Source organism: Acinetobacter sp. AOR34_HL (assembly GCF_027854795.1).
In the GTDB taxonomy this organism is placed as follows: Bacteria; Pseudomonadota; Gammaproteobacteria; order Pseudomonadales; family Moraxellaceae; genus Acinetobacter; species Acinetobacter junii.
In genome coordinates this window covers 1-57,671 of the sequence record NZ_JAKTID010000009.1, presented here as the reverse complement: position 1 = coordinate 57,671, position 57,671 = coordinate 1, and the positions used below count along the sequence as shown (strand labels likewise).

The following is a 57,671-nucleotide window of genomic DNA, read 5'->3' as shown; positions in this document are numbered from 1 at the left end:
ACTTGGAGTAGCTTCAGGAAGTTTACTGGCAGGGCATTATTGGCAACAATTAACTGGCGCAACAATTTTTTTATATGCAAGTGTAGTGGTGTTATTCGGATTATTGCTGATCTATTGGCTGCCGAATCGGGTGGAAGCAGCAGCCAAAAGTTAATTTAAATTTTAATATTTTGATACTGAGGCATCCAAGGTTGTGCTTGTTCTAATTGTGCTGCAAGTTGCAGTAATTGATCTTCACGTCCGAAAGGCGCAATAAATTGACTCCCTAAAGGCAAACCATTTTTATTCCAATATAGCGGTACGGACATAGCAGGTAAGCCCGTGACATTTGCTAATTGAGTAAATGGGACCCAGCTCAAATTATCCTGAACCATTTTATCGACGAGTTTTCCTTGAGCTAAGTAATGTGCTTTCCCGACTTTGAGCAAAGCTTTTAAAATCGGCTTCTGCCAAGCAGGAGTAACAATTTCACCATTTTTAGGAGCAACAGATGCTGTTGAGGGGGTTAGATACAGATCATATTGCTCAAAGAACAAGTTCATCTGTGTACTGTAGCTTCCCCAATTATTTAAAGTATGAATATATTCGGTTGCACTCGTTTTTGCTCCAAACGCTGCTAAAGCCACCGAATCAAGTTCGAAATCATCATCGGTCGTGTCTGACATTAATTTGATCTGTGCTTGCATGTATGAGAATTGACTGAACCATGTAGTAATAAAATCTTTTGCGAGTTCAAGTCCATTAATTTGTGGTTGATCTTCAACAACAATATGCCCAAGTGATTCTAATAGTTTTGCTGTATGTTCGACGGCTTGAATCGCATCTTTCGATACCTTGGTTCCGATTGGGGATTGGGTATTAAAAGCAATTCTTAATTTCTTAGGAGCTTGTTGAATAATATCTATATATTTTTGTTCAGGTGATTGAATCCTAAACAGAGAGCTTTGTTCTGGCCCATGTACAGCATCAAGCATTGCTGCGCTATCTCGGACTGATTTAGACAAAACATGCTGCATTGCAGCACCATGCATCGCTTCACTGTATTGAGGTCCCCAAGGAGTTCGTCCTCGGCTCGGTTTTAATCCAAATAGTCCACAATAGGATGCAGGAATGCGAATAGATCCACCACCATCACCAGCACCAGCAATAGGAACGATTCCAGCTGCTACAGCAGAAGCAGACCCTCCCGATGAGCCGCCGCTATTATGTTTTAAGTTCCATGGATTTCGGCATGCACCCCAAGCTTCAGGTTCAGTAATTCCTTTGATTCCGAACTCTGGGGTATTCGTGCGACCAAAAGTGATAATCCCCGCATTTTCCCAACGATTGACAATTTCTGCATTAAAGTCAGGCGTATAGTTGAACTTCTTTAGTGAATTGCTTCCATATGACGTTGGAACACCTTGGTATTCTTGAAATAGGTCTTTAACTAAAAAGGGAACACCAGCAAACGCCCCATGACGCTCTTGCTGAGCGCGTTGTTTGGCTTGTTCATACATTGGAATGATAATGGCATTAAGTTTAGGATTTACCTTTTCATTACGCTCTAATGCAATCTTCAAAAGTTCAGAAGCATGGATCTCTTTATTTTTGACTAATGCGGCTAGTCCGAGACCATCATATTGTACATATTCAGAAAAATTCATGGCTTTTATCCCTAAAGCTAACTCTTTATAAAGTAAACAATATCTATTTTTTAAATATCTAGAATACCCGAAATAAATCGGATAACAATCAAATAAAATCCATATAAAAAATATTGTGTTTATATGGTTATGATTGGGTGATTTTAAATAAAAATATGCTAAGTTAAGCCTATGCGACGTTAAGATGACGACTTTATTAAATCTATGAAAAATATTTATATTATTGGATTATTATGGGCTTGCTCGACATGGACTATGGCGGATACAGTCGTAACTGATAAAGCAACAACGGTACAACAAGCAGCGAAGGCAAATGCGATCCGTGTAACTTCACGCCCTGAAATTATGGGGTTGTGGGGAATGGAAATTCCAAATAATAAGAAGTGTACCGAATACTACAATTTTCGAGGAATGAGCGATGTTGTGATTAAAAGCGGTAATGAGTGGTCATATGGCATATATGATTATCAACCTTCAGAAGATCACAAAGAACGATTACCTGCTTTAATTTTGCAAATTAAATATGACAATAACGAAACTGATTGCTCAGGACAAAAACAGGATCAGACAGGTGAGGTTTCTCAATACTTCGTGAAATGGTCAAACGAACATACGATTGATTTCTGTGCTAATGAGAAAGGTGAGAAGTGTTTTGCGACCTTGCGTCGTGTGTTGCCATAATTTGTAGTTGATATAAAAAAGCCTCTTAATTTCTTAAGAGGCTTTTTTATTATGCTTTCTCAGCTTGCGGTTCAAGCTGCTTTAACAAATGTTTTTCTAAATAGTGAATATCCATTGCTTGTTCACAAAAGTTTTTATCTTTTAAGATTAAATCTTTGTGTAATGGAATATTGGTTTTGATGCCTGTCAAAATCATTTCATCAAGTGCTTGACGCATACGAGCTAAAGATGTTTCACGGTCTTTGCCATATGAAATTAGTTTTGCAATCATCGAGTCATAGTATGGTGGAATGCTATAACCCTGATAAATATGAGAGTCTAAGCGAATTCCTGCGCCGCCTGGTGCATAAAAACTTTCAATTTTACCAGGTGATGGTAGGAATGTAGTTGGATCCTCTGCATTGATACGGCATTCGATCGCATGACCTTTCACTTCAACTTCATGCTGTTCAATATCTAGGCCAAGCCCTGCAGCAATTCGAAGTTGTTGTTCAATGATATCAATTCCAGTCACCATTTCAGTAACAGGATGTTCCACTTGAACGCGTGTATTCATCTCGATAAAGAAGAACTCACCATCTTCAAACAAGAACTCAAATGTCCCAGCACCACGATATTGCATTAACTTACAAGCATTTACACAAGCTTCAAGAATATCTGCACGCGCTTGTTCAGGTAAGTTTGGAGCAGGTGCTTCTTCTAGAACCTTCTGATGGCGACGTTGCAATGAACAGTCACGATCATATAGATGAATCGCATGACCATTACCATCACCTAGTACTTGTACTTCAACATGACGAGGCTTTTGCAGGAAACGTTCCATATAAACTGTATCGTCGCCAAACCACATCTCAGCATCACGTTGAGCGGCTTGAACAGACTCAAGTAATGTGTCGACACGTTCAACAATACGCATACCACGACCACCACCGCCAGCTGCCGCTTTCACGATCAATGGGAAACCGATCTCGCGTGCTTCAGCCAATGCATTGTGAATGGTAACAGCGTGATCACAGCCAGGAACAGTAGGTACGCCAGCTTTTTTCATTGCAATAATCGCGGAGACTTTATTCCCCATCAAACGAATATGCTCAGGTCGAGGACCAATGAAAATGAAGCCTGAGTTTTCAACAATTTCTGCGAATTCAGCATTTTCTGACAAGAAGCCATAACCAGGGTGAATCGCATCAGCACCTGTAATTTCTGCGGCAGTAATAATTGCAGGAATATTCAGATAGCTTTCGCTACTTGTACCTGGTCCAATACATACCGCTTCATCGACAAAGCGTAAATGCATTAAATCTTTATCTGCGTCTGAATAGATACCGACAGTTTTAATACCAAGTGTTTTACAAGCCCGAGTTATTCGTAAGGCGATTTCACCACGGTTTGCAATTAATACTTTCTGCAACATAGAAATCCCCAACTTATTAAGCGCGGTAGCGGAAAAGCGGTTGGCCGAATTGGATGACTTCACCATTTTTTACAAGAATTTCTTCAATCACACCGCTTTTGGTTGCTTCGATCGGGTTCATGATTTTCATTGCTTCTATGATTCCGAGTGTTTCACCAGCAGAAACGGTTTGACCGACATTAACAAATGGTGCTTCACCAGGGCTTGCAGCGGCATAGAACACACCAACCATTGGTGATGTTTCAACAGCACCACGAGGAGTTTTTGCTGCTGGAGCCGCTGGAGCTGCCGTTGTAGGCGCAGCCGCCACAGGTGCAGCAGCATACACTGGAGTAGGGCGAGTCAATGAAATAGATTGATCTCCTTCCTTAACTTCAATGGCTTGTAAGTCAGATTCAATCATCAAATCGATGAGTTTCTTGATTTTACGGATATCCATGAGTGCATGTTCCTACAATGTCTAAATTAGTTAGAAGATTGAATTTTTTCAATAGCGTAATCGAGTGCGAAGGAATAACCCTTAGCACCTAGGCCACAAATTACGCCAATGGCTTTATCGGATAGAAAAGAGTGATGTCTGAATGCTTCACGAGCGTGAACATTGGACAAATGAACTTCAACAAAAGGGATTGCAACACCCAGTAACGCATCTCGCAAAGCGACAGAAGTGTGGGTGAGTGCAGCTGGGTTAATGATGATAAACTTTACACCTTCAGTTTGTGCTTGATGAATACGATCAACAATTGCACCTTCCCAGTTGCTTTGGAATGTTTCTAATGTAAGAGATGAATCTTTGGCTTGAGCAATTAATTGTTGGTTAATATCGTCTAGCGTGAGATAACCATATACTTCTGGTTCTCGCTTACCTAGCAAGTTCAAATTCGGTCCGTGAATCACCAAAATGGTTGAGCTCATTTAGCCTGCTCCAATTTTAAAATTGCAAATTTAATTTGCAAGATGTCTGCAAAGTTTGCTTATTATGGCACAAAATTCTGCAATTTTTTTATAATTTCTTTTACTGAGTGAAGAAAGTTGCATGCCAAGCATGGTGCATATAATGAAAACTTTGCAAGGAAATCGCAATGTTAAAATATGACAAAAAATAGGTTTATTTATTTTTAAAACATTTTAAACCGAACTCACCCGAATCGTTCATGAGATTTGTGTAACTGATGAGTCAATCACTTAAAAGTCTTATTTTGATCATAACTTAAGTGAGTGAAAGTGTTGGTTTTTTAAACATGATTGAGGCGAGAGTTAAACATGTCTTAAGATTAAAGCATTGTTTTAAAGGGAGTTGTATTGTGCTTTTGTCTACTGCAATCGAGTATGAGAAAAATGCTTTTTGATATTAGAAAATTATGAAAGCTTATAAAATGTTCACTTTGAAAATAGTATTTCTCTTAAACAATTATGCAGATTCGTATAAATTGTAAGTTGGCAAAAATGATGAATTTTCACATTTGTTATGGCAGTTAATGACATGAAAATGTCCGAAAAAGATATCTATTGCTTCGATAATATACTTCGTACTTAAGAGACAACTTTCGATTGGCGTAGTATCTCTTATGGGTCTTTCAAAGCTGTCTTTCGATTGAAGACAGCTTTTTTTTGTCCTTAATTTACTGATGCTGTTTTATAAATCTGAGGCAGTAGACAATTTTGAGCGAGCTCAGTAGATATTTCGGATGATGATTCTAAGGCATTCCATTGCTGCATTTGCTCAAACAACCATTCAAAGTCAGTCACTTTGGGTTGTGCATCATTTTCAATCAGATGGCGAACTATATTTTGTATAGCATGGTATTTTTCTACATGCACTTCTTCAGAACATTCAAACTGAATAATATCGAATTCGACTAAAAGGTCCCAAATTGGCGCAAAGTCTTTAATCGATTTAAGCTCTTGCTGTGCTTTGATTAAAGCTCGAGTGAGTGAGATTAATGTATATGGATGCTGTTCTGCCCAATCATGTGTCACAGCAAGCACTTTATCTGCGACATTTGGGATAATTTGCTGACTTGAACATACAATTTGTCCTAATCCTGCTAGTTCAGCTTGAGTATTCCAAGGCTCACCCACACAGAAACCATCGACTAAATGAGTGCTTAGTGCTTCTACCATATACGATGGTGGTAAGGTTTTTACTTGAATGTTTTTTGCAAGTTCCCTATCTGCCAAAGCAAGCCATTCTTTTAAACAATAATGATGGATAGAATGTTGAAACACATGCGCGAGTGAAACAGGATGATTTTGTTTAAGATAATCTACTAACTTTTGAGCAGATTGTTCCGCAGTATCGTCTTTTTGAATCTGTAATTGATAACACAGTTTCTGACTCAGGCTAATAAAAGCACGACTCTCGCTTAAGACCAATGGTGTTTGTAAGGGAATACCAATCTGATCATTGCCAATTGCAGCAGCAGGTAACATAGCAGATAAGCAATGTGCAGCATCGAGTAAACCAAATGCCAGTCGATCGCGTAAACTTGCCCAAGAAGCCTCTTTGATCAGGCGAACATTTAATCCTTCTTCATCAAAAAAACCGCGTTGTTTAGCCCAAAGTAGTGCTACGCAATCAAGTAAAGGAATATAACCAAGTTGCAATTCTGTTTTTTCTAAACTGCTCATTTATTCATCCTTTAGTTGATTATTTAAAAGCTCTTGTGCATCGAGTAGACGACGTGCCATTTCACCGATGGTCATACGATGACTCATCGCATTTTTTCTTAATAATTGGAATGCTGTATCTTCAGTGAGACCGTGAAGTTGCATCAGTAAAACTTTCGCTTTTTCAATATCTTTTCGATCTGCGAGTTTTGTTTTTGCATCTTTTAGATCACATTCAAGTTTTTTATGCTTTTTATATTGCTCAATCGAAATATCCAGAATGGTATGTAAACGACTTGGATCGATACCATCAACAATATAGGCAGTGATGCCTGCATCAATTGCTTGTTTGATGGTGTCTTTGTCAGTGTTTTTAGTAAAGAGTACGGTGGGTAGGTCAAAGTTACTTACACAGCTTTCAATAACGTCACGATGTGGATGATCCATATCGAGCAAAATGACATCTGCTTGAAGATGTTCCAATTTGAAAATATTCAGGTGATCAAGAGTAAAGCAAGCAACAACATCAAAATCATGTTCAATTAAACAAGTTTTGATGTATTCAGCTCGGGCTTGATCATCATCAATAAGTGCGATTCTGAGTTTCGGCATAAGTATAAAGATCAAACGATAAGTGTGTGTGCATTTAAGACGATGCACGATGAATGTTGTTTTAAAAGCAAAATTGGTGCCATTGGAGTTATTTTTATTCGGTGCAATCGCTCCTTTAGCATCTACATTATGCGCTTTATTGTATCGTTCATTGATTTCAGAACCAAAGAAAATTTAGAACTATGTTTTAAAACCATAAAATGTATTGTTTTGGTGCGTAAAAAGAGTTCTTTTGAAGCAGAAAGAATTGTGCTTTAAAACAGGTCATTCTCATAAAGCCCTATTTTGTATAGGGGTAAAATGTAGTGCTTAAGCTATTTTTATTCATAAAAATCATTAAAAAACAATTATTAATATAATATTTTGCTTTGATTTATTAAAGTTGGCATAGCATTTGCTAAATATTTATTGAGTCAAAGACGACTTTCCAAAAAATTGTAAGACGGCCAACGATGTCCGATCTGATCTGTTTGTTCACACAGAGTGCTGTGTCAACAAAGCAATATACGTTCAGTATGGGAGATGGCAATGTCTTTAGATTTATCGGCAAAAAAAGCCACATCAATAAAGTTATTTAACTTTTCTGCACCAGCGATGCGGGCATTCCACATGAGTTGGCTTGCTTTCTTCGTTTGTTTCTTTGCTTGGTTTGCATGTGCACCTTTAATGCCAGTCATTGCAGGTGAATTTCATCTGACTAAAGATCAAATCGCAAATATCAATATCGCAGCAGTCGCAATAACCATCTTAGTCCGTTTGATCGTTGGTCCTTTATGTGACAAGTACGGACCACGTAAAACATATACCGCTTTGTTGATTATCGGCAGTATCCCCGTTTTTGGTGTCGCTTCTGCAAATAGTTATGAATCATTTCTGTTCTTTCGCTTATTAATTGGTGCAATTGGTGCGAGTTTTGTGATTACGCAATACCACACTAGCATCATGTTTGCTCCAAATGTCGTGGGAACTGCAAACGCAGCCTCAGCTGGTTGGGGTAATGCTGGTGGTGGGGCAACACAAGCACTCATGCCGTTATTACTATCTGCATTGGTGATGTTTGGTGTTGAGCAAGCATTTGGTTGGAGACTCGCACTAATCGTTCCAGGTGTCATGATGGTGATCGTAGGTTTCCTTTACTGGAAGTTTACTCAAGATTGTCCTCAAGGTGATTTCAAAGAGTTACGTGCTCAAGGTGTGGTTGTTGGTAGCGATAAAAAAGGTGGTCTAGCAATCTTAATGCATGCTGCTCGTAACTATCGCGTATGGATTCTCTTCTTCTCATATGCAGCTTGTTTCGGTATCGAAATCTTTATCCATAACATCATTGCGATGTACTACGTCGAACACTTTAGTTTCGGATTAAAAGAGGCTGGTTTAGCAGCAGGTATCTTTGGTTTGCTCGCATTATTTGCCCGTGCATTGGGTGGGATTCTTTCAGACAAAGTTGCACTCAAAAAAGGCTTGGATGGTCGTACTAAAGTACTGTTTGGATTGATTCTTGGCGAAGGGCTTTTCTTAATGTTGTTCTCGCAAATGAATGGACCTGTACTCGCTATTCTCGTAATGACGGTATTTGCATTATTCACACACATGGCATGTGGTGCGACTTATGCGCTTGTTCCATTTATTGATCGTGAAGCGCTAGGTGGTGTTGCAGGCATCATCGGTGCAGGTGGAAACGTTGGTGCAGTGGCGGCAGGTTTCTTACTGAAAGGTATGTTGGATATTCAAACTTGTTTAATGGTTCTAGGTGGCTTAGTGGTCATTGCTGCGAGTTCGGTCATGCTTATCCGATTTTCGGTAGAGCATAAAGAAAAAGAACAACGTTTATTTGAACAAGCAATTTTAGAACGTGGCTCAGAACAAAACAGCGCAGCTTAATCTCAGATTAGATTTTAGGAGAAACACAATGAAATTAGTGATGATTGGTCACGGTATGGTGGGTCATAAATTCATCGAAGCCATCTTAGAGAAAGCTGATGATGAATTAGAGATAACAATTCTTGCTGAAGAACCACGTATTGCATATGACCGCGTACATTTGACTGAATATTTTTCAGGTAAAACAGCGAAAGATTTATCACTTGCTCGTTTCGATTTTGCCGATGCTCATGGTATCGATTTAAGACTAAATACCAAAGCCATTGCAATTGATACAAAAGAACAAACTGTGACTACTAGTATGGGTGATGTCATCAGTTACGACAAACTTGTACTGGCAACTGGTTCATATGCTTTCGTTCCGCCAATTGCAGGTAATGATCGTGAAAATTGCTTTGTATATCGTACCATTGAAGATTTAGATGCGATCCGTGCTGCAAGCCTAAATGCGACATCAGGTGTGGTGATCGGTGGTGGTCTACTCGGTTTGGAAGCGGCTAAAGCTTTACGTGATTTAAATCTTGAAACACATGTAGTTGAGTTTGCACCACGTTTGATGGCGGTTCAAATTGATGATTTAGGCGGTAAAGTATTACGCCGTAAAATCGAAAACTTAGGTGTAAAAGTTCACACGCAAAAAGCGACACAATGTATCGAAGCTGGCAATAATGCTAAGCATGTAATGAAATTTGCTGATGGTAGTGAGCTTGAAACGGATGTAATTTTGTTCTCTGCGGGGATTCGTCCACGTGATGAGTTAGCACGTTCAAGTGGTTTAGCGCTTGGTGAGCGTGGTGGTATCAAGATCAATGATTACTGCCAAACCTCTGATGAAAATATTTACGCAATTGGTGAATGTGCGCTTTGGGACAATAAAATCTATGGTCTCGTTGCGCCGGGCTATGACATGGCGCGTATTGCAGCCAAGCATATCTTAGCTGAAGAAACACATTGTTTCGCTGGTGCTGATATGAGCACTAAGTTGAAATTGATGGGTGTAGATGTGGCATCGGTTGGTGATGCTCATGGCATGACACCGAATTCGCTTAGCTATTTCTATGCTGATGAAGATGCTTTGGTTTATAAGAAAATCGTCGTAGATGCAGATAAAACCAAATTACTGGGCGCAGTATTGGTTGGTGATGCTAAAGAATATAACGATCTTTTACAAATGATGTTGAATGGTATCGCATTGCCAGAAACACCTGAAAGCTTAATCATGCCAGGATTTGCTGATTCTGGTGCGAAAGCGGGTGGTAGTGGTGTTGATTTACTTCCAGACAGCGCAACGATTTGTTCATGTAACAACGTATCGAAAGCAGATATCTGCCAAGCCATTTGCGATGGTTCCACCTCTTTAGGTGCTTTAAAGAAATGTACTAAAGCAGCAACAGCATGTGGTGGTTGTGCGCCATTAGTTACTCAAGTTTTAAAATCTGAGTTACAACGTCAAGGTGTAACGGTTAATAACCATGTATGCGAACACTTCCCATACTCACGTCAAGAGATCTATCACTTGGTGCGTGTCAATGAAATCAAAACATTTGATGATTTGATTCAACAACATGGTCATGGTTTAGGTTGTGATATCTGTAAACCAATGACAGCAAACATTTTGGCATCGTGCTGGAATGACTTTGTATTGGAGCCAACGCACGCAGGTCTACAAGACAGTAATGACTACTACTTAGGAAATATCCAAAAGGATGGTTCATACTCAGTTGTACCGCGTATGGCAGGTGGTGAAGTTACTCCAGATGGTTTGATTGCTGTAGGTCAAATTGCTAAAAAATATAACCTGTATACCAAAATTACAGGTGGTCAGCGTGTTGACTTATTTGGTGCTCAACTGCACGAGCTACCATTTATTTGGGAAGAGTTGAATGCAGCAGGCTTCGAGTCAGGTCATGCTTACGGTAAATCATTACGTACAGTGAAATCATGCGTAGGTAGCACGTGGTGCCGTTATGGCGTAGATGATTCTGTTGGTTTAGCGATTGAATTAGAAAACCGCTACAAAGGCTTACGCTCACCGCACAAACTAAAAATGGCTGTGTCGGGTTGTACGCGTGAGTGTGCTGAAGCACAAGGTAAAGATGTTGGTGTAATTGCGACAGAAAAAGGTTGGAACCTATATGTGTGTGGTAATGGTGGAATGAAACCACGCCATGCAGAGCTTTTAGCTTCTGATCTAGATACTGAAACTTTGATTCGCTATATCGATCGCTTCTTTATGTTCTATATCCAAACAGCTGATCGTTTACAACGTACGAGTGTATGGCGTGACAACATGGAAGGTGGTTTAGATTATCTCAAAGCTGTGATAGTCGATGATTCGCTTGGTCTTGCAGAAGAACTTGAAAATCGCATGGCACATGTAATTGGAACTTATCAAGACGAATGGCGTACTGCGGTAGAGAATCCTGAGATTCGTAAACGCTTCCAAACTTACATTAATGCAAGCGCTGAAGAGCAAGCTGATCCATATATTCAATTTACTGAAGTGCGTGATCAGATCCGTCCATTAAATGAAGCTGAACGTTCAGTTGATCGTATCCCGATGGTAGAAGCATAAGGAGAATCAAAATGACAAATCTAAAAGACATGAATATGCTTCCAGAAAATCAATGGATTGATGTGTGTCATCTTGATGACATCACGCCAAATACAGGTGTAGGTGCACTTATTGCGGGTCAATCCGTTGCTTTATTCCGCGTAGGGAACGAAAAACGTATTTACGCATTAAGTAATAAAGATCCGTTTAGCCAAGCAAATGTAATGGCGCGCGGTATTATTGGTGATTTGCAAGGTGAGCGTGTTATTGCATCACCGATTTACAAACAACACTTCAGTTTAGCAACAGGTCGATGCCTAGAAGATAAAGATCAAAAGCTTTCTGTTTTTCCAACCAAAATCGAAAATGGTCGAGTTTGGGTAGGTACTGTTCCGCAAAAAACTTATATTACCAATAATGGTGTTTCTCAAGAAAAACTGAAGCTCGTTTTGATCGGTAATGGTTTGGCTGGAATGCGCTGTCTAGAGGATTTACTCGACATGGCACCTGATCGTTATGATGTGACGGTGATTGGTGAAGAGCCTTGGGGGAACTATAACCGTATCATGCTTTCACCAGTGCTTTCTGGTGAGAAAACTATTGATGACATTATGTTGCATCCACATGCATGGTACAGCGATAAGGGCATCAAATTTATTGCTGACGATCCTGCTATAAAAATCGATCGTACTCGTAAAGTAGTGCATACACAAAAAGGCGAAAGTGTCGATTACGATCGTTTGATTATTGCAACAGGTTCATCTCCATTTATCCCACCTGTACAAGGCGTAGATCTGAAAGGTGTGATCAGCTTCCGTGATATTTATGATGTCAATACCATGATTAAATATTGCGAAACGAAGAAAAATGCTGTGGTGATTGGTGGTGGTTTGCTTGGCTTAGAAGCAGCTTACGGTCTCAAGCAACGTGGCATGAATGTCACTGTTCTTCATTTGATGGATCGCATTATGGAGCGTCAGCTGGATGGTCGTGCGAGTCGTATGTTGCGTCAAAGTATTGAAGAAAAAGGGATTAATATTATCACTGAGGCAAATACTGAAGCATTGATTGGTAAAGATGGTCATGTTAACCAAGTACGTCTGAAAGATGGCACAGTGTTGGATGCCGACCTTGTCGTATTTGCTGTAGGTATTCGTCCGAATATTGCTTTGGCTCAAAGTGCTGGTTTACGTTGCAATCGTGGTATTTTGGTTAATGATACGATGCAAACATTTGACCCAAGTATTTATGCAGTGGGTGAATGTATTGAGCATCGTAATCAGACCTTTGGTCTCGTCGAACCATTGTGGGGACAAGCATTTATCTGTGCAACACACTTGGCAGAACACGGTAGTTTAACTTTCAAATCACCAACCGTTCCGACTCAGCTTAAAGTTAGTGGTGTTGATGTATTCTCGGCTGGAAATTTTGAACCGAAAGAAGATTACGAAGACATTATCCTGAATGATGAAAAACGACAAATTTACAAGCGTATCATTATTCAGAAAGATAAAGTCATCGGTGCGGTACTGTTCGGTGATACTGAAGATGGCATGTGGTATGCGGAATTGATTGCAGATCAAACACCAATTTCAACATTTAGAAATAAATTGTTATTTGGTAAGGATTTTGCAATGAAGAAAGCAGGTTAATCATCTTTGGGGTTTAGGTTCCTCGGTGCCTAAACCCAAACAGAACGTGAAATTCAGGCATAGATGAAAAAGGTGAAGGGGCAGTCATGAACAGTATTCAAAATTTAGAACACAGTCGCTCCGATCAAGCAGAAACAATCATTACAAAAACAACGTGTCCCTATTGTGGGGTTGGATGTGGTGTTGATGTAACGGTAAATCATAAAGCACAAGGAACAACGGTTCAGGTTGCTGGTGATTTTGAACATCCATCTAATTTTGGACGCCTTTGTATTAAAGGCAGTAATTTGGCGGATACTCTAGGATTAGAGACTCGCGTTTTGCATCCGATGTTTGGTCGTAAGAACCATCGTAAGGTAACGACATGGGATGCAGCCATAGAAAAAATCGCAGATCAATTCCAAACTTGTATCGATCAACACGGTCGTGACAGTGTGGCATTTTATGTATCAGGGCAGCTATTGACTGAGGATTATTACGTCGTCAATAAGTTTGTGAAAGGCTATCTAGGTACAGCCAATATCGACACAAATTCACGTCTGTGCATGTCTTCAGCAGTTGCAGCGCATAAGCGTGCTTTTGGTGAGGATATCGTGCCAGCAAGTTACGAAGACTTTGAATTTACCGATATGGTGGTGTTGGTGGGTTCAAATACTGCATGGTGTCATCCTGTACTTTACCAACGCATCATGCAGGCTAAAAATAAAAATCCAGATTTATTCGTTGTTGTGGTTGATCCCCGTTTTACCAGTACATGTGAACAAGCAGATTTGCACCTTCCAATTTTACCTGGACAAGATGTCGCTTTGTTCAATGGTTTATTACAGTATTTATATAAGAATAACTTTATTGATCAACATTTTGTCGATACACATACAGAAGGTTTAGACACTTTACTAGAATCTAGTCAGACTGAAGCTGATTTTGACTCAGTCGTGAAACGTACGGGAATTTCAGCAGAAAAGCTAAAATTCTTCTTCGAAAAATTTGCAACAACTGAAAAAGTTGTGAGCTTATTTTCAATGGGTGTGAATCAATCTTCTCAAGGGGTGAATAAAGCCAACAGCATTATCAATTGCCATCTTTTGACAGGGAAAATTGGTAAGTTAGGTGCTGCACCATTCTCAATGACAGGTCAACCGAATGCCATGGGTGGCCGTGAGGTGGGTGGTTTAGCCAATATGTTGGCAGCACATATGGACATCGATAATCCATCACACCAAACACTTGTACAAAACTTTTGGAACAGTCCTGTGATTGCCAATCAAGCGGGACTGAAAGCAGTTGACTTATTCCAAGCTGTAGAGTCTGGGAAAATTAAAGCCATATGGATTATGGCAACCAATCCTGTGGTGAGTTTACCTGATGCGGATCAAGTAAAACGCGCATTGAACAAATGTGAGTTTGTCGTGGTTTCAGATATTTGTGCTGATACAGATACCACAGCTTATGCGGATGTGTTGCTTCCTGCGTTAGGTTGGGGTGAAAAAGATGGAACGGTGACCAACTCAGAGCGCCGTATTTCACGTCAAAGAGCTTTTTTACCTGCTCCAAAGCAAGCAAAAGCAGACTGGTGGGCCGTTGCTGAAGTTGCGAAAAAATTAGGTTTTTCTGGTTTTGATTTTAACAATGCATGTGACATCTTTAATGAGCACGCAGCCTTATCTGCGTATCACAATGCAAGTTTGGATCAACGTGATCAAGTTGAAAACTTTCGTTATTTCAACCTAAAAGGACTAATGAATTTGTCTTTGGATGAATATGATCATTTACGTCCGATCCAATGGCCCGTTTGGGAAAAAGGTCAAAGTACTGCGGTTGAGCATTTATTTGATCAAGGCTTGTTTAGCCATAAAAGCAAAAAAGCAAAACTGATCCCGACAGTGGCAATTGATCCTGTGCATGCAATTTCTGAAGATTATCCATTGGTGTTGAATACAGGACGTATTCGTGATCAATGGCACACTATGACGCGAACAGGTTTATCAGCAAATCTGACCACTCACCGAGCTGAACCTTTCTGTGAAATTCACCCGAATGATGCTTTAAAATTTGGTATTCGTGATAAAGCATTGGTTGAAGTGAAGTCGCAATGGGGCAGTTGTGTTCTGCGTGTCACTTTGGCTCAAGGTGTTCGCCGTGGTCAAATTTTTGCACCGATTCATTGGACTGAGCAAGTTGCCTCTGATGCTCGTGTCGGAAAAGTAGTTAATCCAGTTGTAGATGCAATATCAGGCGAACCTGAGTTTAAACATACACCTGTTGCAATTCAGCCATTCCATACGACATGGCAAGGTGTTTTGTATGTCCGAGATGGGTTTGAACAACAAATCAAAACCTCATTACAAACATGTGCATGGTGGGCAAAAGTTAAAATAGCCAAAGCAGTTCGTTTTGAAATTGCAGATCGTCATAATTTTGATCAAACGCAGAAGAATTTAAAAAGTTTCTTGCCTTTTGTAGATGAAACTTATGAATGGTTGAGTATTGAAGATGTTTCAGCGCAAATGAGTCATAGCATCATTCTGAAAGATGGGATTTTGATTGCCAGTCTTTATATTGCACCATCGGATATGTTGCCTGACCGTGATTGGGTTGCGAGTTTATTCAAACGTGAGCGTTTAAGTGCATTACATCGTAAAGCACTGCTTGCTGGTATGCCGATGTCAGCCGCAAATAATGATGGACCATTGGTTTGTAGCTGCTTTAAAGTAGGTAAAAATAAGATCATTGAAGCAATTAAAACGCAGAATATTACTCATGAAAAACAAGTGACAGCTTGTCTAAAAGCGGGTGGTAATTGTGGTTCTTGTTTACCTGAGATCAGAGGTTTGATTAAAACCTGCCAGTTGGAGGCGGAAGCATGAATACAGATTTTCCCGCTACAGATCTCGTGATCTTGGCGGGAGGACAGGCAAGACGAATGAATGGGATGAACAAACTATTGCAACAGTTTGATGATCAGATTCAATTGTCAAAAATTTGTCAACGCTTTAAATCGGAAGTTCAGCAGATATGGGTCAATAGTCATCGTGATAGCTCGATCTATAAAAGTATAGAGCCGACTGTTGAATGTTTTTCTGATGATCAAAACGGCTTTTTAGGGCCGTTGATGGGAATGAAAAGTGCATGGTCGCGTGTACAAGCAGAATATGCGTTATTTATTCCTTGTGATGTGACTTATATCCCAAATCAAGTGCTTGCAAAGCTGCATAGAGCTTTAGAGAAAAATCCGCAAGCATCCGTGGCGTATGTAAATATCAATGGCGATGCCTTGTATCCATTTTGCTTGTTAAAAAGAGCGAGTTTATCGATATTAGAACACCAGCTCGCTGCAAATAAATTAAGTTTAAGAGAAACTTTTAGGCAACTACACGCTCAACACGTTGTCTTTCAAAAGCAAAGCCTGTTTTGTCATAGCATCAATTCATTGGATGAGCTTCAACAATACAAGCAGATGAAAGCTTTTAAACAGATGTTTGTTTCAAACTGATCGGTTAAAAAAGCTTTCTTATTTAGATGTTGATATGGATGTTTAGATTTTGGATTTTTGCAAATAAATTTCCATTTCTTCGGTGGGAACCATACCACCACCAGTTGCCCAAACAATGTGATTAGCATTATTCATTTGTTGTGCAGTCAGTTGATGCATAGCAGCATATTCTTGGTGCTGACTGATTAAGATTGGACCTAACATTCCAGCTAAGGCAGATGGTTCCAGTTTTAAATCCTCTGATTGATTGAGTAGCCCCAATAATTTATACATGCTTTGATCATCCAGTGTGTAGAAAGCATCGAGTAGTCTCTGCATCGCTCGACCCACAAATCCTGATGCACGTCCTACAGCTAAACCATCTGCTGCGGTAAAGTTATCAATGCCTAGGTCTTGTACTGAGATTTGATCATGTAAGCCTGTTGCTACACCTAGCAACATGCATGGTGAATGAGTTGGCTCTGCAAAAATGCAATGTACGTGATCACCCAAAGCCATTTTTAGTCCAAATGCAACGCCACCAGGGCCACCACCAACCCCACAAGGTAAATAAACAAATAAAGGATGGTCTTGACCAACCGTAATATTTTGAGATTCTAATTGTGCTTTTAAGCGTTCACCTGCAACGGCATATCCTAAAAATAAAGTTTTTGAATTTTCGTCATCAATAAAAAAGCAATTTGGATTTTTTAATGCTGCTTTACGACCTTCTTCAACTGCAACACCATAATCCTGTGCGTATTCAATAACGGTAACACCATGTGATCTTAATTTATCTTTTTTCCATTGGCGTGCATCTGCCGACATATGCACAGTGACATCAAAGCCAAGTTTTGCACTCATGATACCAATCGAAAGTCCTAAATTTCCTGTAGAGCCAACGGAAATACTGTATTGACTAAAAAAATCTCTAAATTCTGCACTATCTAATTTTGAATAATCATCTTCAACTGTTAATAAGCCTGCTTGAATGGCAAGTTTTTCAGCCTGATAGAGCACCTCGTAAATACCGCCACGTGCTTTGATCGATCCTGAGATTGGCAAATGACTGTCCTTTTTTAGCCATAATTTTCCAGTGATATCTTGTTTGAAATGAGCTTCAAGTGTTTGCTGCATCTTTGGAATAGAAACCAGTTCAGACTCAATAATTCCTTTGCTTATCTTAGTCTCAGGAAATATGGACATCAGATAAGGAGCGAAGCGAGCTAAACGATCACGGGCATCATCAATATCATTTTGATAAAGACCAACAAAAGGTAGCCCCATTTCAAGGGTCGTAAAATTTGGATTCAACCAAATGGTTTCTTTAAGCTGAATGAGATCATCAACAACAGGGTGTTGTGCAACAAGGGCTTCAATTTGTTTCGAGTTCATTGGATTATTCATAAGATCTTTCTATTATGGTGAGGAATCGTTAAAGAAATTCCATTCTTTTTAGATATTCATGTATTAAAGGGATTGGATCAATAAAAATTATATTTTATGACAATAATCTTATTCATTTATCAGAACTCTGCTAAGTCAAGTCTTAGCTTTATTTCGATTGATTGTACTTGATCTTTTATTAAATAAGTTCTATTTTAGAACTTATAAGATTTTAAGTGATTGTCCAAAAATTTATTAGGATTTAAGATTATGTTTGGGCAATTAAAATTCATAAAAATAATCGAGATAACTGCTTGTCTTGCTTATTTCATCATTTGTAATTTGAGCCTTATTCGCTTTTAAAAATCAAAAGACCTTTAGTGAATGAGACTGCAAATCATAGGGAGAATAAAATGCCAATGTCGACTAGCGCTGCAAGACACGATGTGACTGCTTGTATTTTATGTTCGAGAAACTGTGGTTTAAGTGTTGAAGTTGAAAACAACCAATTTAAGAAAATTAAAGGTGATGATCAGCATCCGTTTTCACAAGGTTACATTTGTCAAAAAGCAGCGCGTTTACAGCATTATCAACAACATGCAGACCGTTTAACACATCCTTTGAAACGACAAGCTGATGGTTCATTTCAAGAAATTTCTTGGGATCAAGCGATCCAAGAAATCGCAGATCAATTGGTTGAAATTCGTGATGCACATGGCGGAACAGCATTTGCATCGGTTGGTGGTGGTGGACAAGGCAATCATCTAGGAGCGGCTTATGGTCGCCAACTATTGTATGCAATGAAAAGCTTTTATGCCTATAACTCACTTGCTCAAGAGAAAACTGGTGATTTCTGGGTAAATGGACGTTTGTTTGGCAGTCAAGCATGTCATACCACTGAAGATGTGGAACATGCGGATTATGTTTTATTTATTGGAACCAATCCGTTTCAAGCACATGGTATTCCAAATGCTCGTGATACTTTAAAACATATCAAGAAAGATCCAAACCGAACAATGGTGGTATTTGATCCGCGTGTTACTGAAACGGCTAAGCAAGCTGATATCCATGTGCAATTAAAACCTGGTACAGATTCCTATTTGATGTCTGCAATGATTGCGATCATGTTGCGCGAAGATTTGTATGATCAAGCATTTATTCAAAAGCATACGCATGGGTTTGAGCAAGTTAAACAAGCATTTTCAGCCATCCCAATTGAGAAACATATTGAGAAGGCAGATGTTTCAGTAGAATTGATCTATCAAATTGTCCGTGATTTTGCCAAAGCTAAGCGTGGTTGTGTTCGTATTGATTTAGGGATTCAGCATACTTTAAACACAACATTAAACGGATATTTGGAAAAACTACTTTATTTACTCGTAGGGCATTTTGGTAAACAGGGAACGAATAACTTACATACTATGTTTATTCCGATCTTGAGCAATACTCATGAGCGTAATCCTAAATATCGTCGCACGGTTCATCATAAGATGTTTCCAATATCAGGTTTTTTCCCACCAAATATTTTACCCGACGAAATTTTAAAAGCAGGTGATAAGCGAGTACGTGCAGTCTTTGTAGATAGTTGCAATCCATTGCTCACCTATCCAGATACCGCAGCTTATGAACAGGCATTCCAGTCATTGGAGTTGCTAGTCGTGGTTGATGTTGCGATGACAGAAACAGCACGATTAGCCCATTATGTATTGCCAGCGCATAGTCAATTTGAAAAGTGGGAATTTACAGGCTTTAATTTGGAATTCCCACAAAATGGTTTCCATTTGCGTCATCCGCTTTTTAAAGCTCAAGCCAATACGCTGCCTGAACCAGAAATCTATACTCGCTTACTTGAAGCCATGGGTGCTATTCCCAAACAATTTCCTTTACTGAATAAGATCGCGCAAAAGGATTCCGCTAAAACAGCATATCTAGGTTATTTTGCTGCACTTGCTGCCAATTTTGTGAAAAATAAAAAGTTAGTCCCATTTTCGGCATCTATTGTTTATCGAACACTTGGGCAGACACTACCAAATGACGCCGCATCAACGGCTTTATTATTGCCTTTGTGTATGCAGTATTCTGCTCAGTATTATAAAGCTGTCAAACAAGCGGGTTATAAAGGGAATCGTTTAACATTAGGCGTAAACTTATTCCAAGCGATATTGCAAAAACGTTCAGGCGTGATTCTCTCTAAACACAACTATGATGATGTCTGGGATTTAGTCGCTTATAAAGATAAAAAGATTCATTTAGTAATCCCTGAAATGTTGATTGAGTTAGCACAACTGAATCAACAAACTCAAGGTACAAGTGATCAGTTTCCATTTGTCTTATTGGTAGGTGAGCGCCGTAGCTATAACGCAAACCAAATCTACCGTGATCCAGCATGGCGTAAGGTTGATGCAGAAGGTCGCTTGAGAATGAATCCTGAAGATGCAGTTCATTTTGGCGTAGAGACAGGTCACTCATTACAGTGTATTTCGGAACATGGGCAGATTGCAGTGGTTGTAGAGATCGATGAGGGAATGCGAAAAGGGGTTGTTTCGCTGCCACATGGCTATGGTTTACGTTATAACGGGGGGCAGGCGATCGGACCTGAATTGAATCGATTAACTTCGTTAAAGCATTGCGATCCTTTATCGAAAACCCCATATCATAAACATGTGCCTGTACGACTAGATAAGCCTGCGGCATAGTTGATAGATTGAGTTGATTTGCACTATTTTATTGCGTTCAAATTTATATATGTTTTGAAATAGTGCAATTCCATTTAACCATAATCAGCTATAAATCATCAGATTTTGCTCTAGTATTAAAATGATAAGTTCATTCAACGAAACACAGACTATATGATTGATGAATTTTAGAAATTGGAATAATAATTGCTTAAGTAAAATTCTCATATGTTCAGGAAAATAGATACGCACACAACTTGTGCTGAACAAGATGAGAAAATTCACAATATGAGTGCATATGATGAAGCATGAAATACCTGAAACGAATTTACCGATCTTACAAGATCAGTATGGTCGTATTAAGCGTAAGTTACGTATTTCGGTGACGGATCGTTGCAATTTTAAATGTGTGTATTGTATGCCTGAACATCCTGAATGGATGAAAAAGCAAGATTTATTAAGTTTCGAATCCCTTTTGGTTTTTTGTACTTATATGGTGAAACAAGGCATTGAGAATATACGTATTACAGGTGGGGAACCTTTAATGCGACAAGGAGTTGTTCATTTCATCCGTGACTTACAGCAACTAAAAAAAATTGGTTTAAAACGTATTTCAATGACGACTAATGGTCATTACCTAGCGAAGTACGCTGATCAATTAAAAGCTGCTGGTTTGGATGATTTAAATATCAGCCTCGATAGTCTTGATGCAAAACAATTCAAAGCACTAACCAAGAAAGAACTTAATCCTGTACTAGAAGGAATAAAAGCCGCTCAAAAAGCTGAAATCCCTTTTAAAATTAATTGTGTTTTGATGAAAGATCACAATGATGATCAAATTCTACCGATGGTGAGATGGGCTAAAGATCAAAATATTCCATTACGTTTTATTGAGTTTATGCCGCTAGACGGTGATCAACATTGGACAAAAGATGCTGTAGTGAGCGAAGCAGAAATATTAGCGCGATTAAAGCCACATTATGCTATTGAGCTACTTCAACAAAATCATGAACCAGCACGCCAATATCTATTAGATGATGATTATCGAATTGGCATCATTTCGACGATTACCCACTCATTTTGTGGTGAGTGCGATCGTATTCGTTTAACTGCACAAGGTGAACTATTCAATTGTTTATTTGCTCAACAAGGTTTGAATATCAAAAACGATTTGTTGAACACCATTAAACAACATGTTGGTTTATCTGAAGTGTCATATCAAATGCTAGATCAAAAAATTAAACCTTATATCTGGCATAAGGCCAAAGGTTATCACGCGATACAAAACCAACAAGTACGTAAAATTAGTATGCACATGCTTGGAGGTTAGATTGAAAAATATGGAGAGGGTATGCAAACCATAGAAATTAAAATAGAAGCTTTTGGAGAGATAGAAAGATTACTACCCAAACCACTTCAATTTGAGTTTGCTAAAGAAAGTTTAATTTTAGATGTTTTAAATCATATTGTAGATTGTTATCCAGATGCTACAAAGGCGATGGATAAATGTGCTTGCGCGATAGGTGAAGATATTGTGACACGTCAGACCGTACTAAATTCATCATGCACAGTGGTGCTTTTGTCACCTGTTGCTGGAGGTTAGAAATGCGTGAGTTTTCAAGAGTTCAAGATCAAGCATTAAGTTTAGATATTTTTGATCCTATTCAGTCATTTCCTGAATGTGGAGGGATTGATGTTTTTATAGGAACTGTGCGAAACCATCATGAAGGAAAATCGGTAAAAGCACTTAAATATACCTCTTACACACCTGTCGCAGAAAAGATGATTCGTGACATAGAACAGGAAATTAAAGATAAATATCAAGTTTCTTATGTTCGAGTGATTCATCGTATTGGTTATTTGGATGTGAGTGACACCGCAATTATTGCAATTGCGTATGCTGCGCATCGTCGTGAAGCATTTCAAGCTTGCGAAGAAGCTGTTGAACGAGTCAAGCATGAAGTTCCAATTTGGAAAGAGGAATTTTTCACAGATGGAACAAGCCATTACGTTGAAGGCTGTTGTATTCGAAAAGATACTACTGATAATCTTCAATCGAAAAAGCACTTGAGTTCTCCTTTATCAAAAGCAGAATCAACAACGCATCAGCACCATGAACATTGTGCACATGACCATACACACGATTAAATTTAGGAAGTAGAGATGAAAAATGTTGGGATGAAACCCGAAAGTTATCGTGTAGCTGAAGCACAAGCTGTCTTACATGCACCTGCACATTGTATTCAACTTCTACGTGACGGAAATACTGAAAAGGGCGATGCGCTGAAAACTGCACGTATTGCAGGTATATTGGCAGCGAAACGAACGGATGAGCTGATTCCACTTTGCCATCCATTACCGATTTATCGTGCCGATGTTGAATATGAATTAAATGATGATTATGTCGTAATTTTAACCACTGTAGAAACGATTGGTCCTACAGGTGTTGAGATGGAGGCACTTACAGCTGCCAGTCTTGCCGGTTTAACGCTATATGACATGTTAAAACCACATTGTGAACCAGAAGAACTTTGTTTAGATCAATGTAAATTGCTCAAGAAAAAAGGCGGAAAATCACATTTCAAACGTACATTACGTCAACCTGTTTCTGCTGCAGTGATTGTTCTCTCAGATACTGTGGCAGCTGGTCGAAAACCTGATACGGCAGGAAAGTCAGTTGTTGATACTTTGACAGAAGCTGGTTTTGATCCAATTCATTATCAAATTCTGCCTGATGAATCTGATCAATTAAAGGATCTAGTGTTAGAGCTAAGCAAATCTTATGCATGCATTATGACTGTCGGTGGTACAGGAATCGGGAAGCGTGACATAACGGTAGATACGCTTGAGCCATTGTTAGAAAGAAAATTGGATGGTTTGATGGAGGCGGCGCGTTCTTTTGGACAGAAACGTACGCCATATGCGGCTATGTCACGTGGGGTGGCTGGTTTTATTGATCGTTCGTTAGTAGTGACTTTACCTGGTAGTCGTGGCGGCGCAAGTGAATCAATGGCTGCAATTTTGCCAGCCTTGGTGCATATTTTTGATGTTTGCCGTGATTTTCCACATCCAGGGGGATATGAGTAATGTCAGGATGTGGTGCTGAGAAAGGGTTGATCAGTATTGATGATGCTTTGGCGTTGATTCAGTCAACGCCTAGCGCATTGACGGTTGAGCAACTGCCATTAACCGAGTGTCTGAATCGTTATTTGGCTCAAGATGTGTATTCAGAGGTCGATTTACCCACTTTTTCACAAAGTGCTGTGGATGGGTATGCAATATGTTCATCCTCTGAAAATCTTCAAGATTCAGTATTTGAAGTTATTGGAGAGATAAAAGCAGGAAGTGATCTTGATCATCAACTTCTGCAGGGACAAGCCATACGTATTTTTACTGGGGGTAAGGTTCCAACTGGAACGACACATGTCGCTAGACAAGAAATTGTAAAGATCGAATCAAATAATAAAATCCGATTAGTCGAACATATTCAGCAACAAGCAGATATTCGTTTTGCAGGCGAGGAAATTCAATTAGGTCAGAAGATTGCTGAATGTGGTCAGAAAATTAATATTGGTGCGCTTGCAGCATTGAGTATGATCGGTGTACGAAGTATTGCTGTATATAGACTACCTAAAGTAGCTGTACTCGTCACTGGTGATGAAGTTGCTGAAACACCAGAAGATTTAAAAGCTGGCAAAGTTTTTGATGCAAATGGACCTTTATTAAAAGCATGGTTTGAAGATTACGGCATAGAGGTAAATATTCTGCACATTGCTGATGAGTCTCAACGTGTTACTCAATGTTTTAACCAATTAAAACAACAATATGATGTGATCATCACCACAGGTGGTGTATCTGTTGGGGACTATGATTTTGTCCGTCCTTGTTCATTTGACGCAGGTTTCGAACAAATATTTTGGAAAGTTAAACAAAAACCAGGTAAACCACTTTTCTTCGCCCAATATATTGAAGATGAGCATCGCTGTTTTTTACTTGGATTGCCTGGAAATCCAGCTGCAGTTTATGTTTGCATGCAAATCTATGGCAAGGTTTTATTAGATGCATTGCAAAATCAAGATCAATCAATCAATTGGTTTAGTGGAACATTAACACACGAACTTAAATCTGATGCACGTGAGCGTTTTTTAAGAATGCAGGCTTATTACGAACATGGACAATTAAAATTAAAAAGTCTAGCTAAGCAACAATCACATATGCTCAGTAATTTAATGCAAGCAAATTGTTTGGTTCGAGTTCCTGCAAATACTAAACTTGAGATTGGACAAGAATTAACAGGTGTATTTATAACGATTTAATTTTTGATTACATTATGTAACTAGCATTGTTTTTAGATGTTGTTGACGAGTTCTGATATTGCATCTAAACAATAAACTGGTTTAGTGTAATATCAGTATTGTTTTTCTTATAAATAATACGGTTCAAGACATGGATGGTGTCTTTTAATACTTTAAAAATAATTAGGTGATAATAATGAAATGGGAAGAAATCGGTGAGCAACCATGTTCTGTTGCTAGAACACTTTCGGTTCTAGGTGATCGTTGGACAATGTTGATTCTGCGAAATGCTTTTATGGGTATACGCCGTTTTGATGATTTCCAGCGCAGCTTAGGGCTAACACGTCATGTGTTATCAGAACGTTTAAAACGACTTGTAGAACATGAAATTTTAGTTAAAGTTCCTTATGTCGAGCGTCAAGAACGGTTTGAATATCAACTTACAGAAAAAGGACTAGACTTGTATCCAATCATTCTTTCGATGGTACAGTGGGCTGATAAGTGGATGGATAAAGGGTTAGGTAAGCCGATAGAATTTACACATAAAAGTTGTGGCAAGAAAATAAGCCCCAAAGTAGTTTGTTCTGAATGCGAAGAGCCTATTCGTGTAAAAGATGTAAGAGTTGCAGCTGGACCAGGGTATTTCGCTTTCGTGGAGCAAAAGAAGAAGACAGCTTAATTCAAGTTTCTTCTTGTTCTATCTCATGTTTTATTACATGAGATAGAACTTCAAAAATTTTAGGGTTTAATCTGTTATCTATGCTAAAAAAAACTTTAATCATAAGTGTTTACAAACAATTTGCAGGTTTGGGAACGCCCGCCAATCGGCTTAGGTGGCGTGCAACTAAACCTGTATTGAACTTCTGCTGTAGTTCAGCATTGTTAATCTCAGGGCTTACCGTTTTCATTAAAAATTTTATTAGTGGTCGGGTAGCTGGAGAATGTCCAAACTGTTGATAAAACTGACGTACAGCATTTAAAACCTCAAAATGCCATTCTGTGAGCTCCAAATCTAATGATTTAGCAAGCTCCTTAGCAACTTCATGGTTCCAAACGGTATAGTCAACTAAATGTCCGTCTTGATCTAGCTCTAATTGCATAAAATAGCCTAAGCAAAATTAAAAATATCTTATTTAAGTGTAATACAATGATGAAATTCTAAAACTAAATCAGCAAAATCAGAGTATTGCAAAATGTTGATTTGCGTGTGATTAGTCTGATTTAGTAAATTAACATCTGAATCTAAACAATATATGCTCCGATAATTATTAAAAATTTCCTCAGGTACAGCTAACAAAGCTTCACCCATGATCACGATCGGGTCGTCAACTAATGCAAATTGATATAGCTCGCTCAAAACTTTCGCCAGATTGCTATATGGCGCCTGAATGATAATTAATGTTTTTTTGTTCATGGGGAAAACTCAATCACCAATATAAGACATGATCAAATGATCGAACGAATTCAGGAAGCAGGTTAACCAGTTCTATATCTTGATCAGAATTTTGAACCTCATGACGATCTTTATTTTTTTCTTCAATCAGAATTGGTGTCAAATCATAAAATTCAAAACTTTCCACCATATTGGATGCAATTTTAAAAGCATCACGGAATTGATTAAATTGTAGCTTATTGTTTAGTAGGCTAATTGCAGCGTCTTTGAATAATACTTTGACAGATATGCCAAAGGTTGCTAAAACCATAGTAGCAGATAAACTTTCGTTGATTTGCAAACTGGTCAAATTGGGCTGCGTTAGGATGACGAGTACAGTTTTCACACAATTTACCTTTTAAAAGCAACACTCTAATAAAGAACTTAGAATTAAAATTGAATTAACCGCGAACAGCTTTGCACAGCATCAGCTAATTCACCGAGACCGACTAACTCAAATCCTTGAGCTAAGTTGTGATGTTGTAGCGAATGACGTTGCGCATTGTCCGCATCAGTGATTCCTCTAGCGAGAGCAGCACTGACACAGACAGGGAGTCGAATACCAAGTTTTTGCCATTCATGTTTCAAATTACGTTGATCATCAGGAAACCACTGAAAATCATTCGCGACTTGAACACCATCTTGGTAAAAGAAAACACGAAACTCTTCATGCTTGTCTTGCAATGCTTGAGCTAAACCAAAAGCATGCCAAGCGATGATAGACGTTGGTGCTGAGGTAATTAATAGTAGTGTACTCATTGAACATTCACTATAGCTATAGTCGGCAAATGATGGACATATTAAAAAGAAGGTAAGTATACAATGATTTTGGTGACAGGTGGTTTAGGCTTTATTGGTTCCCACATTGCCTTGAGTTTATTGGCTCGAGGTCATGAGATCGTCATTGTTGATAACTTAGCTAATTCTACATTGCAAACTTTGGAACGCCTAGAATATATCTCAGGTATGTATATACCATTTGCCAAGCTCGATGTCCGAAATACACCAGCATTAAATAAAGTCTTTGAACAGTACTCAATAGACACTGTTATTCACACGGCAAGTTTTAAATCTTTAGAAGAATCAGTGTTAAAACCACTTGAATATTATAACGATAATGTCAGTAGTATTATGAGCTTACTCCGTGCGATGCAACGGATGGGCGTTCGGCAACTAGTTAATATTTCCAGTTTAGCCGTTTATGGTAAATCTGATGATCAGTTGATTGAGGACACGGAATTTAATTATACCTATTCAAATCCTTATATTCGTTCGCAACAAATGGTTGAAGACATTATTGCTGACACTTACAAATTCGACCCTGATTGGAAAATGGTAAATCTAAGACTATCTAATATTGTTGGTGCATTTGAACATGGGGTTTTAGGGGAATACGTTCCGCAATTGCCCAAAAATATCGTACCACTCGCTTTGCAGGTTGCCGCGATGCAAAGAGAGTGCATTGAACTCCAAAATCAGGCAAATACTACTGATGGTACTGTTGAGCGAAGTTTTTTGCATGTATTGGATGCTTGTGATGCTGTATTAGCATCTTTACATTGGTTATCAACTCAACAAGGTTGCTTAGAGAGTTTTAATATCGCCCATAATGATTTAACTTCAATAAGCAAATTAATTGAAGATATTAGTAAAGTAACCAAAATGGAGATACGCGTGCAGCCAGCTGTTTATCAACATGAGGAGCTTAGTCAGCTTGGGGCGAATATAGATAAGGCTGCGAAAATATTGAATTGGACTCCTAAGCGTTCTTTAACCCAGATGATTGAGGATGAATGGAGATTTTATCTCAATATTTTGAAGGGTAACTAATAAATAATGATTCTTATTTACATTTATGACTACTTTCATTAGGATAGAAATATTAGCCAAAGCACCATCCGCTCTAGCCCATTTATAAAAGTTTATTGATTGAATTTGAGGTGTTTTATGCAAATGCGAATTGAACATGACACGATGGGTGAGGTTGCAGTTCCAAACAATGCTTTATGGGGGGCGCAAACTCAAAGAAGTTTGCAAAACTTCAAAATAGGACATGAAAGATTACCAAGAGCAATGATTCGTGCAATGGGGCTTGTAAAGAAAGCCGCAGCAATAACTAATGCTGAGTTAAAACAACTGCCTCAAGAGTTAAGCCAATATATCGTAGATGCTGCTGAAGAGGTGATTGAAGGCAAGTGGGATGATCAATTTCCACTTGTAGTGTGGCAAACAGGCTCGGGTACGCAAAGTAATATGAATTGCAATGAAGTGATTGCAAATATTGCAAATCAGAAGCTTGGTCATGCTTTAGGTGCCCAAAATCCTGTACATCCAAATGATCATGTAAATCGAGCTCAATCGACAAACGATTCTTTTCCTACTGCAATTCATGTTGCTGCCGCACTTCAAATTAATGAATTATTAATCCCTGCCGTTGAGAAGTTAAAAGATACTCTGCACGCTAAATCACAAGAGTTTAATGACATCGTGAAGATTGGACGTACACATCTACAAGATGCAACGCCGCTTACATTGGGTCAAGAATTTAGTGGCTATGTCTCACAGCTTGAACATGGACTTAAGCGTTTAAACCAAGCATTAGCTGGTTTGTATGAATTGCCACTTGGTGGAACGGCTGTTGGCACTGGGTTAAATGCTCATCCAGATTATGCAGTCAAAGCAGCTGAACAGTTAAGTGGTTTGACGGGACTACCTTTTATAACAGCACCTAATAAGTTTGAAGCATTGGCAGGAAGAGATGCTGCGGTATTTGCCTCAGGTGCTCTAAAAACGCTAGCTGTCAGCCTAAATAAGATCGCCAATGATATTCGATGGTTAGCTAGTGGACCTCGCTGTGGTTTTGGGGAGTTGCGGATTCCTGAAAATGAACCTGGCTCTAGCATTATGCCTGGTAAAGTCAATCCAACTCAAAGTGAGGCTATGACGATGGTTGTTGCTCAAGTGTTAGGGAATGATACGACGATCAATGTCGCAGGTGCATCGGGTAATTTTGAGCTAAATGTTTTTATGCCTGTGATTGCTTATAATCTTTTACAATCTATTCAATTGCTTGGCGATGCTTGTAATAGTTTTAACGATCATTGTGCAGTAGGAATTGAGCCAAATCGAGATAAAATTGATTATTTCTTGCATAATTCATTAATGTTAGTCACAGCACTTAATCCTGTGATTGGTTATGAAAATTCAGCCAAAGTAGCTAAAACAGCATATAAAGAAAATAAAACCCTTAAGCAGGTGGCTGTAGAACTTGGTTTAGTCTCCGAAGCGCAATTTGATGAGGTGGTTAAGCCAGAAAATATGGTCTCTCCAAACACTAAATAAAGTGCTTTAAATATATCAATAAAAAAACCTTTACCTTTGCTGAGGGTTTTTTTATGAGTAGTTTTTATAAAGTGAACTGCGTACAATACGCTTTTGATTTATTTGACTGTTGCTTTGTTATGCTCAAAATATATTTAACAGATACTCAAACCCATATCCAATTTTCAGATATTCCAAATGAAAATCCTGTTAAGTTTCTGTTAAATTTAAAAAAAATATTTCCTAGTACAGCCGATTTATTATTGCCTGTACTACCTGAAGACAACAATTTAGAAAACGTAACATGGGAAGCTACATCGAGTGATTTTGATGTATTTAAAAAGCTTGTTGAAGGTTGGGGGATTATTGAGCTACGCCTAAGTGCAATCACAACATATAAAGATAAGAATTTTGCGAATGATTTAGTGAAGAAAGCGCAGATCAGACGTAAGCAAATTTCCCAAAAGCATCCTCAGTTATCATTGATTGAGCTTGATTATATTTTAATGCACGAAATCCATGCTTTGATTGATGCTGAATTAGTAATGATTGGAGAAAAATTTTATTTACCTAAGTTAAGAGAACTTTGGAAAGGAAATTTCTCTGAACAAATTTTGCAATGCAAATTCTAAAAAATCTAAAGCAGACAAATCGTCTGCTTTTTTTATTCTTGAGCAAATTTAGAGTAGAATAAAGAACGACCTACAAAGAATTACAACATATTCATGTCTGTATTTCACTACGGCATATATATTGCTTATAGGGATATAAATATTATTGCGGGAGAGAAGTTCTTCAATGAACTCGCCGAAGGAGCAACGACCCCGGAAACTCTCAGGCAAAAGGACTGTAATAATATAAATACAATCTGGAGAGCAGTGCTCTTAATGTAGAAACAACACAATTTATTTTCTACACAAAACACTCACCGAAGGGGAAGGCTTAATGATTAATTGGTAATCATCTGCCGAAACTCTCAGGTACCATGACAGATGGGGCTATACAAAAAAGGAATGCTTTGCATTTCTAGGAGTTAGCTATGCCTCATGTTGTTGTTATTGGTGCGGGGATTACGGGTGTAACGTCTGCATATGAATTAATAAAATTAGGTTATCAAGTGACGGTAATCGATCGTCATCTATTTCCAGCGATGGAAACCTCTTTTGCGAATGGGGGGCAGTTATCCGCTTGTAATGCTGAAGTCTGGAATCAAAAAGCAACAGTGCTAAAGGGCATTAAATGGATGAGTAAAAAAGATGCACCATTGTTGCTCAATCCTTCATTTAGTGTGCATAAATATCGTTGGTTGGTCGAATTCTTAACACATATTAAAAACTACAAAGCAAATACCATTGAAACAGTGGGTTTAGCACTTATGGCTAGACAACGTCTTTTTGAGGTCGCTGAAAAAGAGAATCTGTCATTTGATCTTGAAAAGCGTGGCATTTTGCACATGTACCATACAAAAGAAGATTTCGAAATTGCAAAAAAAGTGAATGATATCTTAGTAGAAGGAAAACTTGAGCGTAATGCAATCACTCCAGAGGAAATGAGAGCAATAGAGCCTACGTTGACTGGAGATTATTATGGTGGATATTACACAGCTGGAGATGCGACTGGAGATATCCATAAATATTCAGTAGGCTTAGCACAAAAAACTGAAGAATATGGTGTTAATTATCGCTTTGGATTAGATGTTGTAGACGTAAAATGTTTACAAGACAAAGTGATTATTCAATGTAAAAAAAGCTCTGAAAATATGGATGCTGAATCTGAAGAGCACACTGAAATTGAAGCGGATTTGATTGTTGTGTGTGGTGGTGTGGGAAGTTATCAGTTAGCAGATATGCTTGGAGATAGCGTCAATGTGTATCCAGTGAAAGGATACTCGATCACAGTGCAACTCAAAGATGAACGTAGTGTCAAGAATGCACCTTGGGTCAGTCTGTTAGATGAAAGTGCAAAAATTGTGACATCACGCTTGGGCGCAGATCGTTTCCGTGTGGCTGGTACAGCTGAATTTAATGGCTATAACCGTGATATACGTGCTGATCGGATTCAACCATTAATCAATTGGGTTAACCAAAATTTTGATATTTCTACAGAGCATTCAGTACCTTGGGCTGGGTTGCGTCCAATGATGCCTAATATGCTGCCTGTCGTTAAGCAAGGTCGACAATCACGTGTTTTCTACAATACGGGACATGGACATTTAGGATGGACATTATCAGCAGCTACTGCTGTGATTATTAGTCAAGAAATCTCACAAAAATTTCCAAACTAAATTAAAAAATGCCGATGTTTATACATCGGCATTTTTTCATAATTCTTCTTAATCGTATAAACGATATATTCCTGTAAAACGCTCACATCCTTTTTGGTCACTTTTAATAACAAGTAGAGCTTTTTGAAAATTAAATTGATATTGGCATTTTTTTTCATTATCAATAATTTGGCTCTTTTTTTCGGGTGTGCTGTATGCGAGAAGAGATATAGTTTGGGTTTCAATGCGATTGTTTGGATTACGGTAGGCTATACCTTCAATTTTTAGCTTATCTTTATCAAGTTGATGAATCTTTAAGTGCACAGGAAGCTCAGACAATCTACCATTCTCAAATTTTAAATAATGTTGCGTGAGCGTTTGATTCATCGATGTATAAAAGTTCAAATCATCAAAACGCAAATCAAATTGTTGCTGAAAACATGTCTTTGATTTGCATTGTTGAATTTGATTAAGCCAGAGTTTTTGCGTGTCGTGTAAAAGTTGCAAAGGTGCATCTGTAACAAGATAAGCTGTTAAAAACTTATTATTTAGCTTTTGAACATTATCCGAATGTTGCTGTGAGCAAATTTTCTTTCCTTGAAATTTGCTATTAGTGCAATCAATAGATTTCGCGTACACAAATGTTGAGCAAAAACAACTCAATGTAATAATGTAACCCGTTTTCTTTAATTGATTTCTTACAGTGTTAAACAGCATAATCACTTATACTTTCAGTCTAATTTGCTCAACGTACTATAGCGAAATAGAAAGCCTGAATACAAGATTTGTTCGGTATATTGTAAAAGGAAAATCATATGGTTGCTCAAATTCGTATTGGACAAGGGATCGATGTACATGCGTTTGAAGAAGGTGACTTTGTAACTCTCGCAGGTATTAAAATTCCACATACTCAGGGTTTAAAAGCACATTCAGATGGTGACGTTGTATTGCATGCGCTTTGCGATGCGTTATTAGGTGCATTAGCATTAGGTGATATAGGGCAGCATTTCCCAGATACTGATCCACGATACAAAGGTGCTGATAGTCGAGTTTTGCTCAAGCATGTGTATCAGTTAATCTTAGATCGAGGTTATCATCTAAATAATGCAGATATTACAGTTGCATGTGAACGTCCAAAGCTTGCTAAGCATAATTTAGAAATGCGCCAATCTATCGCGGATGTATTAGATGTGGATGTGACGCAAATTAGTATTAAGGCAACAACAACAGAACAGCTTGGATTTACTGGTCGTCAAGAGGGTATCTTAGCGACAGCGACGGTTTTAATTTCTCATCAAGTAAAATGATTTGTGTTAATCAGTGACTGCTCTAGTTCTAATGTTGATTTTCTTCCTTGTAGCTGTAATGAAACACTGTGAATTAGACCAGTCCAAGTTTCATTAGGTTCCCATACCTGATGAAGTAACTCTTGGGCAGTTGGCATATCCATATTCATATAATACTGACGGTATAAATAGATCAAACAACTCGCACGCATATTTTCCGTGCAGTGTAGCCAGACAATTTCATTTTTAACAAGATGGTCGATTAAATCTAAAACAAGTAAGCATTGATCAGAGCTTGGAATTTCCCAGTTAATTGGAATGTGTATGTAATTTAGCCCGATATCTAAGCAAATTTGATCTTGGTGATTGAGATGATCTGCAGATTTACTAGTAGATAAATTAATAACAGTACTGCACCCATATTCTTTAATATGATGAAGTTGATCTATGGTGGGTTGCGCCGAGTTAAATAAGTGCTCATGGACAAAGGAAAAGTGTGGTACTTGTGATAAAGCTTGTTCTAAGGAAGTCATAATATCTACTATTTAATTAGTTCGCTTCTCAAAATATGAGAAATTTACACTAAAGTATTTAATCTAATATACGTCTTTTACTTCAAGTCTTCAATTTTTGTCAAAAAAAAACAGCATCAATTGATGCTGTTTTTTTAGTTAGTCTTTCTTTAAATTTTCATTAAGCAAGAATTCCATTAATGCTTTTTGTGCATGCAAACGGTTTTCTGCTTCAGACCAAACCACAGAGTTTTTGTGATCAAGCATATTTTCTGAAATCTCTTCGCCACGATGAGCTGGTAAGCAATGCATAAACAAACAGTCTGGATGTGCTAAATCCATGAGTTTTTCATTTACTTGGAAGTCAGCAAATGCTTTTTCTCTTAATTTTTGTTCTTCTTCTTGCCCCATGCTTGCCCAAACGTCTGTCACGATCAGATCAGCATTCACCGCGGCATCTTCAGCTTTATTGAAAACTTCAACACAGTCAGCAAATTCAGCTAAAAATTCAGGTTTCGGTTCGTAACCTTCTGGAGATGCAATTTTGAGTTTGAAACCCATCATGTGAGCAGCTTCGATATACGAATTACACATGTTATTGCCATCACCAATCCATGCAACTGTTCGACCTTTGATACTACCTCGATGCTCTTCATAAGTTTGCAGATCTGCAAGAAGTTGGCAAGGGTGATGATCGTCAGTGAGACCGTTGATTACAGGTACAGTAGAATAAGACGCAAAGCGCTCTACGATGTCATGACCGAATGTACGAATCATAACGATATCTAGCATGCTTGAAATTACACGAGCTGAATCTTCAATTGGTTCGCCACGACCAAGCTGAGTATCGCGCGGAGATAGGAAAATGGCATTACCACCGAATTGGCAAATTCCAGCTTCGAATGAAATGCGAGTACGTGTACTTGATTTTTCGAAGATCATTCCCAAAACTTTACCAACAAAAGGCTGGAATACCGTATTACTATGTTGCATGCGTTTAAGTTCATGAGCACGATCTAAAATGCGTTGCAATTCTAAAGAAGACAGGTCTCTTAAAGTCAGGAAATGCCGAAGCGCCATAATTACTCCCACAATAATTATTGAATAAAAACAATAATTAAATGTTGTTTAATGGGTGGTGAACAAAAAAGGAATTGACTACTATACTATACGCTCAAGAAAAAGCAAAAGAATTAGACTTTTTGATGAGCTTTTAGAAACAAATCAACAGAAAAATCAATATAATCAAATATTTCTTTGTCTTCTGCGGGTACATCTAGACCCATCAAAATACGCCATTCAACATCCCGAAGAATTCCAAAATACATCGTGGCTGAAAATTGTGGCTTTTCGCAAAAAATTTCACCTGAATGATGAGCTTGTTCTAGCGCAAGTGAAACACTGTTTTGAATGTTCATCGCACATTTATTATAAAGATAGTGGGCAAGGTCGGTATTGTTTTGTGATTGCTCAAGAAACATACGCATGAATGCAATATTTTTAGGCTGTATGATGTGTTGATAAAATCTTTGCAGCGTTTGTACAAGGTAATTTCTTAAGTTTGTAACATTACAAATGTATGGTAAGCATATATCTTTGAAGAAGACTTCGCGGCGGTAATCGCAGATCGCAGTGAAAAGCCCTTCTTTATTGCCAAAATACTTATAAATTGATGTTTTTGAACCGCCGGCATGATGAACAATATCATCTAAAGAAACAGCATCATAACCGCGTTCTAAGAACAGATCAGTTGCACAAATCAGCAGTGCAAGTCGACGCTCTTGTCCACGACGAGTTTGAGGTTGTTCACAACTTGGATAACAAAGATCAGTCATTACTCTGGCTTAGATATAGCGGGATTTTTAATAGTATATCAAAAACCCTATGTAAAGTATGGTTATGAGCTAGATCAATGTTTCAAAACGTCTCAAATAAAAAGCGAGTCATATTGACTCGCTTTTTATGGTTTATGCACTGCGGACTTCGTCATCATCCTCGTCATCAGCAGAGTCCATACCAAGCTCCTTTAACTTTCTGGTCAAGGTATTACGTCCCCAACCTAAAAGTTCAGCCGCATGACGTTTACGACCACGAGTTTGTTGAAGTGCTGCATTAATCAATGTTTTCTCAAACATTGGGGTGGCGATGTCTAAAAGTTTCATTTCGCCATTTTTGAGTTTTTGAATTGCCCATTGACCTAATAACTCATCCCAGTGATGAACAGCAATTCGGTCTACGATTGCGGGACTAGTCGTTGCAACAGGTGCTGTTGGATCATTGTTCGATTTTTGGAGAGGAACTTGCTTCAATTCAGCAGGCAGATCTTCAGGATAGACTTCACGACCTGTGATCATTACAGTTAACCAGCGGCAGGTATTTTCTAATTGACGGACGTTGCCCGGCCAAGGTAACTGCTGCATATAATCTGTGGTTTCAGATCTAAGGATTTTAGGGCTTACACCAAGTTCTTTGCCTGCACGAGCAAGGAAGTGTTGAGCAAGCATCGGAATATCTTCGCTGCGATGAGCAAGCTTTGGAATATGAATGCGAATAACATTTAGACGATGATATAAGTCTTCACGGAAGCGACCTTCATTCACTAATTTTTCAAGGTCTTGGTGCGTTGCAGCAACAATACGCACATCGACTTTTACTGGAACATGCCCGCCTACACGATAGAACTCACCATCAGCAAGTACGCGGAGTAATCTAGTTTGAGTCTCAAATGGCATATCACCAATTTCATCTAAAAATAGTGTACCGCCATTTGCTTGTTCAAAACGTCCTTGATGTTGAGTGTTAGCACCTGTGAAAGCACCTTTCTCATGTCCAAATAACTCAGTTTCAATCAAGTCTTTTGGAATAGCAGCCATGTTTAATGCAATGAAAGGTTTTGCACGACGTGGTGAGTGTTTGTGCAGTGCATGTGCAACTAACTCTTTACCTGTACCTGATTCACCGTTAATTAATACGGTAATATGAGATTGTGATAAGCGACCAATTGCACGGAAAACCTCTTGCATTGCAGGAGATTCGCCAATGATTTCTGTAGATTGCAGAGGTGCTGCTGCTTTGGTTGCTTCTTGTTGCTGCAGCTTATTGAGATGCAGAATCGCACGATTAACTAAAGCGAGTGCTTCATCAATATCAAATGGTTTTGGTAAATACTCAAAAGCACCCGTCTGATAACTTGAGACAGCAGACTCCAAATCTGAGTGTGCAGTCATAATGATGACTGGAAGTTCTGGATGAGTATTTTTAACTTTAGATAAGAAAGTTAAACCATCAATTCCTGGCATCCTGATATCAGTTAGAATGACATCAGGGGCTTCATCGTGTAAACGTTCAAGCGCTGTTTGTGCTTCTTCAAAATTGGTAACGTCAAAACCTTCTTCTTTGAATGTTTTTTCTAGTACCCAACGCATGGCACGATCGTCATCAATTACCCAAATTTTATTTCGTGACACGGTCTGACTCCCAAGGTAGATATAAGCTAAATATGGTTTTTCCAGGAATGGATTGACATTCAATCATTCCGTTATGTTGATGCATAATATTTTGCGCGATACTGAGGCCTAAGCCTGTACCTTTTGCTCGCCCAGTGACTAAAGGGTAAAATACTGATTCTAAAATACTTTCTGGCACACCGGGTCCATTGTCTTCAATATCTACTCTTACCGTTGAACGGTTTAAAACACCATTTATGGTGACGAGACGTTGGATACGAGTGCGAAGGGTAAGCTCTGGTTCAGAATCTACGAAAAATTCTTTATTTTCAGTCATCGCTTGCACAGCATTTACACTGATATTCAGCATGACTTGAATAAGTTGATCTCGGTCGGCCATAACATCTGGCAGAGATAAGTCATAATCACGTGTGATCTTAATTTTTTTCTTGGTCTGGTTCGCGATTAATGATCTAACTCTTTCTAATGGCTCATGGACATTAACATGTTCATAACTTGGTAATTGGCGTGAACCTAACATGGTATCAGCGAGATTAGTTAATCGATCAACTTCATTAATAATGATATCTGTAAATTCTCGATAACTATCATCACTTAAGCTTCGTGCAAGTAATTGTGTTGCTCCACGAATGCCTGCTAAAGGATTCTTAATTTCGTGAGCAACACCACGAACAAGTTGACGAGCAACTTGATGTTGTTGCACTAAATTTTCCTCTTTCGAAATTTTAAGCATTCGATCGATAGGGTTGAGTTCAATTAATAATAATGGGTGATAGCTTTTACCTGAATTTAATTGGGAAACGGTATAGTCAACATGAATTGGTTTGAAGTTGACATTAATTACAGCTTCACGTCGGGTGTAATGCTGACCACTGTTTAAAGTATTAAGCAAGGCTTCGTAAGTATTAAAAGTATCATCATGTGCATGGAGCAAATTTAAGACAGGTTGACCTGATGCGCGCAATAAACTGATATCAAACAATGCTTCACAAGCTGAATTAAGATAAAAAATATTTAGCTTACTATCGACCAATAAGATGGCAGTCGTCAGATTATCTACTAGAAGTCGATAGTCGATAGTGGTGTGTTGATCCATTTGTGAATCGTCCTGTATTAAAATGGCGCAATTAATATCAATATAAAAGAATAGCCATTAACGTAATGAATCTTAATAATGCAAAATACAAGCCAACTTTGTATTAGCGGAATTTCAATAACTTATTTCGTTAATGTTCTATTTATACGTTATTTTTCACATACATTAAGTTATTTTGAAATTTTATAGTGTTCTAAATTGGTGCAATGTTGGTTTTTGTTAAAAATACTGGTTGTATTTTGGTGCATTACACAAAGAGATGGCTTTGCGGCTATGCGGAAGGCGAGAAAAGACATACAATACGCCGATTCAAGTGGAGCGCAGATTCATGAAGACCCCCAAAGTCGGTTTTGTATCTTTAGGTTGTCCTAAGGCATTGGTAGATTCTGAACGAATTTTAACTCAGTTAAAGACTGAAGGTTATCAAGTTGCATCAGATTATGACGGTGCAGATTTGGTTGTTGTTAACACCTGTGGTTTTATTGAATCTGCAGTACAAGAGTCTTTAGACGCGATTGGCGAAGCCATGAGCGAAAACGGTCGAGTTATCGTAACAGGTTGTTTAGGTAAAGACGAAGACAAAATTCGCCAAATGCACCCAAATGTACTTAAAGTAACAGGTGCGGCAGCATATCAGGATGTAATGGAAGCTGTACATGAGTATGTACCTGCACCGCCAAAACACAATCCTTTTATTGATTTAGTCCCTGAACAAGGTGTGCGGTTGACACCTAAACACTACGCTTATTTGAAAATATCAGAAGGGTGTAATCACCGTTGTACATTCTGCATTATTCCAAGTATGCGAGGTGATCTAGTATCACGTCCAGTAGGCAGTGTATTAGACGAAGCAGCAGCATTAAAGCGCGCTGGCGTCAAAGAAGTTCTCGTAATTTCTCAAGACACTTCAGCTTATGGCGTGGACACAAAATACAAATTAGATTTTTGGAATGGTCAGCCTGTTAAAACTAAGTTTTACGACATGTGCGAAGCGTTAGGGCAACTTGGTATTTGGGTACGCCTACATTATGTCTACCCATATCCACATGTTGATGCAGTAATCGATCTAATGGCTCAAGGGAAAATCCTGCCATATTTAGATATTCCTTTTCAGCATGCCAGTCCGCGCATCTTAAAATTGATGAAGCGACCAGCTCATAGTGAAAATACGTTAGAGCGTTTGAAGTTGTGGCGTGAAAAATGCCCTGAATTGGTGATTCGTTCTACCTTCGTGGTTGGTTTCCCTGGCGAAACAGAAGAAGACTTCCAAATATTACTTGATTGGTTAAAAGAAGCTCAGTTGGATCGCGTAGGTTGCTTTACTTATTCACCTGTAGAGGGTGCAACGGCAAATGATCTTCCTGATCACGTACCTGAAGAAATTAAGCAAGAACGTTATGAACGTTTTATGGAAGTCCAACAGGAAATTTCTGCTGCAAAATTACAAAAGCGTATCGGTCAAAAGATGACTGTGCTTGTAGATAGCTTGGAAGATGAATTTCCAGTAGCGGTAGCGCGTTCTTACGCGGATGCACCTGAAATTGACGGTAATGTTTTTGTAGAAGATATTGATAAAAGTGTGATTAAAGCAGGTGATCTGCTTGAAGTCGAAATTACAGATGCGGATGAATATGATTTATTTGCAAAGTTAATTCAGATTAAGTCTGCTTAATATTAAATGTGAAAAAAGAATTTATGAGATTGGTCGATTTGGAGTAAAAGTATGTCAGCTTCTAAAAATCCACGTTATGCACGTATTTTGTTAAAGCTTTCTGGTGAAGCTTTAGCGGGTAATAAAGATATGGGTATTGATGCCCAAGTCCTTGATCAAATGTCGCTTTCGATTGCTCACTTGGTTGGTTTAGGAGTACAAGTCGGAATTGTAGTTGGTGGCGGTAACTTATATCGTGGAAGTCAGTTACAAAAAGACGGTTTGGTTGGGCGTGTAACTGGTGACCAAATGGGGATGCTGGCTACAGTTATGAATGGTTTAGCAATGCGTGATGCATTAGTGCGTCGCAACATTAAAACACGTTTAATGTCTGCTCTTCCGATCGGAACAGTTGTTGAATCTTATTCAAGTCGTGATGCGATTCGTCATTTAAGCCAAGGTGAAGTTTGTGTGTTTGTAGCAGGAACGGGAAATCCGTTCTTTACAACTGATACAGCAGCTTGTTTGCGTGGTATCGAGATTGAAGCAAACCTTATTTTGAAAGCAACTAAAGTTGATGGTGTTTATAATAAAGATCCAAGTAAATATGATGATGCGGTTAAGTATGATAATTTAACTTTCGATCAAGTGCTTGATGAAAAGCTTGGCGTGATGGATTTAACCGCAATTTGCTTATGCCGTGATCATAACGTCCCATTACAAGTATTCGATATGAATAAATCGGGTGCTTTACTTTCTGTTGTTATGGGTGAAAAAGAGGGTACTCACGTTACGAATTAATGTACGTGAGACCGAAAGCTCTTTATACTAATGTTTAAATATTTTGTAATACCTAATGAATAAGTAAGGAAGATCATATGATTAACGATCTCAAAAAAGATAGCGAACAGCGCATGCAGAAAACACTTGATTCTTTAGAACAAGGTTTTGCTAAAGTTCGTACTGGACGTGCTCACCCATCAATTTTAAATGGTGTGATGGTTCCTTACTATGGTTCTGACGTTCCTTTGAATCAAGTTGCTAACGTAGGTGTTGAAGATTCTCGTACGCTTATTGTTCAGCCATTTGAACGTACAATGGTTTCTGCAATTGATAAAGCAATTCGTGAAAGTGATTTGGGTTTAAACCCAATTACAGCTGATTCAATTCGTGTACCTTTACCTGCGTTGACTGAAGAAACTCGTCGTGACATGCAAAAAGTTGCTCGTAATGAAGCTGAAAATGCAAAAGTTGCTATTCGAAACATTCGTCGTGATGTTTTAGGTGATATCAAAGCATTATTGAAAGAAAAAGAAATTTCTGAGGATGATGAACGCCGTGCTGGTGAAGATATTCAAAAGATCACAGATAAATATGTTGCAGAAGTAGATAAACGTCTAGCTGCAAAAGAAGCAGAATTAATGAAGGTCTAATTTTTATGACCTTACAAGAAGAACCGCTTCTTCCAAAACATGTTGCCATCATTATGGATGGCAACAATCGTTTTGCAAAAAAAAATAAATTGCAAAAAGGTGATGGGCATCGTGAAGGTAAGAATGTCCTTGATCCGATCGTTGAACATTGTAAAAGAGTGGGTGTTCAAGCTTTAACTGTTTTTGCATTTTCAAGTGAAAATTGGAATAGACCTCAGTTCGAAGTTGATTTGTTAATGAAATTGTTAGAAGACACAATTCATGAACAACTACCTCGAATGGAAAAATTCAATATAGCATTACGTTTCATTGGTGATCGTTCTAAATTATCAAATGAATTAAAAGATTTAATGTTATATGCAGAACAAAAAACGGCATCTTTCAATTCTATGACTCTAACGATTGCAATCAGTTATGGCGGAATGTGGGATATGGCGCATGCAGCCAAGTGTATCGCTCAAGATGTTGTAGATGGAAAAGTTCAAGTAGATCAGATAAATGTTGATTTATTCGATAAATATGTCAGTCTAAATGACTTACCTGCCGTAGATTTATTAATACGTACAGGTGGGGATTATCGTTTATCTAACTTCTTACTTTGGCAAGCGGCATATGCAGAATTGTATTTTACAGATACATTATGGCCTGAGTTTACAGTAAAAGAATTAGACCACGCTTTTGATGTATTTTCAGGGCGAGAAAGACGTTTTGGTAAAACATCTGAACAGATTCAACAAGCGAAAATAGAGAATTAATAATGTTAGAGCGGATTATAACCGCATTGGTATTAGTTGCTGTTGTTTTAAGTTGCATGTTTGCAACGCAATCACATTATCCAATGTTTATTCTTATGATCTTAGCTGCGGGGGTAGCTGGATATGAGTGGTTTAAACTTATGCCTCATGGCGAAGCACTGGTTTCAAAGCCTAAAGCTTGGATTTATGGTGGATGCGTAGCAGCAGTTTCAACTCTTGCGTTGTTTTTTGATGATGTTGCTTTATTACTGTGGGCTGCATCTATTTTAACTTGGCTAGGTAGTATTTACTGGGTCAAAAACTTCCCTGAATCTGATAACTGGTACAATGTATCTTTGTATGCCATAGGTTTTATCCTAATTTCTGCTGCGGTCACTGCATTATATTCAGTTTGGCATAGTTCGCCATGGTGGTTAATGTATTTGTTCCTTCTTGTTTGGGGCGCGGATAGTGGTGCATATTTTGTCGGTCGTAAATTTGGTAAGAAAAAACTTGCTCCAACAGTTAGCCCGAATAAATCAGTTGAAGGATTATATGGTGGTGTTGCGACGACAGTAATTATTATGTTGGTTGTACAATATTCATATTTAAATTTAACTGCTATTCAACTTATCCTGTTTTTAGTTCTATCAATCATCACAGTCTTTGCATCTGTTCTAGGTGACTTGTTTGAGTCAATGATTAAACGTCGTGCTGGAATCAAAGATTCTGGTCGCGTTTTGCCTGGACATGGTGGTGTACTTGACCGAATTGATTCTTTGCTTGCGGCAGCACCAATTTTTGCTGCAGGTATGTATATTTTGAAACTCATTGGTGTAGATCTTTAAATGACGCAAGCTGTATGTATATTGGGTGTCACTGGTTCAATTGGTCAAAGTACATTAAAAGTATTGGAGCAGCATCCAGACCAGTACAATGTGTTTGCAGTTTCTGCATATAGTCGTTTAGATGAACTTTTAAAAATATGTAAGCAACATCGTCCAAAAGTTGTTGTTGTGCCCAATGAAAAAGCACTTGAGTTAAAAGAACTTTTTAATCAAGAAAATTTAATAAATATAGAGATACTCACTGATCAATCTGGCTTGATTGCAATCGCTGAACATAACGATGTTGATATTGTCATGGCAGCAATTGTGGGTGCTGCAGGATTACTTCCTACTTTGGCAGCTGTAAAAGCAGGCAAAAGAGTACTCCTAGCAAATAAAGAATCATTAGTGATGTCAGGTGATATTATGATGCAGGCTGCACGTCAGCATGGTGCATTATTATTACCTGTTGATTCTGAGCATAATGCGATTTTCCAGTCTTTACCGCATGATTATTTGGATGCAGAAAGAACAGGACAGCCTCAGTTAGGTGTTTCTCAAATCTTATTAACGGCTTCAGGTGGACCTTTTTTAAATCATACACTTGATCAATTAAAAGATGTGACACCTCAACAAGCTTGTAAACATCCGAATTGGTCAATGGGACAAAAAATCTCAGTCGATTCTGCCACTTTAATGAATAAAGGCCTTGAGCTTATCGAGGCTTGTCATTTGTTTTCAATTTCAGAACATTTTGTTACAGTCGTGGTTCATCCACAAAGTATCATTCATTCAATGGTGCAATATGTGGATGGTTCAACTTTGGCACAAATGGGAAATCCTGACATGTGTACTCCAATTGCACATGCGTTGGCTTGGCCAAAACGTTTAAAAACAGATGTTCCTGCATTAAACCTATTTGATGTAGCTCACTTAAATTTCCAATCTCCTGACACCATTCGTTTTCCAGCATTAGATCTTGCTCGTCAAGCCATGCGTGCTGGTGGGTTGGCACCAACTGTACTCAATGCTGCAAATGAAGTTGCAGTAGCAGCATTTTTAAAACAGCAGATAGGTTTCACACAAATACCAGAAGTTGTCGATTATGCTTTGCAAAATGTACAAAATGCTAAAGCAGAAAATATAGACATCATTTTGCATACTGATATGATCGCAAGACAAATTGCTGAAAAACACATTGTGGATATAGGAGGCTAAATCGTATGAATGCACTATTTATGATTGTTGCAGCGATTTTGTTGCTTGGTCCATTAATTGCGATTCATGAATTTGGTCATTATTGGGTGGCACGTAAACTCGGCGTAAAAGTTCTAGTATATTCAATTGGTTTTGGTCCTACTTTATTAAAATGGCAGTCTAAAAAATCAGGTATTCAATATCAATTGTCAGCATTACCACTTGGTGGCTACGTAAAAATGCTAGATGAACGAGAGGGAAATGTTGCCTCTGAAGATTTGCCTTATGCTTTTAATCGTCAGTCTCCTTGGAAGCGTATAGCCATTGTTGCAGCAGGTCCTTTAATCAATTTGATCTTTGCTATTTTCCTTTTTTGGATTCTATTTTTACCTGCTCAAGAACAGCTTAACACGCGTATTGGTAAAATTATGCCGAACACACCAGCTGCTCAAGTTGATTTAAAAGTTGGTGATAAAGTCATAGAGGTGGATGGGCAAACAACACCAACATGGGAAAAATTAAACTATACGCTTGTTGACAGAGTTGGCGAAACTGGACAAGTTTCAGTTGTTGTTGATCGAAATGGTACTGAAAAGCAATTTAGTTTACCGATTAAAGATTTTTTAAAGGATCAGAGCCAATCACCATTAGATGTTTTAGGCTTTCTTCCATACCGTCCAGTGATTCCTGCAACTGTTAAAGAGCTAAGTGAAGATGGTGCAGCGATTCGTCAAGGCATGAAAGTTGGTGATCGTATAGTTTCGATCAATGGTGTCGCCATGAAAGATTGGTTCGATGTTGTTGATGTAGTGCAAAAATCTCCTGAAAAATTACTCAATATTGCTGTTGATCGTAAAGGGCAAATTGTTAACTTACAGGTTATGCCTCAAGGTCAGCGCGATAATATGGGGAATGTATCGGGCGTGCTTGGTGTGAAAAGTGATGTGAGTAAGATCACTATCCCGAATGAATACAAGCAAACAATCCAATATTCACCACTAGAAGCTTTAGGTGTTGCAGTTGATAAAACTGTTCAGCTCTCTAACATGATTTTTAACTCAATTGTTAAAATGGTACGTGGTTTAATTGGTTTGGATAATTTATCTGGTCCAATTACGATTGCAAAAGTTGCGGGTCAGAGTGCTGAAATGGGATGGCAAACATTTATATCCTTTATGGCATTGATGAGTGTAAGTTTGGGTATTTTAAATCTATTGCCTATTCCTATGCTCGATGGTGGTCATTTAGTTTATTACTTTATCGAAGCAATTCGTGGTAAACCTGTTTCTGAACAAATACAGATATTTGGTCTAAAAGTTGGTATGGTACTGCTCGGTAGCATGATGCTTTTGGCTTTATTTAACGACTTCATGCGCTTATAAGCGCAAATGGAATTTAACTTACTGGAAAATATATGGGCATGCGTCACACACATTTATTAATGCCTTTGGCACTGGTTAGTGCGATGGCAGCGGTACAACAAGTATACGCAGCAGATGAGTTTCTTGCACAAGATATACGAATTGATGGCCTTGTGCGTTTAACACCTGCGAGTATCTATTCGATGTTACCAGTAAATAGTGGCGACAGAGTCAGCGATCCAATGATTGCCGAATCGATTCGTACTCTTTATGCTTCGGGTCTTTTTGATGATATTAAGGCATTTAAAGAAAATAATGTCCTTGTTTTCAAAGTGATTGAACGCCCTGTAATTTCAAAATTGGAATTTAAAGGCAATAAACTTATTCCGAAAGAAGCCTTGGAACAAGGTTTGAAAAAGATGGGAATTGCTGAGGGCGAAGTTTTCAAAAAATCTGCTTTGCAAATTATTGAAACAGAACTTGAGCAGCAATATACACAACAAGGTCGTTATGATGCTGATGTAACGGTAGAAACTGTTGCTCGACCGAATAACCGCGTTGAATTAAAATTGAATTTCAACGAAGGTACTCCAGCAAAAGTTTTTGATATCAATATTATTGGTAATACGGTATTTAGTGACAGTGATATTAAACAGGCTTTCGCTGTTAAAGAAAGTGGTTGGGCATCTGTCGTTACACGTAATGACCGTTATGCACGTGAGAAAATGGCTGCGAGTTTAGAGGCTTTACGTGCATTATATCTAAACAAAGGTTATATCAACTTTAATATTATTAACTCTCAATTGAATATCAGTGAAGATAAAAAGAATATCTTTATTGAGGTATCAGTTGATGAGGGTAGCCAGTTTAAATTTGGTGAAACAAAATTCTTAGGTGATGCTCTATATAAGCCAGAAGAATTACAAGCTCTAAAACTTTATAAAGATGGTGAAACTTATTCACAAGAAAAAGTGAATGCTGTAAAACAATTATTGCTTCGCAAGTATGGTAATGCTGGTTATTACTATGCTGAAGTAAACGTAGTTCCTGAGATTAATAATCAGACTGGTATCGTTAATTTAAATTACTATATCAATCCAGGTCAGCAAGTTACAGTTCGTCGTATCAATTTTACTGGTAATAGTAAAACAGCTGATGAAGTTTTACGTCGTGAAATGCGCCAAATGGAAGGTGCATTGGCAAGTAACGAGAAAATTGATCTCTCTAAAGTTCGTTTAGAACGTACAGGTTTCTTCAAAACTGTAGATGTCAAACCAGTTCGTGTTCCAAATTCTCCTGACCAAGTTGATTTAAATGTGAATGTTGAAGAACAACATTCAGGTACAACAACTCTTGCTGTGGGTTATTCTCAGAATGGTGGTATTACATTCCAAGCGGGTCTGAGCCAAACTAACTTTATGGGTACAGGAAATCGTGTATCTGTTGATTTATCTCGTTCTGAAACTCAAGATTACTACAACCTCAGCGTAACTGACCCATACTTTACAATTGATGGTGTAAGCCGTGGTTACAATGTTTACTATCGTAAAACCAAGTTAAATGAAGATTATAACGTTAATAACTATGTAACTGACAGTTATGGCGGTAGTTTAAGCTTTGGTTATCCTATCGATGAAAATCAAAGCTTAAGTGCTTCTTTGGGTGTTGATAAGACCAAAGTTAGAACGGGGCCAAGTGTTTCAACTTATATTCGTGACTATTTATTAGCGAATGGTGGTAAAGCTACGGGTAAGTCTACTTGGTGTCCAAGTGGTAAATTTGAAGAAGATCAAGATGGGAAAGTTAAAACTGATCCTGTAACCGGTTTACCTATATGTGAGGGTGGTTACGAAGACTACGAAAGTGCATTTGAAGGCGAATTCTTAACCTATATGCTTAATTTGGGTTGGTCTTATAATACATTAAACCGTCCAATTTTCCCTACTTCGGGTATGTCACATCGAGTTGGTTTAGAAGTTGGTTTACCAGGCAGTGATGTTGAATACCAAAAAGTGACTTATGATGCGCAAGCATTTATGCCATTAGGTAATAATTTTGTACTACGTGGCTATGGTAAGTTGGGCTATGGTAATGACTTACCATTCTACAAAAACTTCTATGCAGGTGGTTATGGCTCAGTACGTGGTTATGAAAACAGTACTTTAGGTCCAAAATATCCGAGTGTCATTTTCCAAGAAACAGGAAAAAATGACCCGAATCCAGAAGAAGTTGGTGGTAACGCCTTAGTACAATTTGGTACTGAGCTTGCGATCCCATTGCCATTTAAAGGTGATTGGACTCGTCAAGTAAGACCTGTAGTGTTTGCTGAAGGTGCACAAGTCTTCGATACACAATGTGATGTGCCTAAAGGCGATCTTTTAGTTGATGGTAATAGTGTTGATATCAAACAATATTGTAAAGATAACTATAAGTTTGATTTTGGCAACATGCGTTACAGTGTTGGTGTTGGTTTTACTTGGATTACGATGATCGGTCCTTTATCTCTAAGCTATGCATTTCCGCTTAATGATAAGAAAGGCGATGATACAAAATCTATTCAATTTGAAATCGGTCGTACTTTCTAAGTACGACTTTTCCCTAAAAATATAGAAAAGGAAGTAAGAAATAATGAAAAGATTATCAATATTGATGGTTGCTTTAGGTTTAACGGTTACAGCAAATGCAGGTGGTATTGCAGTTGTAGACTTAGCTAAAGTCGTTGAAAGTAGTACATATCTAAAGCAGCAAAATGCGAGTTTAGGTCAATCGGTAAAACCTACCTCGACTAAACTAGAGCAGTTAGGTAAAGAAATTGAAGGTCTTCAACAGAAAGCTCAATCAGCGAATCAAGCTGATTTACAAAAACTTTCTGCTCAATACCAAGCTAAAGTTAATGAATTCAATACAACTCAACAAAGTTTACAAACTAAAGTACAGTCATCTCTACAAACGATGAATACAACTTTTGAAAATCGTGTAAAGCAAGCTGCTGAACAATTGAGAAAAGAGAATAACTTAGACTTTATTTTAAATAAAAATTCTACGATTGCCTCTGACGCTCAGTATGATTTAACTGATAAAATGGTCCAAAAGGTCAATGCAATGAAATAATCAATGAATAGACGTAGTTATCGTTTAGAAGAGATTGCTCACCTTGTACAAGGTGAGTATATCGGTCAAAAAGATTTTCAGATTCATAATTTAGCAAGTTTAGAAAACGCACAGAATTATCACATTTGCTTTGTAAATGGTGAAAAATACTTAGCACAAGCTCAGGCTAGTCAGGCGGGTGCATACATTGTCACTGAAGCATTAAAAGAACAATTAAGCTCAAAACACAACTTTATCGTTGTTTCCAATCCTTATTTAGCTTTCGCTATGCTCACACATGTATTTGATAAAAAAAATTTGCAAAGAGGAATCGAAAGTACTGCTCAAATTCACCCTTCTGCGATCATTGCTGATGATGCCTATATTGGTCATTATGTTGTGATTGGAGAAAATTGTGTTGTTGGAAGTAATACCGTTATTCAATCCCAAGTCCATCTAGATGATGATGTGGAAATAGGAAAGGATTGCTTCATTGACTCTCATGTAACCATCACTGGTGAAGCTAAACTCAAAGATCGTGTACGCATTCATGCTAATACGACGATTGGTTCAGAGGGATTCGGTTTTGCACCATATCAAGGTAAATGGCATCGTATCGCTCAATTAGGTTCGGTATTAATCGGTAATGATGTTCGAATCGGTTCAAATTGTTGTATTGATCGTGGTGCATTAGATAATACTATTCTCGATGATGGTGTCATTATTGATAATCTTGTGCAAATCGCCCATAACGTACAAATTGGTCAAAACACAGCGATAGCTGCGAATTGTGCGATTGCAGGAAGTGTGCGAATTGGCAAAAACTGTATCATAGGTGGTGGAAGTGCGGTTGCGGGACATTTAAATATTGCGGATAATGTGACGTTGACTGGAATGTCAATGGTCACAAAAAATATTTCTGAAGCTGGAACGTTTTCTTCTGGAATTGGTCTTTTTGAAAATAACCATTGGAAAAGAACGGTTGTACGCCTAAGACAATTAGCAGATGTGCCATTGACCCAAATCACTAAAAGGCTTGATCATATGCAAGCTCAATTAGAGTCCCTTGAATCAACCCTTAAGTTACGTAAATAATTTATTATGACTGAGTCAACATCTCCAGCATTTACTATGCCTGAATTACCGATGGATATTCTTACAATTCGTGAATATTTACCCCATCGTTACCCATTTTTATTAGTTGATCGAGTTACGGAAGTTACTGAGAATAGTATCGTTGGTTATAAGAACGTATCTATTAATGAAGAGTTTCTGCAAGGGCATTTCCCGACATACCCAATTATGCCTGGTGTTTTGATCATTGAGGCTCTTGCTCAAGTGTCTGGAATTTTAGGTTTTGTTTTAACCAATCAGAAGCCAAAAGCAGGTTCATTGTTCCTTTTTGCAGGTGCGGAGAAAGTAAGATTTAAGAAACAAGTTGTCGCGGGCGATCAGCTTATCTTAAAATCTGAGCTAGTTATGCAAAAACGTGGCATTTACAAGTACAATTGTAGTGCCAGTGTTGACGGTAAGATTGCCGCGACGGCTGAGATTATTATTTCCCATCAGAAAATTGAGCAGACATGAGTAGTCAAAATTTAATTCATCCAACCGCAATTATTGACGCATCTGCAGAAATTGCATCTGATGTACAAATTGGACCGTATTGTATTATTGGTCCAAATGTAACTATTGATGCAGGCACAAAATTACGTTCGCATGTTGTGGTCGGGGGATTTACTAAAATTGGAAAAAATAACGATATTTTCCAATTTTCGAGTATCGGGGAAATTTGCCAAGATTTGAAATATCAAGGCGAAGAGACATGGTTAGAGATAGGCGATCACAACGCTATTCGTGAACATTGTACCTTACACAGAGGTACTGTTCAGGATCAAAGTATTACCAAAGTTGGTAGCCACAATTTATTAATGGTAAATACCCATATTGCCCACGATTGTGTTATTGGTAATCATAATATTTTTGCTAATAATGTTGGTGTAGCGGGTCACGTACATGTAGGTGATCATGTGATCGTAGGTGGAAATGCTGGTATTCATCAGTTCTGCCGAATCGATTCCTATAGCATGATTGGTGGTGCGGCGCTTATTCTTAAAGATGTGCCTGCTTATGTGATGGCTTCAGGTAATCCTGCACATGCATACGGAATGAATATTGAAGGTATGCGTCGTAAAGGATGGTCAAGAAATACGATACAAGGTTTAAGAGAAGCGTATAAGTTGATCTATAAATCAGGTTTGACGACTGAACAAGCGATTGCGCAAATTCGAGATGAAATTCTTGAAAATACGCCTGAAGCACAACTCTTTATTGATTCATTAGAAAAATCAACTCGCGGCATTGTTCGTTGATTTATATCTGATTGAATTCGAAAAAAGACACTTAGGTGTCTTTTTTGTTTTTTATATCTTAACTTTCTAAAAATTTTTGGCGATATGGTTTGGGTGATAATTCATATGTACGTTTAAAAGCTTGGCTAAATGCTGTTTCAGACGTGTATCCCACCATATTGGCAATTTGTTGAATAGAGTAGTTACTTTTACGTAAATACTTGCTTGCGAGTCTCATACGGTGTTGCTGTAGATAAGCAAGGGGTGATTCTCCAATCACCTCATGAAACAGGCTTGCAAACTTTGAGCGAGACATACAGCATTGTTCTGCAAGGCTCTCAACAGTCCATGCTAATTCAGGTTGATTGTGAATTGATGCTAAAGCATAGCTTAGTTCTGGATGATTAAGCGCACTCAGCCAGCCATGTTTAGTTGAAATATTTTGAATATGGTCTCTAATACATTTGATCAGTAAAATACTTACAAGATGATCGATAATGATATCTCGACCTGCTTGAATATTTTGTGTTTCAAGGGCTAGAAAATGCAAACCGATTTGTAGCCATTCAGGCGCAGTTGTTTCTCCATGTTGTACATGAATGACTTCTGGCAAGGCTTGCATGAACGGTCGAGCCATGATGGTATCCATTTGACAACGGACGGTTAGTATCAGATTTTTTTCTACTGATTCTGTACCAAACTCGATGGCTTCATTTTTATGTCCATCAAACAAATTAGAAATATCTAAAGCATTGACTAACTTTCTGACCGCATTATCAGCTCCAGTATGTTGCTTTCCAGAGGTTATAATGACAATTTCACCTGCGTTCGCAGTTAAACTATTTTGTGAATTTAATTGAATATAAACAGATCCAACCAAAACGATGTGGACGATAAGAGCAGGTTGCTCATGACATAAAAATGACCATTCTCCTTGTGTTTTCAAGTAGATATATTCGGTTCGATTGAGATGTATATCATCAAAAATTTTACTTAAAGCATCCATAAGAACAATAATTTTATATTTCAGTTAGATTATAGGAAGCAGGGTTAATAATTCAATATGTGTTTAAGGGACAAAAACAGGGTGGATTATGCCAAAGACGCTGCCATAGGTTTTTTGGACGTTTGCTACTGTCATGTCAATCATTTTCAATCAAAATATGTATATATATACAAAGACATGGATATGATTATGAATGCGCCAGTAAATGTAGATCAGCCACTTGCGCCTCTAGCAAAATCAAAGTTAGAGTTGGATCGTAAACGTTATTTATGGGCAATTAGTCCTGCATTACCAGTGATTGGTATTGGGATATTAGGTGGTTACCAATTTGCACCACGCCCACTGAAAAAGATCTTTGCCTTAGGTGGTCCTATCTTACTTCATATTGTGATTCCTGCAATTGATACTATCGTAGGGAAAGATGCAAATAACCCAACATCTGAGGAAGTGAAATTACTAGAACAAGATCCATACTATGCGCGTCTTGTTAAAACTTTCATTCCTTTACAATATGCTGCAAACATTTATGCGTGTTATTTAACTAGTCGTAAAGATACTTCTTTCCTAGATAAAATTTTACTTGGTATCTCAATGGGTGCGATCAACGGTATTGCAATCAATACTGCGCATGAGCTTAGCCATAAGCATGATCGTCTTGATCATATTTTATCGCACTTAGCGCTTGTACCAACTGGCTATAACCATTTCCGCGTTGAACATCCTTATGGTCACCATAAACGTGCTGCTACACCAGAAGATCCAGCATCTTCTCAAATGGGCGAAACGTTCTATGAGTTTTGGCCACGTACAGTTTTCGGTTCTTTGAAATCTGCGATTGAGATCGAAACGACTCGTTTAAAACGTAAAGGCAAAGAGTTCTGGTCATTAGACAATGAGTTGCTTCAAGGTTGGGGAATGAGCGCAGCTTTCCATGGTTCTATGGTTGGTATATTCGGCAAAGGCGTGATTCCTTATTTAGCGACTCAAGCATTCTACGGAATTAGTTTGTTTGAAGTGATTAACTATATCGAACACTATGGTTTGAAACGTCAAAAAGATGCAAATGGTAAGTATCAACGTACTATGCCAGAGCATAGCTGGAACAACAATAATATCGTAACGAACTTATTCTTGTATCAATTACAGCGTCATTCAGACCATCACGCGTATCCAACACGTCCATTCCAAGCATTGCGTCATTTCGACGAAGCGCCAGAATTGCCAAGTGGTTATGCAAGTATGCTATTACCAGCACTCATTCCACCTCTTTGGTTTAAAATGATGGATAAACGAGTTGTTGAACACTACAAAGGTGATTTAAACAAAGCGAACATTTATCCTAAACGTCGTGCGAAAATTTTCAAGAAGTTTGGTGTCGTTGATCAATCGCTTGAACAAACATCTTTAGAGACTGTAACTACGGAATAAGCTGAAAAGCTGCTCCCAAAGCAGAAGCACCAATCAGAGATGATTGGTGCTTTTTTATTTTCTTGTATTAAAACCATTAAAAACAAAGGCTTTATATTTTTTATACTGTATATCTATTTAGATATTTAACTTTAAAAAGAATTTCTCATTATTTAAGAGGAAAACATGACAAAACATTATGATTTTATTGCTATAGGTGGTGGGAGTGGTGGTATTGCATCAGTCAATCGAGCGGCAATGTATGGAATGAAATGTGCTTTGATTGAAAAGTCTGAAATTGGTGGAACATGCGTAAATGTCGGTTGTGTACCCAAGAAAGTAATGTGGTATGCAGCACATATCGCTGAATCAATCCATAAATATGCTGAAGATTATGGATTTAATGCCCAAATAGAATCTTTTAATTGGCAAACTTTAGTTAAAAACAGACAAGCCTATATAGATCGAATTCATCAGTCATATCAAAATAGCCTAAGTAAAAATAATGTGGATTTGATACAAGGTGCTGCCCAATTTGTAAATCAAAATACAATTGAAGTGAATGGTGAAATTTTCACTGCTGATCATATATTGATTGCAACAGGCACACAGCCATCATTGCCTAAGATTGAAGGTGTTGAATATGGAATTGATTCCAATGGCTTTTTTGAACTGAGTGCTTTACCAAAAACAACAGCAGTTATTGGTTCTGGATATATTGCTGTTGAGCTTGCAGGGGTATTAAATGCATTAGGCTCACAAGTTGGATTGTTCATTAGAAAAGATTTTCCTGTCAGAAGATTTGATCAGTTCTTAAGTGAAACTTTGGTTGAGGTAATGCAAGCTGATGGCGTGAAAATTCATACACAAGCTATCCCTCAAAAAGTGACTAAAAATATTGATGGTTCAGTTAATTTACATCTCGAAAATGGTGAGGTGCATAAAGTCGATTGCCTAATTTGGGCGACTGGACGCGAGCCACATACAGCAAATCTAAATTTAGATAAAGCAAATGTTCAGTTGAACGATCGTGGTTATATTGAAGTTGATAAATTCCAAAATACAACTCAGAAAGGGATTTATGCTGTTGGTGATATTACTGGGAAAATGGAACTCACACCTGTTGCTGTTGCTGCAGGTCGGAGACTATCTGAACGATTATTTAACAATAAACCAAATGAATATCTAGATTATGAAAATATCCCAACAGTGGTGTTTAGCCATCCACCGATAGGAACTGTTGGTATTACAGAACAAGAAGCGATTGAGCAGTACGGAGAGCAGTCAGTAAAAGTTTATAATTCTTCTTTTACCGCTATGTATAGTGCAATTACACAGCATCGCCAGCCAACCAAAATGAAATTGGTTTGTGTTGGTGAAGAGGAAAAAATTGTGGGTATCCATGGTATAGGTTTTGGCATGGATGAAATACTACAAGGTTTTGCAGTCGCTTTGAAAATGGGGGCAACAAAAAGAGATTTTGATAATACCGTTGCAATTCATCCGACTTCTGCGGAAGAGTTTGTGACGATGAGATAAACGAGAATTATATTTCTAACAAAAAGGACGTTAATTTAACGTCCTTTTATTAGTTTTTTGAATTAAGCCAAATTATTTCAATTCGCTCGATGATTTACCCAATTCTCGACGTGCGATGATCAATTGCTGAATCTGTTGAGTACCTTCAAAAATATCTAGAATTTTTGAGTCACGTGCCCATTTTTCCAATAATTCATCTTCACCATAACCTACACTTGCAGCAAGTTCTACACATTTGAGCGTGATTTCATTACCAACACGACCAGCTTTAGCTTTGGCAATAGAAGCTTCTTTTGAGTTTGGTTTTTTGTTGTCTGCCATCCATGTGGATTTAACCATAAGCAGGCGAGCAGCTTCCCATTCAGCTTCCATCCGATAGATTTGCGCAGCTAAGTTTGAGGTTTGTAAATAAGGTGTTTTATAGTCTGGATCAAGCTGATCTTTGAAGATTTCTTTGATACGTTCGAGTGATGCTTTGGCACAACCAATCGCCATTGCTGCAACGAGAGGTCGGGTATTATCAAAAGTTTCCATAACTCCAGCAAACCCTTTTGCAACATCTATCTCAGGATTACCTAACAGGTTTGCAGCTGGAACACGACAGTCAATGAAACTAATGACAGCAGTATCAGATGCTTTAATTCCTAGTTTGTGCTCCAAACGTTCAACTTTCATTCCTGGAGTACCTTTGGGTACAACAAAGGATTTTATAGCTGCACGACCAAGCTTTTTATCGAGTGTTGCCCAAACTACAACTGAATCTGCACGATCACCTGAAGTGACAAAGATTTTTTCGCCATTTAAGATGTATTCATCACCATCTTGAGTTGCTGTCGTACGAATAGCAGCTGAGTCCGAACCACAACCTGGTTCAGTAATTGCCATGGCAGCCCATGTCCCTTTAAAACGTTCAAGTTGCTCGTCATTTGCTACTGCCGCAATAGCAGAGTTACCCAAGCCTTGGCGGGGCATACTTAACAATAAACCCGTATCGCCATAGCACATTTCTATAATACCGAGTGCAGTCGACATATTATTGCCGTTTTTGTTACCTGACTCAGTTTCTCCACGTTTGCCAACAGCAGCACCTGCATTTATTCCTTCACCACCTTCATTCATGCCATCAATTAATGATGCCAACATGTCCAATTCTTTTGGATAGGCATGTTCGGCTTTGTCATACTTTCTTGAAATTGGGCGCAACACATTCAAAGCAACTTCATGTGCCTGATCGACCATCATTTTGAATTTTTTAGGATTTTGTAAATTCATTGTAATATCCTCGAATGATCAATTAAGCATGTAAGCCAGAATGTAAGATTGCAGTAGCACGCAAATCACGATACCAACGTTCAACAGGGTGTTCTTTGGTAAAACCATGACCACCTAGGATCTGTACACCATCCGTACCGATTTTCATAGATTTTTCAGCGCACAAAAGTCTTGCAAGGTAAGCTTCACGATGAAATGGTTGACCCGCTTCAGCTAAGCTCGCTGCATTAAGTACCAACATGCGCATTGCATCAATTTCAATAGCCATATCAGCAATCATGAAGGCAACACTTTGGCGATGAGAAATAGGCTCACCGAAAGCTGTACGTTCATTTGCATATTTGATGCAGTATGCTTTGATCGCCTCGCATGTACCTACAGCCATCGCACACCACATCAAGTTCCCAAGATCTACAAATGCTGTGTAATCGAAATCAGCATCACCTAAGCGTAAAGCTGGAGTTTGATTGAACTGTAAGGTAGCAGTTTCAGCAGCTTTTAGACCCATCGCTGGATTTGATTTGATGGCAATACTTTCATCACATTGCACGACAAAAATATCAGGTTGACCGTTATATTCTGCACTTACAAGGAATACATCAGATGTATCACCTAAAACGACTAAAGTCTTTTCACCTGTGATATAGAACTGACCATTTTGTTCAGTGGCTTTCGTTTTTAATTGGTATGGATTAAATGCAGGGGTCGCTTCTTGAAATGCAAATGTCGCTGTAATATCTGTGTCTTCAGCAAAGCAAGACAAATACATACTTTGTACTTGTGTTGATCCCCAACGAGTGATGGCATTGATCACGCTGAATGTGCTTAATAATCCAGCTGTAAGACTGAAATCACCTTTAGCTAAGTTTTCAGCAATTAGGATATTACTGACAATATTTTGTTCTGCGGCAACACCACCTAAAGCCTCAGGTAATGCATAGTAGTTCAAGCCTAAATCAACCAAATGCTGCCAAAGTTCTTCTGGGAATTGTGCATGGTGATCTGCATCATGTGCTAAATTGTAAAGCACTTCCTGAGCAAATTGTGACATCGCATCTGATGTCATTTGTTGCTCTTCAGTCAATCCTAAATCAAATAGATTTTTATTAACTTGATTTGGTAAACGTTGTTTGTCAATCGGTTGTGGTTTAAAAGCTTTCTGAGTTTTTGTTAGAACTTTAAAACCAGTTTTTGAACCTTGGTATAGTGACTTTTCTACAAACTTTCTTAATTTGAGTTGATCGAGCACTTCGCTTCCTGCGATTTTAGTGATCAATGATAGCCCGAGACCTTGAGCCTTATTCATCATATTTGACATGATTTTATCCTAGAGGATGATTGTGAATTTATGCTCGCATGCTAAAGCTAAAAAAACTATGTCTTCTTTGACGTGTCAATATTAGAAAGATAAAGGGTTAATTAAGTGAATAAAGATAAATAAGTTTGTGTTTTTAAATAATTAGGACTTACGCACTATTATTTATAGATTCTCTGTGGTAGCAGATGATTTTTATCGAGAATAAAGTCATCAATGAAGTTTTTGATCAT

At 38.2% G+C, this 57,671-nt stretch carries 54 protein-coding genes and 1 riboswitch (1 of these 55 running past the window's edge); of the genes, 34 read left to right on the top strand and 20 right to left on the bottom strand.

All coding sequences use genetic code 11. The features are described from left to right. On the top strand, nt 1-154 hold the end of the coding sequence (locus MKL32_RS01360; protein ID WP_087539243.1) for an MFS transporter. The gene continues 1,019 nt to the left of window position 1, outside the view; only the last 154 of its 1,173 coding nucleotides appear in the window; its start codon lies off the left edge, out of view; its stop codon occupies nt 152-154. 1 nt (nt 155) lies between these two features. Here the strand turns inward: MKL32_RS01360 and MKL32_RS01355 are convergent, their stop codons facing one another. Then, complete coding sequence (locus MKL32_RS01355; protein WP_112987233.1) at nt 156-1,646, bottom strand: amidase; 1,491 nt, start codon at nt 1,644-1,646, stop codon at nt 156-158. A 204-nt stretch (nt 1,647-1,850) separates the two neighbouring features. On the opposite strand from MKL32_RS01355, the gene MKL32_RS01350 reads away from it, so the two are divergent. Then, complete coding sequence (locus MKL32_RS01350; protein ID WP_126131972.1) at nt 1,851-2,327, top strand: hypothetical protein; 477 nt, start codon at nt 1,851-1,853, stop codon at nt 2,325-2,327. Between the two features lie 49 nt (nt 2,328-2,376). On the opposite strand, the gene accC is transcribed toward MKL32_RS01350, so the two are convergent. From accC to MKL32_RS01325, 5 genes are all read right to left on the bottom strand, one after another. After that, entirely contained in the window at nt 2,377-3,741 is a 1,365-nt protein-coding gene (accC, locus tag MKL32_RS01345; protein WP_004915529.1) for an acetyl-CoA carboxylase biotin carboxylase subunit, read from the bottom strand. Nucleotides 3,742-3,757: 16 nt separating this feature from the next. Further along, complete coding sequence (gene accB, locus MKL32_RS01340; protein ID WP_004915532.1) at nt 3,758-4,180, bottom strand: acetyl-CoA carboxylase biotin carboxyl carrier protein; 423 nt, start codon at nt 4,178-4,180, stop codon at nt 3,758-3,760. Nucleotides 4,181-4,206: 26 nt separating this feature from the next. Then, nucleotides 4,207-4,656, bottom strand: coding sequence for a type II 3-dehydroquinate dehydratase (gene aroQ / locus MKL32_RS01335; protein ID WP_004954622.1), 450 nt, complete (start codon nt 4,654-4,656; stop codon nt 4,207-4,209). A 702-nt stretch (nt 4,657-5,358) separates the two neighbouring features. Further along, nucleotides 5,359-6,372 (bottom strand): ABC transporter substrate-binding protein, encoded by a 1,014-nt coding sequence (locus tag MKL32_RS01330; RefSeq protein ID WP_126131971.1) that lies wholly within the window; start codon nt 6,370-6,372, stop codon nt 5,359-5,361. Then, on the bottom strand, nt 6,373-6,963 hold the full coding sequence (locus tag MKL32_RS01325; protein ID WP_004915545.1) for an ANTAR domain-containing response regulator: 591 nt from the start codon (nt 6,961-6,963) through the stop codon (nt 6,373-6,375). A gap of 49 nt (nt 6,964-7,012) precedes the next feature. On the opposite strand from MKL32_RS01325, the gene MKL32_RS01320 reads away from it, so the two are divergent. From MKL32_RS01320 to MKL32_RS01295, 6 genes are all read left to right on the top strand, one after another. Continuing rightward, on the top strand, nt 7,013-7,141 hold the full coding sequence (locus tag MKL32_RS01320; protein WP_017397303.1) for a hypothetical protein: 129 nt from the start codon (nt 7,013-7,015) through the stop codon (nt 7,139-7,141). A 350-nt stretch (nt 7,142-7,491) separates the two neighbouring features. Beyond that, nucleotides 7,492-8,844 (top strand): MFS transporter, encoded by a 1,353-nt coding sequence (locus MKL32_RS01315; protein ID WP_004915549.1) that lies wholly within the window; start codon nt 7,492-7,494, stop codon nt 8,842-8,844. A gap of 28 nt (nt 8,845-8,872) precedes the next feature. After that, nucleotides 8,873-11,419, top strand: coding sequence for a nitrite reductase large subunit NirB (gene nirB, locus MKL32_RS01310; protein WP_004954617.1), 2,547 nt, complete (start codon nt 8,873-8,875; stop codon nt 11,417-11,419). An 11-nt stretch (nt 11,420-11,430) separates the two neighbouring features. After that, on the top strand, nt 11,431-13,050 hold the full coding sequence (gene nirD / locus MKL32_RS01305) for a nitrite reductase small subunit NirD (RefSeq protein WP_004761324.1): 1,620 nt from the start codon (nt 11,431-11,433) through the stop codon (nt 13,048-13,050). Between the two features lie 86 nt (nt 13,051-13,136). After that, entirely contained in the window at nt 13,137-15,917 is a 2,781-nt protein-coding gene (locus MKL32_RS01300; RefSeq protein ID WP_270900088.1) for a nitrate reductase, read from the top strand. Next, nucleotides 15,914-16,543 carry an NTP transferase domain-containing protein gene (locus MKL32_RS01295; protein ID WP_005080929.1) on the top strand — a complete coding sequence of 210 codons (630 nt, stop codon included), beginning with the start codon at nt 15,914-15,916 and terminating at the stop codon, nt 16,541-16,543. The genes MKL32_RS01300 and MKL32_RS01295 overlap by 4 nt, the downstream gene beginning before the upstream one ends. Nucleotides 16,544-16,585: 42 nt before the next feature. On the opposite strand, the gene dsdA is transcribed toward MKL32_RS01295, so the two are convergent. After that, entirely contained in the window at nt 16,586-17,917 is a 1,332-nt protein-coding gene (dsdA, locus tag MKL32_RS01290) for a D-serine ammonia-lyase (protein ID WP_262578169.1), read from the bottom strand. A 404-nt stretch (nt 17,918-18,321) separates the two neighbouring features. Between dsdA and MKL32_RS01285 the strand changes: the two genes are divergently transcribed. The 7 genes from MKL32_RS01285 (at nt 18,322) to MKL32_RS01255 (ending at nt 25,557) form a co-directional block, all read left to right on the top strand. Continuing rightward, nucleotides 18,322-20,604 (top strand): molybdopterin-dependent oxidoreductase, encoded by a 2,283-nt coding sequence (locus MKL32_RS01285; protein WP_270900087.1) that lies wholly within the window; start codon nt 18,322-18,324, stop codon nt 20,602-20,604. 271 nt (nt 20,605-20,875) lie between these two features. Further along, a complete protein-coding gene (gene moaA / locus MKL32_RS01280; RefSeq protein ID WP_374761232.1) occupies nt 20,876-21,913 on the top strand; it encodes a GTP 3',8-cyclase MoaA in 1,038 nt (345 codons plus the stop codon). Nucleotides 21,914-21,934: 21 nt separating this feature from the next. Continuing rightward, nucleotides 21,935-22,186 carry a MoaD/ThiS family protein gene (locus MKL32_RS01275; RefSeq protein WP_042890700.1) on the top strand — a complete coding sequence of 84 codons (252 nt, stop codon included), beginning with the start codon at nt 21,935-21,937 and terminating at the stop codon, nt 22,184-22,186. 2 nt (nt 22,187-22,188) lie between these two features. Further along, nucleotides 22,189-22,731, top strand: a complete 543-nt coding sequence (locus MKL32_RS01270; protein WP_004961653.1) for a molybdenum cofactor biosynthesis protein MoaE — start codon at nt 22,189-22,191, stop codon at nt 22,729-22,731. Between the two features lie 15 nt (nt 22,732-22,746). Then, nucleotides 22,747-23,670 (top strand): bifunctional molybdenum cofactor biosynthesis protein MoaC/MoaB, encoded by a 924-nt coding sequence (moaCB, locus tag MKL32_RS01265; RefSeq protein ID WP_270900086.1) that lies wholly within the window; start codon nt 22,747-22,749, stop codon nt 23,668-23,670. After that, nucleotides 23,670-24,899, top strand: coding sequence for a molybdopterin molybdotransferase MoeA (locus tag MKL32_RS01260; protein WP_075696447.1), 1,230 nt, complete (start codon nt 23,670-23,672; stop codon nt 24,897-24,899). Before moaCB ends, MKL32_RS01260 begins: the two co-directional genes overlap by 1 nt. A 175-nt stretch (nt 24,900-25,074) precedes the next feature. Beyond that, nucleotides 25,075-25,557 (top strand): winged helix-turn-helix transcriptional regulator, encoded by a 483-nt coding sequence (locus MKL32_RS01255; RefSeq protein ID WP_004915585.1) that lies wholly within the window; start codon nt 25,075-25,077, stop codon nt 25,555-25,557. Between the two features lie 109 nt (nt 25,558-25,666). Here MKL32_RS01255 and MKL32_RS01250 read toward each other — a convergent pair whose 3' ends face one another. The 4 genes from MKL32_RS01250 to tusD are packed head-to-tail and all read right to left on the bottom strand — an operon-like array spanning nt 25,667 to nt 27,069. Further along, the gene (locus MKL32_RS01250) at nt 25,667-25,978 is read right to left on the bottom strand and encodes a TusE/DsrC/DsvC family sulfur relay protein (protein WP_004915588.1); all 312 of its coding nucleotides are present in this window, start codon (nt 25,976-25,978) and stop codon (nt 25,667-25,669) included. A gap of 29 nt (nt 25,979-26,007) precedes the next feature. Further along, nucleotides 26,008-26,292, bottom strand: a complete 285-nt coding sequence (locus MKL32_RS01245; protein ID WP_270900085.1) for a hypothetical protein — start codon at nt 26,290-26,292, stop codon at nt 26,008-26,010. A 13-nt stretch (nt 26,293-26,305) separates the two neighbouring features. Continuing rightward, entirely contained in the window at nt 26,306-26,656 is a 351-nt protein-coding gene (locus tag MKL32_RS01240; RefSeq protein WP_004915593.1) for a hypothetical protein, read from the bottom strand. 44 nt (nt 26,657-26,700) lie between these two features. Then, complete coding sequence (tusD, locus tag MKL32_RS01235) at nt 26,701-27,069, bottom strand: sulfurtransferase complex subunit TusD (protein ID WP_004954585.1); 369 nt, start codon at nt 27,067-27,069, stop codon at nt 26,701-26,703. 63 nt (nt 27,070-27,132) lie between these two features. Between tusD and MKL32_RS01230 the strand changes: the two genes are divergently transcribed. The 4 genes from MKL32_RS01230 (at nt 27,133) to MKL32_RS01215 (ending at nt 31,915) form a co-directional block, all read left to right on the top strand. Then, on the top strand, nt 27,133-28,140 hold the full coding sequence (locus MKL32_RS01230; protein ID WP_270900084.1) for an SDR family NAD(P)-dependent oxidoreductase: 1,008 nt from the start codon (nt 27,133-27,135) through the stop codon (nt 28,138-28,140). A gap of 117 nt (nt 28,141-28,257) precedes the next feature. Beyond that, a complete protein-coding gene (gene fumC / locus MKL32_RS01225) occupies nt 28,258-29,652 on the top strand; it encodes a class II fumarate hydratase (protein ID WP_151738491.1) in 1,395 nt (464 codons plus the stop codon). Nucleotides 29,653-29,771: 119 nt separating this feature from the next. After that, nucleotides 29,772-30,263: a hypothetical protein gene (locus MKL32_RS01220; RefSeq protein WP_005402678.1), complete on the top strand. Its 492-nt coding sequence runs from the start codon at nt 29,772-29,774 to the stop codon at nt 30,261-30,263. 138 nt (nt 30,264-30,401) lie between these two features. Then, nucleotides 30,402-30,491, top strand: a riboswitch (glycine riboswitch). A 179-nt stretch (nt 30,492-30,670) separates the two neighbouring features. Then, nucleotides 30,671-31,915 (top strand): D-amino acid dehydrogenase, encoded by a 1,245-nt coding sequence (locus MKL32_RS01215; protein WP_212638314.1) that lies wholly within the window; start codon nt 30,671-30,673, stop codon nt 31,913-31,915. A 48-nt stretch (nt 31,916-31,963) separates the two neighbouring features. On the opposite strand, the gene MKL32_RS01210 is transcribed toward MKL32_RS01215, so the two are convergent. Further along, the gene (locus tag MKL32_RS01210) at nt 31,964-32,611 is read right to left on the bottom strand and encodes an A1S_1983 family putative colistin resistance protein (protein WP_270900083.1); all 648 of its coding nucleotides are present in this window, start codon (nt 32,609-32,611) and stop codon (nt 31,964-31,966) included. A 98-nt stretch (nt 32,612-32,709) separates the two neighbouring features. On the opposite strand from MKL32_RS01210, the gene ispF reads away from it, so the two are divergent. Continuing rightward, nucleotides 32,710-33,201, top strand: coding sequence for a 2-C-methyl-D-erythritol 2,4-cyclodiphosphate synthase (ispF, locus tag MKL32_RS01205; protein WP_004915605.1), 492 nt, complete (start codon nt 32,710-32,712; stop codon nt 33,199-33,201). Here ispF and MKL32_RS01200 read toward each other — a convergent pair. The 5 genes from MKL32_RS01200 to glnL form a co-directional block, all read right to left on the bottom strand. Next, nucleotides 33,189-33,713, bottom strand: coding sequence for a phosphatase domain-containing putative toxin (locus MKL32_RS01200; RefSeq protein WP_087539282.1), 525 nt, complete (start codon nt 33,711-33,713; stop codon nt 33,189-33,191). The genes ispF and MKL32_RS01200 overlap by 13 nt on opposite strands. A gap of 138 nt (nt 33,714-33,851) precedes the next feature. Beyond that, nucleotides 33,852-34,772: an ornithine carbamoyltransferase gene (gene argF / locus MKL32_RS01195; RefSeq protein ID WP_004954568.1), complete on the bottom strand. Its 921-nt coding sequence runs from the start codon at nt 34,770-34,772 to the stop codon at nt 33,852-33,854. A gap of 113 nt (nt 34,773-34,885) precedes the next feature. After that, a complete protein-coding gene (locus MKL32_RS01190; RefSeq protein ID WP_004954566.1) occupies nt 34,886-35,527 on the bottom strand; it encodes a TetR/AcrR family transcriptional regulator in 642 nt (213 codons plus the stop codon). Between the two features lie 132 nt (nt 35,528-35,659). After that, nucleotides 35,660-37,159 (bottom strand): nitrogen regulation protein NR(I), encoded by a 1,500-nt coding sequence (gene glnG / locus MKL32_RS01185; RefSeq protein WP_039047889.1) that lies wholly within the window; start codon nt 37,157-37,159, stop codon nt 35,660-35,662. Then, nucleotides 37,146-38,255: a nitrogen regulation protein NR(II) gene (gene glnL / locus MKL32_RS01180; RefSeq protein WP_004954561.1), complete on the bottom strand. Its 1,110-nt coding sequence runs from the start codon at nt 38,253-38,255 to the stop codon at nt 37,146-37,148. The genes glnG and glnL overlap by 14 nt, the downstream gene beginning before the upstream one ends. A 328-nt stretch (nt 38,256-38,583) precedes the next feature. Here glnL and rimO point away from each other — a divergent pair, with 328 nt between their 5' ends. The 12 genes from rimO (at nt 38,584) to lpxA (ending at nt 50,920) form a co-directional block, all read left to right on the top strand. Further along, nucleotides 38,584-39,927, top strand: coding sequence for a 30S ribosomal protein S12 methylthiotransferase RimO (gene rimO, locus MKL32_RS01175; protein WP_004915625.1), 1,344 nt, complete (start codon nt 38,584-38,586; stop codon nt 39,925-39,927). Nucleotides 39,928-39,978: 51 nt separating this feature from the next. Further along, complete coding sequence (pyrH, locus tag MKL32_RS01170; protein WP_004662027.1) at nt 39,979-40,707, top strand: UMP kinase; 729 nt, start codon at nt 39,979-39,981, stop codon at nt 40,705-40,707. A 77-nt stretch (nt 40,708-40,784) separates the two neighbouring features. Further along, nucleotides 40,785-41,339 carry a ribosome recycling factor gene (frr, locus tag MKL32_RS01165; RefSeq protein WP_004915629.1) on the top strand — a complete coding sequence of 185 codons (555 nt, stop codon included), beginning with the start codon at nt 40,785-40,787 and terminating at the stop codon, nt 41,337-41,339. A 5-nt stretch (nt 41,340-41,344) separates the two neighbouring features. Continuing rightward, complete coding sequence (gene uppS, locus MKL32_RS01160; RefSeq protein WP_004915632.1) at nt 41,345-42,094, top strand: polyprenyl diphosphate synthase; 750 nt, start codon at nt 41,345-41,347, stop codon at nt 42,092-42,094. A 2-nt stretch (nt 42,095-42,096) separates the two neighbouring features. Further along, nucleotides 42,097-42,921, top strand: coding sequence for a phosphatidate cytidylyltransferase (locus tag MKL32_RS01155; RefSeq protein WP_004954552.1), 825 nt, complete (start codon nt 42,097-42,099; stop codon nt 42,919-42,921). Continuing rightward, complete coding sequence (ispC, locus tag MKL32_RS01150) at nt 42,922-44,118, top strand: 1-deoxy-D-xylulose-5-phosphate reductoisomerase (RefSeq protein ID WP_126131959.1); 1,197 nt, start codon at nt 42,922-42,924, stop codon at nt 44,116-44,118. Between the two features lie 5 nt (nt 44,119-44,123). Next, the gene (gene rseP / locus MKL32_RS01145; protein ID WP_126131958.1) at nt 44,124-45,479 is read left to right on the top strand and encodes an RIP metalloprotease RseP; all 1,356 of its coding nucleotides are present in this window, start codon (nt 44,124-44,126) and stop codon (nt 45,477-45,479) included. Between the two features lie 32 nt (nt 45,480-45,511). Then, entirely contained in the window at nt 45,512-48,043 is a 2,532-nt protein-coding gene (gene bamA / locus MKL32_RS01140; RefSeq protein ID WP_270900082.1) for an outer membrane protein assembly factor BamA, read from the top strand. Between the two features lie 43 nt (nt 48,044-48,086). Continuing rightward, complete coding sequence (locus MKL32_RS01135; RefSeq protein ID WP_270900081.1) at nt 48,087-48,569, top strand: OmpH family outer membrane protein; 483 nt, start codon at nt 48,087-48,089, stop codon at nt 48,567-48,569. 3 nt (nt 48,570-48,572) lie between these two features. Further along, nucleotides 48,573-49,643, top strand: a complete 1,071-nt coding sequence (gene lpxD, locus MKL32_RS01130; protein ID WP_270900080.1) for a UDP-3-O-(3-hydroxymyristoyl)glucosamine N-acyltransferase — start codon at nt 48,573-48,575, stop codon at nt 49,641-49,643. A 6-nt stretch (nt 49,644-49,649) separates the two neighbouring features. Further along, the gene (fabZ, locus tag MKL32_RS01125; RefSeq protein ID WP_270900079.1) at nt 49,650-50,135 is read left to right on the top strand and encodes a 3-hydroxyacyl-ACP dehydratase FabZ; all 486 of its coding nucleotides are present in this window, start codon (nt 49,650-49,652) and stop codon (nt 50,133-50,135) included. Next, a complete protein-coding gene (gene lpxA, locus MKL32_RS01120) occupies nt 50,132-50,920 on the top strand; it encodes an acyl-ACP--UDP-N-acetylglucosamine O-acyltransferase (protein WP_270900078.1) in 789 nt (262 codons plus the stop codon). The genes fabZ and lpxA overlap by 4 nt, the downstream gene beginning before the upstream one ends. A gap of 58 nt (nt 50,921-50,978) precedes the next feature. On the opposite strand, the gene MKL32_RS01115 is transcribed toward lpxA, so the two are convergent. Then, a complete protein-coding gene (locus MKL32_RS01115; protein WP_004954535.1) occupies nt 50,979-51,905 on the bottom strand; it encodes an AraC family transcriptional regulator in 927 nt (308 codons plus the stop codon). A 189-nt stretch (nt 51,906-52,094) separates the two neighbouring features. On the opposite strand from MKL32_RS01115, the gene MKL32_RS01110 reads away from it, so the two are divergent. After that, nucleotides 52,095-53,333, top strand: coding sequence for an alkane 1-monooxygenase (locus MKL32_RS01110; RefSeq protein WP_204379473.1), 1,239 nt, complete (start codon nt 52,095-52,097; stop codon nt 53,331-53,333). Nucleotides 53,334-53,498: 165 nt separating this feature from the next. Next, the gene (gorA, locus tag MKL32_RS01105; protein WP_125272251.1) at nt 53,499-54,851 is read left to right on the top strand and encodes a glutathione-disulfide reductase; all 1,353 of its coding nucleotides are present in this window, start codon (nt 53,499-53,501) and stop codon (nt 54,849-54,851) included. Between the two features lie 72 nt (nt 54,852-54,923). Here gorA and MKL32_RS01100 read toward each other — a convergent pair whose 3' ends face one another. Both MKL32_RS01100 and MKL32_RS01095 read right to left on the bottom strand, forming a co-directional pair. Continuing rightward, entirely contained in the window at nt 54,924-56,123 is a 1,200-nt protein-coding gene (locus MKL32_RS01100; RefSeq protein WP_004954530.1) for an acyl-CoA dehydrogenase family protein, read from the bottom strand. A gap of 22 nt (nt 56,124-56,145) precedes the next feature. Continuing rightward, a complete protein-coding gene (locus tag MKL32_RS01095) occupies nt 56,146-57,432 on the bottom strand; it encodes an acyl-CoA dehydrogenase family protein (RefSeq protein ID WP_171455456.1) in 1,287 nt (428 codons plus the stop codon). Between the last annotated feature and the right edge of the window lie 239 nt (nt 57,433-57,671).

Coding starts and splice junctions, on each gene's coding strand:
- tusD (WP_004954585.1), bottom strand. CDS start 27,069: ATGAGTACACTACTATTAATTACCTCAGCACCAACGTCTATCATCGCT.
- MKL32_RS01350 (WP_126131972.1), top strand. CDS start 1,851: ATGAAAAATATTTATATTATTGGATTATTATGGGCTTGCTCGACATGG.
- dsdA (WP_262578169.1), bottom strand. CDS start 17,917: ATGAACTCGAAACAAATTGAAGCCCTTGTTGCACAACACCCTGTTGTT.
- moaCB (WP_270900086.1), top strand. CDS start 22,747: ATGAAAAATGTTGGGATGAAACCCGAAAGTTATCGTGTAGCTGAAGCA.
- MKL32_RS01295 (WP_005080929.1), top strand. CDS start 15,914: ATGAATACAGATTTTCCCGCTACAGATCTCGTGATCTTGGCGGGAGGA.
- lpxD (WP_270900080.1), top strand. CDS start 48,573: ATGAATAGACGTAGTTATCGTTTAGAAGAGATTGCTCACCTTGTACAA.
- uppS (WP_004915632.1), top strand. CDS start 41,345: ATGACCTTACAAGAAGAACCGCTTCTTCCAAAACATGTTGCCATCATT.
- rimO (WP_004915625.1), top strand. CDS start 38,584: ATGAAGACCCCCAAAGTCGGTTTTGTATCTTTAGGTTGTCCTAAGGCA.
- lpxA (WP_270900078.1), top strand. CDS start 50,132: ATGAGTAGTCAAAATTTAATTCATCCAACCGCAATTATTGACGCATCT.
- ispC (WP_126131959.1), top strand. CDS start 42,922: ATGACGCAAGCTGTATGTATATTGGGTGTCACTGGTTCAATTGGTCAA.
- MKL32_RS01325 (WP_004915545.1), bottom strand. CDS start 6,963: ATGCCGAAACTCAGAATCGCACTTATTGATGATGATCAAGCCCGAGCT.
- MKL32_RS01215 (WP_212638314.1), top strand. CDS start 30,671: ATGCCTCATGTTGTTGTTATTGGTGCGGGGATTACGGGTGTAACGTCT.
- MKL32_RS01260 (WP_075696447.1), top strand. CDS start 23,670: ATGTCAGGATGTGGTGCTGAGAAAGGGTTGATCAGTATTGATGATGCT.
- aroQ (WP_004954622.1), bottom strand. CDS start 4,656: ATGAGCTCAACCATTTTGGTGATTCACGGACCGAATTTGAACTTGCTA.
- MKL32_RS01330 (WP_126131971.1), bottom strand. CDS start 6,372: ATGAGCAGTTTAGAAAAAACAGAATTGCAACTTGGTTATATTCCTTTA.
- MKL32_RS01135 (WP_270900081.1), top strand. CDS start 48,087: ATGAAAAGATTATCAATATTGATGGTTGCTTTAGGTTTAACGGTTACA.
- gorA (WP_125272251.1), top strand. CDS start 53,499: ATGACAAAACATTATGATTTTATTGCTATAGGTGGTGGGAGTGGTGGT.
- MKL32_RS01270 (WP_004961653.1), top strand. CDS start 22,189: ATGCGTGAGTTTTCAAGAGTTCAAGATCAAGCATTAAGTTTAGATATT.
- nirB (WP_004954617.1), top strand. CDS start 8,873: ATGAAATTAGTGATGATTGGTCACGGTATGGTGGGTCATAAATTCATC.
- accC (WP_004915529.1), bottom strand. CDS start 3,741: ATGTTGCAGAAAGTATTAATTGCAAACCGTGGTGAAATCGCCTTACGA.
- ispF (WP_004915605.1), top strand. CDS start 32,710: ATGGTTGCTCAAATTCGTATTGGACAAGGGATCGATGTACATGCGTTT.
- MKL32_RS01220 (WP_005402678.1), top strand. CDS start 29,772: ATGCTCAAAATATATTTAACAGATACTCAAACCCATATCCAATTTTCA.
- rseP (WP_126131958.1), top strand. CDS start 44,124: ATGAATGCACTATTTATGATTGTTGCAGCGATTTTGTTGCTTGGTCCA.
- frr (WP_004915629.1), top strand. CDS start 40,785: ATGATTAACGATCTCAAAAAAGATAGCGAACAGCGCATGCAGAAAACA.
- accB (WP_004915532.1), bottom strand. CDS start 4,180: ATGGATATCCGTAAAATCAAGAAACTCATCGATTTGATGATTGAATCT.
- MKL32_RS01230 (WP_270900084.1), top strand. CDS start 27,133: ATGATTTTGGTGACAGGTGGTTTAGGCTTTATTGGTTCCCACATTGCC.
- pyrH (WP_004662027.1), top strand. CDS start 39,979: ATGTCAGCTTCTAAAAATCCACGTTATGCACGTATTTTGTTAAAGCTT.
- argF (WP_004954568.1), bottom strand. CDS start 34,772: ATGGCGCTTCGGCATTTCCTGACTTTAAGAGACCTGTCTTCTTTAGAA.
- MKL32_RS01110 (WP_204379473.1), top strand. CDS start 52,095: ATGAATGCGCCAGTAAATGTAGATCAGCCACTTGCGCCTCTAGCAAAA.
- MKL32_RS01250 (WP_004915588.1), bottom strand. CDS start 25,978: ATGCAATTAGAGCTAGATCAAGACGGACATTTAGTTGACTATACCGTT.
- MKL32_RS01275 (WP_042890700.1), top strand. CDS start 21,935: ATGCAAACCATAGAAATTAAAATAGAAGCTTTTGGAGAGATAGAAAGA.
- bamA (WP_270900082.1), top strand. CDS start 45,512: ATGGGCATGCGTCACACACATTTATTAATGCCTTTGGCACTGGTTAGT.
- MKL32_RS01255 (WP_004915585.1), top strand. CDS start 25,075: ATGAAATGGGAAGAAATCGGTGAGCAACCATGTTCTGTTGCTAGAACA.
- MKL32_RS01315 (WP_004915549.1), top strand. CDS start 7,492: ATGTCTTTAGATTTATCGGCAAAAAAAGCCACATCAATAAAGTTATTT.
- MKL32_RS01210 (WP_270900083.1), bottom strand. CDS start 32,611: ATGCTGTTTAACACTGTAAGAAATCAATTAAAGAAAACGGGTTACATT.
- MKL32_RS01200 (WP_087539282.1), bottom strand. CDS start 33,713: ATGACTTCCTTAGAACAAGCTTTATCACAAGTACCACACTTTTCCTTT.
- MKL32_RS01115 (WP_004954535.1), bottom strand. CDS start 51,905: ATGGATGCTTTAAGTAAAATTTTTGATGATATACATCTCAATCGAACC.
- MKL32_RS01285 (WP_270900087.1), top strand. CDS start 18,322: ATGCCAATGTCGACTAGCGCTGCAAGACACGATGTGACTGCTTGTATT.
- nirD (WP_004761324.1), top strand. CDS start 11,431: ATGACAAATCTAAAAGACATGAATATGCTTCCAGAAAATCAATGGATT.
- MKL32_RS01190 (WP_004954566.1), bottom strand. CDS start 35,527: ATGACTGATCTTTGTTATCCAAGTTGTGAACAACCTCAAACTCGTCGT.
- fumC (WP_151738491.1), top strand. CDS start 28,258: ATGCAAATGCGAATTGAACATGACACGATGGGTGAGGTTGCAGTTCCA.
- MKL32_RS01245 (WP_270900085.1), bottom strand. CDS start 26,292: ATGAACAAAAAAACATTAATTATCATTCAGGCGCCATATAGCAATCTG.
- MKL32_RS01155 (WP_004954552.1), top strand. CDS start 42,097: ATGTTAGAGCGGATTATAACCGCATTGGTATTAGTTGCTGTTGTTTTA.
- MKL32_RS01355 (WP_112987233.1), bottom strand. CDS start 1,646: ATGAATTTTTCTGAATATGTACAATATGATGGTCTCGGACTAGCCGCA.
- MKL32_RS01100 (WP_004954530.1), bottom strand. CDS start 56,123: ATGAATTTACAAAATCCTAAAAAATTCAAAATGATGGTCGATCAGGCA.
- MKL32_RS01320 (WP_017397303.1), top strand. CDS start 7,013: ATGAATGTTGTTTTAAAAGCAAAATTGGTGCCATTGGAGTTATTTTTA.
- MKL32_RS01300 (WP_270900088.1), top strand. CDS start 13,137: ATGAACAGTATTCAAAATTTAGAACACAGTCGCTCCGATCAAGCAGAA.
- MKL32_RS01095 (WP_171455456.1), bottom strand. CDS start 57,432: ATGATGAATAAGGCTCAAGGTCTCGGGCTATCATTGATCACTAAAATC.
- fabZ (WP_270900079.1), top strand. CDS start 49,650: ATGACTGAGTCAACATCTCCAGCATTTACTATGCCTGAATTACCGATG.
- glnL (WP_004954561.1), bottom strand. CDS start 38,255: ATGGATCAACACACCACTATCGACTATCGACTTCTAGTAGATAATCTG.